Origin of the sequence: Actinacidiphila sp. bgisy160, from assembly GCF_965342435.1 — a bacterium.
Taxonomy (GTDB): Bacteria; Actinomycetota; Actinomycetes; order Streptomycetales; family Streptomycetaceae; genus Actinacidiphila.
The window spans coordinates 1-50027 of sequence record NZ_CBDRCM010000056.1; the positions used below are offsets into that span (position 1 = coordinate 1).

The following is a 50027-nucleotide window of genomic DNA, read 5'->3' on the forward strand; positions in this document are numbered from 1 at the left end:
CGTACTCCATGGGCCCGCGGGCATCGCGGATCCGGGCGCCCCGGCCACAGCCCTGCCGCAACACCAGGAGGAGGCGGCCAGTCCGCGGCGCGGGGCACCGCCGCGCGTGCGGCCCGGGGCACGGGATCGCGCGGCAGCCCCACGACGAGGCGCTCTGGCCGAGGCCCCGGGTAGTTCACGCGGCCTCGTCAGCGTCAGCCCGGTCCGCGGCCCCGGGCACCGCTGCGCCAGTATCCCTGGACGGCGATGGCGCCGCGTACGGCACGGGGCACAGGGCACTCCCGCTCTTTCGGCGAGACCGCGGCCTTGAAGGCGGCGTCGTCCGCGGACCGGCCCGCGCAGCCATTCCAGCGGGCCCGCCAGCATCGACACCGCGCGCGGCGACGGACGCCGAGGCGGCAAGCACGCCCGGCAAGACCACGCGCTCGCGGCACGGCGGGGCGCCTCCCGCCGCGGCGGGAGGCGGCGTCGTAGGCTCGCCGAGCGGGCCAGGGCGAACCCCGGCCAGGAGGAGCGCACGGGACGTGACGACGACGTCGATCTGCCTGTTCACCGCCGATCTGCGGCTGCACGACAACCCCGTCCTGCGGGCCGCCCTCGGTGCCGCGGAACAGGTCGTCCCGCTGTTCGTGCTCGACGACGCCATCGCGGCCGCGGGTTTCGCCGCCCCGAACCGCGCCGCGTTCCTCGCGGGCTGCCTCGCCGACCTGGACGAACTGCTGCGCGCCCGCGGCGGGCGGCTGGTGCTGCGCCGCGGGGACGTGGCGCGCGAGACGTGCCAGGTCGCGGAGGAGACCGGTGCCGGTCAGGTGCACGTCGCCGCGGGGGTGAGCCGGTACGCCGCGCGGCGCGAGGATCGACTGCGGGCGGCGCTGGCCGGACAGCGCCGCGAACTCCGCGTGCACGACGCCGTGCTGACCGCGGTGCCGCCCGGCGCGGTGGCCCCGGCCGGCAAGGACAGCTTCGGGGTGTTCACACCGTACTTCCGCCGCTGGGCGACCGCGGAACTGCGCGATCCGCTGGGCGCGCCCGGCGCGGTCCGGGTCCCGGACGGCGTGGCGTCCCGGCCGCTCCCGCGAGCGCCGGAGGGCACGTCGCCCGGGCTGCCCGCGGGCGGGGAGACCGCGGGCCGCGAACGCTGGGGGACCTGGTGGACGGCGGGGCTCGCCGCCTACGAGGACCGCCACGACGACCTGGCCGGCGACGCCACTTCGCGGCTGTCGCCGTACCTGCACTTCGGCTGTCTGTCGGCCACCGAGCTGGTCCGGCGCGCCCGCGACGCAGGCGGGCCCGGCGCGGACGCGTTCGTACGGCAGCTGGCCTGGCGGGAGTTCCACCACCAGGTGCTCGCCGCCCGCCCCGACGCCGCCTCCCGGGACCTGCGGCCGCGCGGCGACCGCTGGCGCGGTGACGGCCCGGAGGCGGCCGCGTGGCGCGAGGGCCGTACCGGCTACCCGGTGATCGACGCGGCGATGCGGCAGTTGCGGCATGAGGGCTGGATGCACAACCGGGCGCGGCTGCTGGCCGCGAGCTTCCTGACGAAGACGCTGTACGTGGACTGGCGGATCGGCGCCGCGCACTTCCTGGAGCTGCTGGTGGACGGCGACATCGCCAACAACCAGCTGAACTGGCAGTGGGTGGCCGGCACCGGCACCGACACCCGCCCGAACCGGGTGCTCAACCCCCTGGTGCAGGCCCGTCGTTTCGACCCGGACGGCGCCTACGTGCGGCGCTGGGTACCGGAGCTTGCGGCGGTACGGGGTGGCGCCGTCCACCGCCCCTGGCGGCTCCCCGAGGACGAACGAGCCGCCCTGGACTACCCCGCCCCGCTCGCCGACCTCGACGAAGCACTCACCCGCTTCCGCACCGCCCGCGGCAAGTAGCCCCGCCCCGGCACCCGCGCACCGCCCGCGCGCCGCCCAGCGGGGTATGTCGTGGGTGTGGGCCTCTCCACCCAGCCGGCCGCCCTTCGCCTTCCGCCGGTCACGCCCCGCCCCTTCGTCGCGTTCCTCCCCCTGCGGTGGTCCGGAGCCCGCGGCCGGCGGATGGGTCCGTACGGCGATCCGCCCGGCCGGCGGCGGCGCATCCATGGGTGGACGTATGTGACGGGCGTCCCCGCGGGGGGCGGCCGATAATGACCGAGAGCGTACGAGAGAGGCGATTCGATGGCCTACAGTGACGAAGCGGGCGACGGCACGCCGCGTCCGGGGCTGGTCGCGTACGTGCTGCCCCAGCGGCCGCGCGCCGCCGCAACCGCTCCTGTCGCGCACCGCGGCCGGCCCCCTCTCGCACTCCTCCTGTGCACGGTCGCCCTGACCGCCGCGACGGCCCTGGCGGCGCTGCTGCGCTCCCTGCTGCCGCCCGGGACGGCGACCGGCCCCTTCGCCCGCGACGTGGGGAGCCCGCGATGAGCCTCACCTGCCTGGTGACGGGCGCCACCGGTTACATCGGCGGCCGGCTCGTCCCCGAACTGCTCGCGGCCGGCCACCGGGTGCGCTGCATGGCCCGTACGCCCGGCAAGCTGCGCGACCACCCGTGGGCGGGCGAGGTGGAGGTCGTCAAGGGCGACGTCACCGACCCTGACTCGGTGCGGGCGGCGATGGAGGGCGTGGACGTCGCGTACTACCTCGTCCACGCCCTGGGGACCGGGCGGGACTTCGAGCGCACCGACCGGGAGGCGGCGGAGGTCTTCGGGTCCCGCGCGCGGGCCGCGGGCGTGGGGCGCATCGTGTACCTGGGCGGTCTGACCCCCGCCGGGGTACCCGAACGGGAGCTGTCGCCGCACCTGCGCTCCCGCGCCGAGGTGGGCCGGGTGCTGCTCACCTCCGGCGTGCCGACGGCGGCGCTGCGGGCGGCGGTCATCATCGGTTCCGGCTCCGCCTCCTTCGAGATGCTGCGCTACCTCACCGAACGGCTGCCGGTGATGGTCACCCCGCGCTGGGTGAGCACCCGGATCCAGCCGATCGCCGTACCGGACGTGCTGCGCTACCTCGTCGGCTGTGCCACGCTGCCGCCTCAGGTGAGCCGCGCCTTCGACATCGGCGGCCCGGATGTGCTCACGTACCGGGACATGATGGTGAAGTACGCCGAGGTGGCGGGGCTGCCGCGGCGCCTGATCGTGCCGCTGCCGGTGCTGACGCCGTGGCTGTCGAGCCACTGGGTGGGGCTGGTGACCCCGGTGCCGGCGTCCATCGCGCGGCCGCTGACGGAGTCGCTGCGCCACGAGGTGGTCTGCCACGACCACGCCATCGCCGAGTGGGTTCCGGACCCACCCGAGGGCCTGATCGGCGTCGAGCGGGCGCTGCGGCTGGCGCTGCAGCGCATCCGGGAGGCCAACGTGGCCACGCGCTGGTCGTCGGCCTCGGTGCCCGGCGCGCCCAGCGAGCCGCTGCCGACCGACCCTGACTGGGCGGGCGGCAGCCTCTACACCGACCGCCGGACCCGTGTCGTGGACGCCTCGCCGGAGGCGCTGTGGCGGGTGATCGAGGGCATCGGCGGGGACAACGGCTGGTACTCCTTCCCGCTGGCCTGGGCCGTGCGCGGCCGGCTCGACCGTCTCGTGGGCGGGGTGGGGCTGCGCCGGGGGCGGCGGGACGCGGTGCGTCTGCGGGCGGGCGACTCAGTGGACTTCTGGCGGGTGGAGGAGATCGAGCCGGGCCGGCTGCTGCGACTGCGCGCGGAGATGCGCCTGCCGGGCCTGGCCTGGCTGGAGCTGGCGGCCGGACGGGACGGCAGCGGGCGCACGGTCTACCGGCAGCGGGCGCTGTTCCACCCGCACGGCCTGGCGGGGCACGCGTACTGGTGGAGCGTCTCGCCGTTCCACTCCCTGGTCTTCGGCGGCATGGCGCGGAACATAGCCGCCGCGGCCGAGAAAGGCGCGGCGGGACCGTAGCGGCCCGGCCCCGGGTCCCGGAGGTCCTGCGGGACCTCAGTCCGGGACGGTGGTGCGCAGGGCGGTCAGTTCGTCGTTCATCGCGGTCAGGAAGCGCATCACCACGGCCAGTTCGCCCTCGGTGAAGCGGGAGCGCGCCGCGTCGGTGCTGTGGGCCAGGGGCCGGAAGAACTCCCGGGCCACCCCCATCGCCCGCGGGGCGTAGTGCAGATGGACGACCCTGCGGTCGGCGGCGTCGCGGGTGCGGCGGATGTGGCCGGCGCGCTCCAGCCGGTCCAGGCAGGCGGTGACGGCACCGGAGGTCAGATTGAGGCGCTCGCGCAGCAGACCGGGGGTCATGGCGCCGCCGCGGCCGTCGCCGTCCAGGATCGCCACCAGCGCCTCCACGTCGGTGTGGTGCAGCTTCTGGCTCTGTGCGAAGTCCTGCGCGACGCGGTTGAACTCGCTGTTCATCCGGCGCAGCTGCACGGCGAAGGCCTGCAGCCCGGTCGGGGACTCGTCCTGGAGGTTGTCGGGCACCCTCCCATCCTAAATAATCTCGATCATTAAGATAATCAATCACTGAGATAACTCACCCCGGGGTGTCCCGGGACCGCATCCCACGGGAGAGAGCAATGACATCCGTGCCGCGCGCCGTCCGGTGGCTGCTGCCAGTGGTGATGCTGGTCGCCTGGCTGGGCATCGGGGGGACCCTCGGCCCGTACGCGGGCAGGCTCGGCGAGGTCTCCACCAACGACCAGGCCGCCTTCCTGCCGCGCAGCGCCGAGTCGACGAAGGCCGTGGCGGAGCGGACGGCCTTCAGCCGGAACGGGACCGTACCGGCGATCGTCGTCTGGACCGCCGACCGCGGCCGCGTGACCGACGCCCAGCAGAAGGCCGCCACGGCCGCGCTGGCCTCCCTCTCCGGCACCGAGGGGGTGGCCGGGCGCCCCTCCCCGGCGGTGCGCTCCGACGACGGCCTCGCCCTGGAGGGCGTGGTACAGCTCCGCCCCGACCTCGGCCGGGACGTCGGGGACGCCGTCGCCCGGCTCGCGGACACCGCGGGCCGGGTCGGCGGCACGACCGCCCACGTCGCCGGGCCCGCGGCCTCGCAGGCCGACCTGGGCGAGGCCTTCGCGGGCATCGACGGGCTGCTGCTGTTCACCGCGCTGGGCGTGGTGCTGGTGATCCTCCTGCTGGTCTACCGCGCACTGCTGCTGCCCCTGGTCATCATCGTCGGCTCGGTCTTCTCGCTCGGCCTGGCCTGCGGGGTGGTGTACCTGCTGGCGGACCACGGCATCGTCCGGGTCGACGGCCAGGTCCAGGGCATCCTGTCGATCCTCGTCATCGGCGCGGCCACCGACTACGCCCTGCTGCTCGCGGCCCGCTTCCGGGAGGAGCTCGCGGTCCGCGGGGACCGGTTCGCCGCGATGCGCGCCGCGCTGCGCCGCTCGGCCGGGGCGATCGTGGCGAGCGCGGCCACCGTGGCCCTCGGCCTGCTCGCCCTGCTCGCCAGCGACCTCACCAACAACCGCGCCCTCGGCCCGGTCGGCGCCGTAGGGATCGTCTGCGCCGTGGCGAGCAGCCTGACCTTCCTGCCCGCGGCGCTGCTGCTGCTCGGCGGGGCCGCCTACTGGCCCGCCAAGCCGCGGCAGCGGCGTCCGGAGGGCGAGGGCGTCTGGCGGCGGATCGCGGCTCTCGTGGACCGCTCGCCGCGCCGGGTCTGGGCCGCGAGCCTGGTGCTGCTGGTGGGCTGTGCCGCCTTCTCCCCCGCGCTGACCGCCCGCGGTGTGCCGCTGGACGAGATCTTCGTCCACCAGGCCCCCTCCGTGACCGCCCAGCGCGTCCTCGGCGAGCACTTCCCCGGCGGTTCGGGGAACCCGGCCGTGGTCGTCGCGCAGGCCGGCCGGCTCGATCCGGTCACCCGGGCCGCGTCAGGCACCGACGGCGTCCACTCCGTCGCCCCGCTCACCGCCTCGAGCCGGCCCGGCGGGGGCGAGCCGCTCGTCGCGGGCGGCCGGGTCCTGCTGCAGGTGACGCTGGAGGACGCCGCCGACAGCGACGCCGCCAAGGCGACGGTGCAGCGGCTGCGCGCGGCCGTGCACGCGGTGCCCGGCGCGCAGGCGGTGGTCGGCGGCTACACGGCCCAGCAACTGGACACCCAGCGGACCGCGGAGCGCGACCGCACGCTCGTCGTCCCCGTCGTCCTCGCGATCATCCTGGTGATCCTGGCGGCCCTGCTGCGCAGCCTGCTGCTGCCGCTGCTCATGGTCGCCACGGTGGCGCTCAACTTCGCCGCCACCCTGGGCGTGTCGGCGCTGGTCTTCCGTCACGCCTTCGGTTTCTCGGCGACGGACGCCTCGGTGCCGCTGTACGGCTTCGTCTTCCTGGTCGCCCTCGGCGTGGACTACAACATCTTCCTGATGACACGGGTCCGCGAGGAAACGCTGCGCCACGGCACGCGGCAGGGCGTCCTGCGCGGCCTGACTGCCACCGGAGGGGTGATCACCTCGGCGGGCGTGGTGCTCGCCGCGACCTTCGCGGCGCTCGGCGTGATCCCGCTGGCGTTCCTGGCGCAGATCGCCTTCATCGTGGCCTTCGGGGTGCTGCTGGACACCCTGGTGGTGCGCTCGTTCCTGCTGCCCGCACTGGTCCGGGACATCGGCCCGAAGGTGTGGTGGCCGGGCGCCGCGGCGCACAGGGGCGACGAGCCGCCGGCGCCGGACGGCGCCGCGGCACCGCGCCGGGTGGCGGAGCGTCAGACGACCTGATGCAGCCAGCGCACGGGGGCGCCCTCACCCGCGTAGCGGAAGGGCTCCAGCTCGTCGTCCCACGGCTTGCCGAGCAGCTTGGCGACTTCCGTCTCCAGGTCGGCCTCGCCCTTGCGGGCGCGGGCGAGCGCGGCGCGCAGCCGGTCCTCGGGGATGAGGATGTCCCCGTGGATGCCGGTGACGGCATGGAAAATGCCGAGTTCGGGGGTGCTGCTGTAGCGCTCCCCCTCGGCGCCGGCGCACGGCTCGGCCGTGACCTCGAAGCGCAGCAGATGCCAGCCGCGCAGCGCGGACGCCAGCTTGGAGGCGGTGCCGGATTCCGCCTGCCAGGAGAACTCGGCCCGCCAGGTGCCCGGAGAGGCGGGCTGGCGGATCCAGTCCAGGTTCACGCGCACGCCGAGCACGCCCGCGACGGCCCACTCGACGTGCGGGCAGAGCGCGCGTGGCGCGGAGTGCACGTACAGAACTCCACGTGTCGTCACCGGGACCTCCAGTGTGGGACGAGGTACGCCTTCCCCAGCGGCCTCATGCCCATAACCGAGCCATCCGGGACAGCAGTGGACATTCTGCACTAATCATAACGAATGAGACAAGATCTGACCTCTGATCACCTCTTTCGCACCACCTGTCAGGGAAAAAGCTACCGCGCGGCGTCAGGCGAGGAGTGACGTACTGTCGGGATCAGCGAGAAGTCACCCACTCGTCCGAGGGAGAACGGATGCGCCAGTCGCTCCCGCGTGGGGTCAGCGGCGCCCTGATCGCGCTGATCGCCCTGCTCACGACGGCACTCGCGGCCGGCTGCTCGGCCCCGGCCGGCCCGGACAGCACCGAGGCCGGTGCCGCCGGGCGGGCGGGCACGGTGAAACGCCCCGCGAAGATCTGGGACACCACCCCCTCGTCCCTGGCCGCGCTCGGCGACTCCATCACCCGTGCCTTCGACGCCTGCGGGATCCTGACGGACTGTCCGGACCTGTCCTGGGCGACCGGCAGCCGCCGTTCCGTGGCGAGCGTGGCCTCCCGGGTGCTGGACAAGCCGGACACCGAGAGCTGGAACCTGGCGGCCAGCGGCGCCAGGATGCACGACCTGCCGGCGCAGGCGCGGAAGGCGGCCGAACTGCGGCCGCAGCAGGTGACGATCCTGATGGGGGCCAACGACGCGTGCGCGCGCAGCACCGACCGCATGACCCCGGTGGCCGAATACCGCCGGGATTTCTCCGCCGCCCTGCAGACCCTCGACCGCGATCTGCCGAAGGCCCAGGTCTTCGTCGCGAGCGTGCCCGACCTGATGCGCCTGTGGGAGGTCGGGCGGCAGAACGTGCTGGGGCGGCAGGTCTGGAAGCTGGGGCTGTGCCCGTCCATGCTCGGCGACGCCGAGTCGATGAGCACGGCCGCCCAGAAACGGCGGCAGACCGTACGCGAAAGGGTGATGGCGTACAACGACGTCCTGCGGCAGGAGTGCGCGCGCCACAAGCGCTGCCGCTACGACGACGGCGCGGTCTTCGACTACAGGTTCACCCAGAAGGAGCTGAGCCGCTGGGACTGGTTCCACCCGAGTGAGGCGGGTCAGGCCAAGCTCGCGGGACTGGTCTACGCGGCGGCCTTCGGGCCGGGTTCGGCCGGCCGCTAGCCGGGCCGGGCCCGGTGAGCGTCCGGGGTTTCGGACACCGCGCGGTACGCGGCGCGGGCGGACGGACTCACTTCGGCAACATCGCCGACACCTCACCGGCACACCCATTGACACCGCCGGGAGCCCGTAACTACGTTCCCTTCAACATTTCGAACGTGTGACGAAATCTCGAACGACACCCTGTAAGGGGCGGCTTCCGTGCGCATCACCGGCATCAGCACCCATGTGGTCGGCACACCCTGGCGGAATCTCACCTATGTACTCGTCCACACCGACGAGGGGCTCACGGGCGTCGGCGAGACCCGCATGCTCGGCCACACCGACGCGTTGCTCGGCTACCTCCGCGAGGCGGAGGTCAACCACATAACCGGCTCAGACCCGTTCGCGGTCGAGGACCTGGTCCGCCGGATGAAGTACGGCGACTACGGGCGGGCCGGGGAGATCGTCATGTCCGGCATCGCCGTCGTCGAGATGGCCTGCTGGGACATCAAGGGCAAGGCCCTCGGCGTCCCGGTCTGGCAGTTGCTCGGCGGCAAGGTGAACGAGAAGGTCAAGGCGTACGCCAACGGCTGGTACACCACCGAGCGCACCCCGGAGGCCTACCACAAGGCCGCGAGCGCCGTGGTGGAGCGGGGCTACCGCGCGCTGAAGATCGACCCCTTCGGCACCGGCCACTTCGAACTGGACCACGCGGCGACCACCTACTCCGTCTCCCTCATCGAGGCCGTGCGCGACGCCATCGGCCCCGAGGCCGAGCTGCTGGTGGAGATGCACGGCCGGTTCAGCCCGGCCACCGCGATCCGCGTGGCCAGGGAACTGGCGCCGTTCAAGCCCAGCTGGATCGAGGAGCCGGTGCCGCCGGAGAACCTCAAGGCCCTGGCGAAGGTGGCCGCCCACACCGATCTGCCGATCGCCACGGGCGAGCGCATCCACGACCGTTACGAGTTCCGCGAGCTGTTCGAGCTCCAGGCCGCCGACATCATCCAGCCCGACCTGGGGCACATCGGCGGCATCAACGAGGTCCGCAAGCTGGCCGCAACCGCGGAGACCCACTACGTGCTGGTCGCCCCGCACAACGTCGGCGGCTCCGTGCTCACCGCCGCGAGCCTCCAGCTCGCCGGGTGCACCCCCAACTTCAAGATCCTCGAGCACTTCAACGACTTCGCGGACTCCGAGATCAAGAAGGTCGTCAAGGGCGCCCCCGTGGTCGGCGAGGACGGGTACTTCACCCTGTCGGACGCGCCGGGCCTCGGCGTCGAGCTCGACGTCGACGCCGCCGCCGAGTTCCCCCAGCAGCAGGCCCGCTTCGACCTGTGGGCCGAGGGCTGGGAGCGCCGGAAGCCGAAGGGCGCGAAGTGACCGTCCACAGCCACCGCGCCGTCGTGCTCGACGGACCCGGCCGGCACCGGATCACGCCGATCGAACCGGTGCCGCCCGGCCCGGGTGAGGCGCTGGTCCGCGTGCACGCCGCGGGCATCTGCGGCAGCGACCGGGAGATGTACGCCGGCACCCGCCCGAAGGGGTACGTGCGTTACCCCGTCACCCCCGGCCACGAGTGGTCCGGCACGGTGGAGGCGGTCGGCGCCGGGGTGACCGCCGGCCTGGTGGGCCGGAAGGTCGTCGGCGAGGGCTTCCGCAACTGCCAGGTCTGCGAGCGCTGTCACGCCGGGGAGACCACGCTGTGCGGCGCGCCGTACGAGGAGACCGGCTTCACCCAGCCCGGCGCCATGGCGGACACCCTGACGCTGCCCGCCCGGCTGCTGCACGTCCTGGACGACGCGGCCGACCTGCGCACCGCCGCCCTCCTGGAGCCGGCCGCCTGCGTGGCCGCGGCACTGCTGAAGACGCCGGCCACCCCGGGCGAGCGGGTGGCGGTCGTCGGCACCGGCACCCTCGGCATGCTGGCGGTGCAGTTCCTGGCCGCGGTGTCGCCGACGGAGCTGCTGGTGGTGGGCACCGGCCGGGAGCGGGCGGAGCCGGCCGCCTCGTTCGGCGCCACGCGCTTTCGCACGGCCGATGAACTGGACGCGGACGAGGGGCGCTACGACCTGGTGGTCGAGGCCGCCGGGTCCGCCTCCGCGGCCCGTGCGTCGGCGGGGCTGCTGCGCCGCGGCGGCCGCCTGGCGCTGACCGGCATCCCCGCGCCGGGGGCGCTCGGGCTCGACCCCACCGATCTGGTGGTACGCCAGCTGACCGTCCACACGGTCTTCGGGGCGCCGCCCGCCGCCTGGGCGCACACCGTACGCGCCTTCGACGCCGGGATCCTGGACCCGGCACCGCTGATCACGCACGACCTGCCCCTGGAGGAGTACGCCGACGCCCTCGGACTGCTGGGGAACCGGGATCCCAAAGTGGGGAAGGTGCTGCTGCGTCCGTGACCGCTCTGTGCGCGGCGGACACCCGATGTCCCATCCGTTCCCACCCATACCCAATGAATCGAACGTCGTCCGAGATACCGAACGGCGAGAACGAAGGAGCACCGTGACCGACGCACCCACCCCGAGCCCCGGCACGGCCGGCATCGCCTCCGGTCCCCGCCACCCGGGCCAGTACGCGCTCACCCTCCTCGGTCACGGCGCACCGGCGGACGACCCGGCCGACGCCTCCCCGCACTCCTTCCCCGACGGCGGCACCTGGCGCACCGAGATCCCCTCCGTGGAGGGCCCGGAGGCGCTGACCACCGTGCTGGAGGAGAGCGAGCGGCTGCAGGTGCCGGTGCACCGGATCAGCCAGGGCAGCGGCATCTGGATGCTGACGGACGCCGAGATCACCGAGATGGTCGCCGCCTGCGCCGAACGGGACGTCGAGCTCTGCCTGTTCACCGGTCCCCGCGGCACCTGGGACATCGGCGCCGCGACCCGCACCGACTCCCGCGGCGGGGGCCTGCGCGCCCGCGGCCACGACCAGGTGGCCGGCTGCGTCGAGGACGCGCTGCGTGCCGCCGCCCTGGGCGTGCGCTGCCTGCTCGTCGCCGACGAGGGCGTGCTGTGGCTGCTGCACCAGCTGCGCGAGCAGGGCCTGCTGCCGGCCGACACCACCTTCAAGGTCTCGGCGCTGGTCGGCCCGGTCAACCCGGCGGCCTACGCGGTGTGGGAGCGGCTGGGCGCCGACTCCATCAACATCCCCTCCGACCTGACCCTCCAGCAGATCACCGAGATCCGCCGGGTCAGCCGGGCGCCGATGGACTTCTACATCGAGGCCCCCGACGACCTCGGCGGCTTCGTCCGGCTCTACGACGCGGCGGAGCTGATCCGCCGCGGCGCGCCGATCTACCTCAAGTTCGGGCTGAGCAAGGCTCCCGGCATCTACCCGTACGGACGCCAGCTGCGGGAGGTCGCCCTGTCGACCGCCCGCGAGCGGGTCCGGCGCGGCCGCCTTGTACTCGACCTGCTCTCCCGGCTGGGCGCGGACGGCGGGCAGTCCCCGCTGGGCGCGCGGCTGCCGGGACCGCTCCACCGCTTCCCCCTGGACATCACGACCGACCCGGAACAGGCGACCGACCCCCGCCTGACCGCCGAAAGGATCTGATCAGCCATGCGCATCGCCAGAGCCGCACGTCTGCGCACCGCCGCCGCGCTGGTGGCCACCCTCGCCCTCGGCGCCACCGCGACCGCCTGCGGGCAGAGCGAGAACACCGGAGGCGGCGGCAGCAAGGACGGGGACAAGGGCACCATCGGGATCGCCATGCCCACCAAGTCGTCGGAGCGCTGGATCGCCGACGGCGACAACATGGTCAAGCAGTTCCAGGCCCAGGGCTACAAGACCGACCTGCAGTACGGCGACGACAAGGTCGAGAACCAGGTCGCCCAGATCCAGAACATGATCACCAAGGGCGACAAGCTGCTGGTCATCGCCGCCATCGACGGCTCGGCCCTCAGCGACGTGCTGCAGCAGGCCCACGACGCCGGCATCAAGGTGATCTCCTACGACCGCCTCATCCTGGGCTCGGCGAACGTCGACTACTACGCGACCTTCGACAACTACAAGGTCGGCGAGCTCCAGGCCGGTTACATCGTCGAGAAGCTGGGCCTGAAGGACGGCAGCAAGAAGGGCCCCTTCAACATCGAGCTCTTCGCCGGCTCGCCCGACGACAACAACACCAAGTACTTCTTCAACGGCGCGATGGACACCCTCAAGCCGTACATCGAGAAGAAGCAGCTGGTGGTCAAGAGCGGCCAGACCGAGCTCAACCAGGTCACCACGCTGCGCTGGGACGGCGCCACCGCCCAGGCCCGCATGGACGACCTGCTCAGCAAGTCGTACACCTCGGCCGACGTGGACGCGGTGCTCTCCCCGTACGACGGCATCTCCCGCGGCATCATCTCGGCGCTGAAGAGCGTGAGCTACGGCACCGCCAAGAAGCCGCTCCCGATCGTCACCGGCCAGGACGCCGAGGTCGCCTCGATCAAGTCGATCATCGCGGGTGAGCAGGCCCAGACCGTCTACAAGGACACCCGCGAACTGGCCAAGGTCGCGGTCCAGATGGGCAACGCCGTGCTGACCGGCGGCAAGCCTGAGATCAACGACTCCAAGACCTACGACAACGGCACCAAGGTCGTCCCGACCTACCTGCTGCCGCCGGTGAGCGTCGACAAGTCGAACTACAAGGAGATCGTCGTCGACTCCGGCTACATCAAGGAGTCCGAGCTCCAGTAGTACCGGAGCCCGGAGCACGACCGACGATCTTCCCCTTCCCACCACCCGAGGAGAACGGAAAGCAGGAATGGCCGGACCCGTCCTCGAAATGCGCTCCATCACCAAGACCTTCCCAGGGGTCAAGGCGCTCTCCGACGTCACCCTGACTGTCGCCGAGGGCGAGGTCCACGCCATCTGCGGTGAGAACGGTGCGGGCAAGTCGACCCTGATGAAGGTGCTCAGCGGGGTCTATCCGCACGGCAGTTACGAAGGGGAGATCCTCTTCCAGGGTGAACCCTGCGAGTTCCGCGACATCCGGGCGAGCGAGCAGCGCGGCATCGTGATCATCCATCAGGAACTCGCCCTGGTGCCGTACCTGTCCATCGCCGAGAACATCTTCCTCGGCAACGAGCACTCCACCCGCGGCGTCATCAGCTGGAACGAGACGCTGCGGCACGCGGGCCGGCTGCTCAAGCGGGTCGGGCTGACCGACGCGCCCACCACCCGCGTGGCCGACATCGGCGTGGGCAAGCAGCAGCTCGTCGAGATCGCCAAGGCGCTGTCCAAGGAGGTCAAGCTCCTCATCCTGGACGAGCCGACCGCCGCCCTGAACGATGAGGACAGCCGCAAACTCCTGGATCTCATCCTGGAGTTCAAGGAGCACGGCATCTCCTGCATCATCATCTCGCACAAGCTCAACGAGATCGCCAGGGTCGCCGACTCCATCACGATCCTGCGGGACGGGCGGACGATCGAGACACTCGGCATGAAGGCCACCGACGAGGACGGCCGCAGCACCGTCACCGAGGAGCGGATCATCCGCGGCATGGTGGGCCGCGACCTCGACCACCGCTTCCCCGAGCGGGAGCCGGAGATCGGCGAGGTGGCCTTCGCCGTCGAGGACTGGACCGTGCACCACCCGATCGACCAGCAGCGCAAGGTCGTCGACGGGGTCTCCCTCAACGTCCGGCGCGGCGAGATCGTGGGCATCGCCGGACTGATGGGGGCCGGCCGCACCGAACTGGCCATGAGCGTCTTCGGCCGCTCCTACGGCCGGGGCATCAGCGGCCGGGTCTACCTGCACGGCGAGGAGATCCGCACCCGCACCGTCCCGGAGGCGGTGGGGCACGGTATCGCCTACGTCACCGAGGACCGCAAGCACTACGGGCTGAACCTCATCGACGACATCAGCCGCAACATCTCGCTCAGCGCCCTGTCCAAGGTCGCCCGGCGCGGCGTCGTCAACCAGCACGAGGAGGCCCGGGTCGCCGAGTCCTTCCGCTCGACGATGAACATCAAGACCCCGACGGTCTTCGAGACCACGGGCAAGCTGAGCGGCGGCAACCAGCAGAAGGTCGTCCTCAGCAAGTGGATCTTCGCGGGGCCGGAGGTCCTCATCCTCGACGAACCCACCCGGGGCATCGACGTCGGGGCCAAGTACGAGATCTACACGGTCATCAACGACCTGGCGGCCCAGGGCAAGGCCGTCGTCTTCATCTCCTCCGAACTGCCGGAGCTGCTCGGCATGTGCGACCGCATCTACACGATGTCGGCGGGCCGGCTGACCGGGGAGATCCCGCGCGAGAGCGCGACCCAGGAAGTGCTGATGCGCCACATGACCATGGACCGAGGTAACTGAGATGGGCAGCCCGGTGAGAACCGACAAGACTCCTCCGCCGCCCGCCGGGGGCGCGGCCGCCGGCGGGCACGGCGGCGAGGGGGCCGGAGCCACCGGCCTCCTGCTGCAGGCGGCACGGCGCAACATGCGCCAGTACGGCATGATCATCGCGCTGGTGCTGATCGCGGCGCTGTTCCAGATATGGTCCGGCGGCATCCTGCTCAAACCGCAGAACGTCACCAACCTGATCGGCCAGAACAGCTACATCCTGATCCTGGCGATCGGCATGATGGTCGTGATCATCGCCGGCCACATCGACCTGTCCGTGGGATCGCTGGCGGCCTTCGTCAGCGCGGCCGCCGCCGTGATGATCATCCACCACCACGTCTCGTGGCCGCTCGCCCTGGTCGCCTGCCTGCTCATCGGCGCGGTCGCCGGTGCCTGGCAGGGCTATTTCATCGCGTACGTCGGGATCCCGTCGTTCATCGTGACCCTGGCGGGCATGCTGCTCTTCCGCGGCGGTACGCAGATCTTCCTGGAGGGCCAGTCCATCTCGCCCTTCCCGACCGGCTTCCAGAAGATCGGCAACGGCTTCCTGCCCGAGGTCGGGCCGCACACGAACTACCACAACCTGACGCTGCTCATCGGTCTCGTGGTGATCGCCATCGCCCTCGTCCAGGAGATCCGAGACCGCCGCCAGCAGCTGGCGTACGACCTGGACGTACTGCCGCGCAACTTCTTCCTGCTGAAGCTGCTCGCCATCGTCGCCTGCGTGGTGGCCTTCACCATGACCCTCGCCAGCTACCACGGCGTGCCGATCGTGCTGCTCATCCTCGCCGGGCTGCTCATCGTCTTCGGCTTCGTGATGCGCAACGCGGTGATCGGCCGCCATGTGTACGCGCTCGGCGGCAACCAGGCGGCGGCCAAGCTCTCCGGCGTCAAGGACAAGCGGGTCGTCTTCCTGGTCTTCGTGAACATGGGCGTGCTCGCCGCGCTCGCCGGACTGGTCTACGCGGCGCGGCTGAACGCCGGCGTCCCGCAGGCCGGCATCAACTTCGAGCTCGAGGCCATCGCGGCCGCCTTCATCGGCGGCGCCTCCGCCACCGGCGGCGTCGGCACGGTGCTCGGCGCCATCATCGGCGGCCTGGTGCTCGGGGTGCTCAACAACGGGATGTCGCTGGTCGGTATCGGCACGGACTACCAGCAGGTCATCAAGGGGCTGGTGCTCCTGGCCGCGGTCGGCTTCGACGTCTGGAACAAGCGCAAGGTCGGTTCGTAAAGCAGCTACCTATCGAAGGAGCCGCAAGTGGACAGACGTACATTGATCGCGGGCGCGGCACTCGGGGCGGTCGCGCCCGCGATCAGCGGGACGAACGCCTGGGCGGCCGGCAAGGCCGCCGCGGCGCGGCAGACCGCCGACGCCAGGCACAGGCCCGCGGGCAGGAGCAAGGTGAGCAAGGAACACTTCGGGACCCTCGAGGACGGCACCAAGGTCGACATCTGGACGGTCAGCAACGGCGGGATCACCCTCAAGGTGCTCTCGTACGGCGGCGTCGTCCAGACCCTGGAGCTGCCCGACCGGCGCGGCCGCCGCGTCAACGTGTCCCTCGGATTCGACGACCTGGCCGGCTACGTGGCGAACAGCCCGTACTTCGGCGCGCTGATCGGGCGGTACGGCAACCGCATCGCGGGCGGGCAGTTCACCCTGGACGGCCACACCTACCAGCTGCCCGTCAACGACGGCCCGAACAGCCTGCACGGCGGTGACCGGGGCTTCGACAAGCGGGTCTGGGCGGTCGAGGGCTTCAAGGCGGGCTCGGACGCCGGTCTGGTGCTGCGCTACACCAGCGCGGACGGCGAGATGGGCTACCCGGGCACGCTGAAGGTCAAGGTCGTCTACACCCTGACCGCCGACGCGCGGTGGCGGATCGACTACACCGCCACCACGGACAAGGCGACGGTCGTCAACCTCACCAACCACACGTACTTCAACCTGCGCGGCGAGGGCGACGGCGGCATCTACGACCACGAGGTCCAGATCGCCGCCCGGCGCTACACCCCGGTCGGCTCCACCCTGATCCCCACCGGTGAACTGGCGCCCGTCGCGGGCACCCCGTTCGACTTCCGCACGGCGAAGCCGATCGGCCGCGACATCCGCTCGGCGCACCAGCAGATCCTGTACGGGCAGGGCATCGACCACAACTTCGTGCTCGACAAGGGCCGCACGGCCGCGCCCGAGCACATCGTGACGGTCACCGAGCCGGTCTCCGGCCGGGTCATGCGGATCGCCACCACCGAACCCGGTGTGCAGTTCTACACGGGCAACTTCCTGACCGGGGCGTTCGCCGGTTCCTCGGGCCGGGTCTACCGGCAGGGCGACGGCTTCTGCCTGGAGACCCAGCACTTCCCGGACTCCCCCAACCACCCCTCGTTCCCGTCGACGGTCCTGCGGCCGGGGCAGACCTACCGCTCCACCACCGTGCACGCCTTCGGCACCCACTGAGCGGCGCCACCCTCCCCGCGGGCGGGGGCGGCCGGGATTCTCTCCCGGGCGCCCCCGCCTGTCGACTTCGGGGCCGAGACCGGGTGAACCCGCCTCGGCCGTGGTGGGCCACCGGAATGACAGCGGCGGAAAGTCCGCGCGCGGGGGGGTACGCATCCCGTCGATCAAGCCCTGCGGCTTTCGCATTCGACGAGGAGTCCCCCATGAGTCCTGACGGCAGGTCGACTCGGCCGCGCCGGTACCGGCGATACGGACGCCTGACCGGAGTGGTCGTGCCGCTCGCCGTCGCCGCGGCCGCGGTGTCGGCGCCCGTGCTCGCCACGACCCCCGGCACCGTGACCACCGCCGCCGGCACGAGGGCAGCCGTGAACGACCCCCGGCCACCCGGCACCCGGAGTGTCGCCGGCAACAACGACGACGAGGAGGAGGAGAGCGAGGACGGCGGCCGCGAGGAGGCCCGCGACGACGGCGGCCGCGAGGACGGCGGCGACCGCGGGGACCAGCGGGGCGGCCGGGAGACCGACCGGGGCGACAACGGCCGGGACGAGGGCGACGACGAGCGTGCCGACGACCGCCGGGACGACCAGGGCGAGGAGAGCGGCGAGGGCCGGGACGAGCGCGGTGACCAGCCCCAGCAGCAGCGCCACGACGACCAGGGCGGCAACCGCGACGACGAACGTGGGAACGGCCGCGACGACGAACGGGGCAACGGCCGCGACAACGAGCGCCGGGACGACCGGGGCGACGGACGGGACGACCGCGACGGCTCCTGCGTCAGCATCGACTCCACTCTCCGCAGGGGCGACCAGGAGATCTCCGTCGCGGTGTTCGAGGGCCGGATCTTCATCGGCGGGCGGACCCTTCCCCGCGGCCGCTTCGTCTGGCACTCCCTCAGCGGCAACCGCGGCTATCCTCGCGGCGTCTGCGGCGCCACGGTGACCTCCGTCGGCTCCGGCGTGTGGGTCAAGGCGATCACCCGGGACGGCCGGGTGGTCGAGACGCACTGCGTCATCCGCGAGACGCGCGGCAAGAAGAGCACCTGCGGGGAGTGGAAGACCCTGGACAGCCACTCGTTCCGGTCGGCCAGGTGACCTCGCGCCCGCGCGGGCCGGTGGGCGACCGGCCGGCGCGGGCGCGACGCGTCAGGAGGCGTCCTGCCAGTACAGCGCCGGCCGCGGCGTGCCGGGCGGCACCGAGGCGAAGGCCGCCGGGACCTCGGCGGTCAGCGCGGGGTACGTCTCCGGGGCGGGCGCCTCAGGCTGCTGGGGCCGGGACTGGACCTGCGGCTGGGGCTGCGGCTGGGGCTGCGGCACGGGCCTGACCTCGTAGACCGGCTGCGGCGGGGCCGGGGGCGGTGCGACGGACTGCTCGTACAGCGGCTGGGGCGGCGGGGCCTGCTGGATCTGTGGGAGCGGCTGCGCCGGCGGCATCGCGGGCTGTACCGGCGGCGCGGGCTGGATCTGCGGCAGCTGCTGCGGCGCGGTCTGCGGGGGTTGCTGGGGCTGCTCCTGGACGGGCGCCGCGGGCGATGGGGCGGCGTACCAGGTGCTGCCGTACAGCACCGTGCTCAGCCCGGTGAGCAGCCGCTGGACGTCGGGCTGGGGGCGGACCACCAGCCGCATGAAACGGCTGCTGCTGCCCAGCTTGTTGCCGCACTCGCGGACCAGCACCCCGTGCTCGGCCAGCAGCCGGTCGCGCAGCACCACGCCGTCGACTCCGTCGGGGAGCTTGACGAAGACGAAGTTGCCCTGGGACGGGTAGACGGTCAGCCCGGGCAGCGCCGCGAGCTGCCACAGCATCTCCTGGCGGTCGCGGGAGACCAGGCGCAGGCTCTGCGCGTACTCCTCGCGGTGGTCCTTGAGCATGAAGACCACCGCCTCCGCGAAGGAGTTGAGGTTCCACTTCGGCAGCATGCGGCGGACCTTGCCGGCCAGCGCGGGGTTGGCGACCAGGTAGCCGAAGCGGATGCCGTGCAGGCCGAAGTTCTTGCCGAGGCTGCGCAGGACGATCACGTTGGGCCGCAGGACGGCCTCGCTGGCGACACTCGGCCACACCTCGGCGTCGGTGAAGTCGAGGAATGACTCGTCGATCACGACGAGGTCGAGGTCGGCCAGGGCGTCCATGAGTGCCACGACGGCGTGCTTGGGGAGGTAGCCCCCGTCGGGGTTGTTGGGGTTGCAGATCACGGCCGTACGGGAACCCCGCGCGCGGACGAACGCGACGAAGGCCGCCGGATCGAGGGCGAATCCGGCGGCCTCCGGGAGGAGGAACATGTCGACGCGCTTGCCGGTCTCCATGGGCTGGTCGGTCCAGCGGCCGAAGGTGGGTATGGGGATCGCCAGGCTCTCGCGGACCAGCAGATGGTCGATCCAGGTGATCAGCTCGGTGGAGCCGTTGCCCATGGCCACGGTCTGCGGGTTCAGCCCGAGCAGGGAGCACAGCTCGTTGGTGATGACGTCCGTGCTGCTCGGGTAGTAGGTGAGGATGTCCCGCATCGACTCCTGGAGCTTGTCGTACATGGCCGGGCTCGGGAAGTACGGGTTGCACGGGATGCAGAAGTCGACGATGTCGCGTCCTCCGCCGGAGGACGACAGGCCGCCGGCGGCGCGGCGCAGCGCGAAGTACGAGGGACTGTGCGCGGTGTTGGCGCGGAACAACTCGGTGGCATGACCGGTGACGCCGACAGCGACGGTCACGGCAGAACCTCCCTCGCTCACGGGGCCGCGCCGCGGCGGCCGACTTCCCCTTGCCTGCACGACCTTGTCACACATCCCTCACATGTGGTGCATATGGGTTGTTTGTATGACAAGCGGTGAATGGTTCGGCTATCTTGCGGCCGTCCCGGGTCTCATACGGGCGCGGCCGGGCTTCCGTTCAGTCACCGCATCCCCTGCGCGCGGGCGCCGGCGGCGGTGGCGAGCGCGCAACCGAGGTCCGGGCGGTCACCGGGGACGGCCTCGGCGGACCGTATGGGAACCGCGGCGTATGTCTCTCAGCCGAGCGTGACCGCGGCCGCGACGAGGAGGGCGCGGATCTGGGCGGTGACCGCCCGGCGCTGGGCGAGGAAAGCGGGGTCGCTGACCGTGCCCGTGGCCGGATCCGTGTTGCCGGGGCCGAAGTGCAGCACGGGGGTGTGGACATGGCCGCCCGGGGCGGGCAGCGCGAGCCTGTCCCGGAGCAGGGTGGCGCGGTAGGCGATCTCGTTGGAGAGGTAGTCGCCGCCGCCCCCGGCGCGGGCGGCGGAGCCCGGGCTCGGGCCGCTGTCGCGGGTGACGGGAGCGGTGGCCCCGGCCGGGACCTCGGTGACGGTGGTGCGGTCGTGCACGGGGAAGGGGCCGGTGCCGGCGGCGGCGATCGCCGCGTACGGGAGCGTGGACGCCGTCCACTGCGGCTGCCGCTCCGGGGCGGTGACCGGGACCGTGCCGACGACGGAAAGGCCGGCGTTGTCGGGGAGGCCGCCGCGCCAGGCGCCGTTGAAGCGTTCGAGGTCGAAGCGTCCGTCCCGGCCCTGGCTGACGGTGGCGAAGAGGTCGACACGGCGTGGGCCGGGCAGGAACCGGGGGCGCAGGACGCGTTCTACCGTGCCGTCGGTGAAGTCGCCCCAGCGCACCGGGAAGACGACGCTCTCGACACGGGCCGGACCCGCGGCGGTCTCGAGGGTGACGCCGTCCAGGGCGAGCGCCGCGGCCCCGGAGGGATTGCTGCGCCGGATGTCGGTGTCCAGCCGGAAGGGGTCGAAGCCGGTCAGCAGGATGCGCCGGCCGCCCTCGGCCGCGGGCGGGGGGACGGCGTCCTGCCCGCGCGAGGCGCGCTCCAGGCGCTCCCGCAGCGCCGCACGGACGGCGGCGGGCAGCGTGAACGCCGGTTCCCAGCGCCGCAGTTCCCGGCCGAGAGCGAGCCGGGCCCAGTACAGCGGCCGGTCGTCGTCGTGGCTCAGGTCACCCTCCGCCGGCCCGCGGCCCTGGGCCCGGTCCACCGCGGCCCGCCACAGGGCGCGCCCGTGCCACCGTACGCTCCGGGCGGCCGCGGCCGCGTCACGGGCCTCCGCCAGCGCCCGGGCGAACCGCGGGGCCGCGGTGTGGAAGCCGCTGCGGCGCAGGATCTCCCGCGGCACCGCCATCTCCAGGCGCAGCTCCTCGACCGTGGGCAACGGAACGTCGGCGGGCACACCGAGGTGGAGCGGCAGCCGCATGGCGGGGAACCTCCGGGCGGTCGGATACGGGTCGGCCGCCCGGAGCATGCCGCACGCGGACGCCGCCGCGCCAGAGGTCCCGGACGCCGGACCGGCTGGCGGACCAGGAAGAAGATGCCCGGCCCGAACCCCACACGGGCGAGCGGGGACCGCAGCGCCCCCTCGGCCCGAACCCCCACACGGGCCGGCGGGGACCGCAGCGCCCCCTCGGCCCGTACCAGCGCCGAGTGCGGGACCACCCGCTTCAGCCGCGTGCTGGGCAGGTTGGACACCGGCATCCGCCGCTCGACGCGCAGCCCCGCGGCCTCCGGCTGCGCGGCGACCGTGCGCGGGTGGTGGTTGACGAACGGGATGCCGGCGCGCTCGCGTTCTCCGGGGGACTGGTCACACGGCGGGGCCGAACGGTTCCCTCCGGGTCGCGCGTTGGCCGCTACGGCTTGCGGAAAGCCGGCGGCCCCACCGGCGCGTCCGACTCCGACCGCGGCTCCGGGTCCTCCCGCGGCGGCGCCAACGCCCGCACCAAAAGCGTCGCACCCGCCACCGCACCCGGCATGAGCAGCACGGACACCAACGGCACCAGGAAGCACAGAATCAACGGCACACCGAAACCGAGCGTCAGTGCCATCCGCCCGCGCAACATCCGCATCCGCTCCCGCAACGGCACCTCACGACGCTGGAAGGCCACACCGCTGAGTTCGAGGGCGAGGAAGTAGCCGGAGACGCAGAAGCCGATCGCGGGGACGACCGTCTGGCCGACGAAGGGGATGAAGCCGGCGGCGAAGAGCAGGATGCCCCAGGCCGCGACCCGGACCAGCACCCGAAGGCTGTCCCGGGCGGACCGCAGCAACTCCCGCCACAGCGGGACCTCAGGGGCGTCCGGCGCGCCGCCCTCGCTGACGTCGACCCGCTCGGCGAGGGACTCGTAGAAGGGCTGGCCGACCAGGAGGGTCACCGCGGTGAAGGAGATCACGGCCAGCAGCAGGCCACCGCCGAAGGCGATCGCGGTGAGCAGCCCGCGGAACAGGCCGCGCCAGGGCGAGTCCCAGTCGTCGGCGAAGGGCGTGGCCCAGGCGGTCGCGTCGTCGGCCCAGAAGGCGAGGACGACCAGTGCCGCCGCGTAGCCGACGAGAGTGATCAGCGCGGGCAGCAGCCCGAAGCCGAACCAGCGGCCGTGCCGGAGCACCCAGCGCTGGCCGTCGACGAAGAGCCGTATCCCGGAGGCAAGATCTCGCATGCGCGACAGGGTATGCGAACCACGGGCGGCCGTTACGGCTCAGACCACGACCTCGCAGTCCCGGGCGCCGGAAGGGTCCGGGTCGAAGAGGCAGACGTCGGAGCCGGTGTCACCGCTGACGACGCCGTTGCCGGCGATGTCCACGGCCTTCAGGAAGAGCACGTCGTCACCCGGGCCGCCGCTGACGGTGCCCGAGTTGGCGTCGGCGTCGCCGATCAGGTCCACGAGGTCGTCGCCGTCGCCGCCGGTGACCCGGCCGCTGTTCTCGCCGTTGATCTCGATCAGGTCGGCCCCGCCGCCGCCGTCGACGGCTCCCGCGTTGCCGCCGTCGACGGTGATCACGTCGGTACCGCCGCCGCCGGCGACCACGACGCCGGCGGGGACGCCGCCCGGGCAGTCGATCTCGTCGAAACCCTCGGTGCCGGTGACGACGCCGCCGGTGACCGGCCGGCCGTTCACCGTGCAGCCGGCGACGGCGGGCGCGGGCGGGCCGCTCGCCCGTGCGGAGCCGGTCGGCAGCACGAAAGCGCCGGCCAGGACGAGTGCCGCGCCGGCCAGGACCGGACGGGTGCGCGTACGTGCCGTCATCGCAGCTCCTCGGGTGGACGCCTGGGGTGGGGCGCGGTTGGCACGAGCGTCACGTCGCGGGAGGCGGCGCGCAATCGGGCGGGGGCCGGCCGGGGGACCCTACCCGGTAAGGGTCCTGACGTCCCGTCATCGTGCGGCCGGTGGCGACCCCGCACCCCGGGGAGGGTGTCAGGGACCTCCCCGGGGTGCCTGGATCAGCCGTCCACGGCCACCGGCACCGTGAGACGGCGGTCAGCGAAGCTGCGCGCGACCTCGGCGGTGTACGTACCCGCGAGAGTGCGCCAGTCACCCTCCGAGGGGTCCCGGATCTGCGCGGCGCGCCGCGGCAGCGTGATGCGGGCCTCCGTCACGGCGCCCGCGGGGACTCGGGGCCCGCAACCTGCGTCCCGTCGAAGATCACCGCGCCGTCCACGGCGAGGCGGAAGCCGCCCAGGCCCCCGGGGGGGGCGAAGTGGTGGGCGCCGCTCTCGCATGGGGTGAACGTGCCGGTCACTCGACCGAGCGCAGAGCGGCGTGGGTCACTCCGGCGGGCAGGTCGCTGCCCAGCCACTGGACGTGGCCACCGGGCGGCGTGCAGGTGCCCGGGACCCGGCCCGCGGCGTCCCGGTAGGCCGCGCGCAACGCGAAGCCCGGCCCGGCGGGCACGAGTTCCTCGTTGGGGCCGGCGCCCACGGCGTAGCGCCCTGGAGGCGTGTCAGAGCGGCGCCCTCCGGCAGCGCCGCGCGCGGGCCGCCCAGCGGGGCGACCACACAATCCGGGAAGGCCCGCGCGGACGCGCCCCCGAGCACCCGGGCGTCACACGTGGCCGCCCCGACGAGCACCGACCCGCGCACCGCGGCGGGGTCGACGGGAAGCACGGGGCTCGCCGCGCGGCTCGTTGCGCACCAGGACGAAGAGGCGGCGGGCGGCCCGCGAGGACGGGGAACCCGGCGGCGCGTGAGGGGCGCGCCCGCCCGGGCACGCCCCCCGTCCCCGTTCCCGCCCGGGACGGATCACTCGGGCAGACGCACCAGCATCTTCCCGGTGTTGTCGCCGCGCAGGACGCCGAGGAAGGCCTCCAGGTTGTTCTCGATCCCGTCGACGACGGTCTCGCGGTAGCGCAGCCTGCCCTCTCGGATCCAGCCGCCGACCTCCTGGACGAACTGCGGCTGCAGGTCGTAGTGGTCGCCGACGAGGAAGCCCTCGATGCGCAGTCGGTTCTGGATGAGCCGGGCCAGGTTGCGGGGGCCGGGGGCGGGCTCGGTGGCGTTGTAGATCGAGATCATGCCGCAGACGGCCACCCGGCCGCGCAGGTTGAGGGCGCCGATGGCCGCCTCAAGGTGCTCGCCGCCCACGTTGTCGAAGTAGACGTCGATGCCGTCGGGCGCGGCGGCCGCCAGCTGCTCGGCCACGGGGCCGTTCTTGTAGTTGAAGGCGGCGTCGAAGCCGTACTCCTCGACGAGGAGCTTGACCTTCTCGTCCGAGCCGGCGCTGCCGATCACCCGGGAGGCGCCCTTGAGCTTGGCGATCTGGCCGGCCTGGCTGCCGACCGCGCCCGCCGCGCCGGAGACGAAGACCGCGTCGCCCTCCTTGAGCCCGGCGACGCGCAGCAAGCCCGCGTAGGCGGTGAGGCCGGTCATCCCGAGCACGCCCAGGTAGGTGCTCAGCGGGGCGAGGCCGGGATCGACCTTGACCACGGTCTCGGCGTTGACCAGGGCGTACTCGCGCCAGCCGAGGAAGTGCAGCACGTGGTCACCGGGCGCGAAGCCCTCCGCGCCCGAGGCGACGACCCGGCCCACGGCGCCGCCCTGCATCGGCTTGTCCAGCCGGTACGGCTCCGCGTACGACTTCGCGTCGTTCATGCGGCCGCGCATGTACGGGTCGACCGACACGTAGAGGTTGCGCACGAGGATCTCACCGGGTCCCGGCTCGGGGACCTCGGTCTCGCGCAGCGCGAAGTCCTCCGGCTTCGGCCACCCGTGGGGGCGGGCGACCAGGTGCCATTCACGGCTCTTCGGCATGGGGGAACGCCTCCAAAGCTTTAGGTTCTTAACTAACCATGAGCCTGGATGTTTGATGAAGTCAAATAAATCGGCGCGGGCGTGTCCCGTCGCACACCGCGGCGACGGCCGGCGGAGCCGGTCGTCGCCGCGGGTCGCTGAAGCGGGTGGGTGATCGTGCCGGGAGGGCGGGCCCGGTGCCCGTCAGGTGCACCACCACAGGAAACGGGTGCAACTGGGCGTCGGCGGCGGCGTGTCTGTGGCGGGCGGGGACGCCGGGGCCGAGTTCGACGGGGCCGAGGTGGTGGCACCGCCGCCGGCAGGGGCCGTGGCCCCTGGGCCGGAGGGCGAGTGACCGGCCGGGGTGGAGGCGGAGGCCGAGGGGGACGACGACTTCTTGTCGCTCTCCGAGGCGCTGGGCGACGCGGAGGCGCTCGCGGACGCCGAGATGTCGGAGGCGGGCGCCTTCGGGTCCCCGGAGGGGTCGCCACCGGGCGAGGAGGTCGCGCTCGGGGAGGCGCCGTCGGTTTGTGCGTGGTCCGAGGCGGCCGGGTCCGTGCTCGTCACGTAACCGGCGAGCGGGAGTTCCGCCACGCTCCAGCCGACGAGCACGATCGCGGCGCCCACCAGGGTGCCGACCAGCAGCCGGGAACGGCGGCGGGTGCGGACGCGGCGGGTGCGGGCCCGGCTGCCGGAACGGCGCGGGGCGCTGTCCGCGGAGCCCCGCCCCGCGGCCTTGCGGCGTTCCGCCCGACCGCCCTCGGGGGCCGCGGGGTCCTCGCCCTCGCCGGTCGCGGGCCCCTGCACGGGCGCGTCGGCAGGCCCGTGCGCACCGAGTTGGTGAGCGGGCGTTCCGCACCCCGGGCAAGACAGGGCGCCGTTGATGTGCCGTCGGCATGCTGCGCAGTAGTCCATTGCTCCGGCAGCGTATGTGACATGACGATAGGACGTACATACGAGTCGGCCGTTGATCCCGTGAAACCTCTGTGAAACCCGGGACATGCGGGTTTAGGCGTCGATCAGCCCCGAATCAACCCCGAACCACCACGGAATCAACCACCGAACGGCACATCGGGCATCCCCTGCCCGGCTCCCGGCACCACCAGCAGCGATCCCGAGAGCGGCCGCTCCGCGAGCTCCCGGGCGTCAAGGCCCGTGCTCGCGGAGGTGATGTAGAGATCGGTCAGCGCCGGCCCGCCGAACGCACAGGCGGTGGGCCTCCCCACCGGCACCTCCACGACCCGGTCCAGATCGCCCCGCGGGGTGTAGCGACGGACCGCGGCCCCGTCCCACAGGGCCACCCAGACGCAGCCCTCGGCGTCCACCGTGAGGCCGTCCGGGAGCCCGGCGCCCTCCTCGATCACCGCGAACGGCCGCCGCCCGCCGACGAGTCCGGTGTCCCGGTCGACGTCGAAGACGTCGACGCGCCGGGTCGGGCTGTCCACGTAGTACATGAGGGAGCCGTCGGGGCTCCAGTCGGTGCCGTTGCTGACGGTCACGTCGTCCAGCACGGGCACGACCGTGCCGTCCGGGGCCACCCGGCGCAGGGTCCCGCCGCCCGGCGCCTCGTCGTAGCGCATGGTGCCGGCCCACAGGGTGCCGGTGGCGTCCACGGCCGCGTCGTTGGCCCGGCGGCCGGGAACGGGGTCGCGGTGCAGCCAGCGGAAGGCGCCGTCCGCGTCGTACAGCCCCACGCCGTCGCGCAGGTTGACCACCACGCCGCCGGCCGCGCGCGGCTTGGCCGCGCCGACGTGCTGTCCGGTCGCCATCACCGAGGTGCCGCCGCCGGCCGGGTCGTACCAGTGCACCCGGGAGGCGAGGATGTCCACCCACAGCAACCGCGCGCCGGCCGGGTCCCAGGTGGGGCCCTCGCCGAGCCGCGCCCCGGCCTTCAGGGCGAGTTCGACCCCGCTCACCGCACACCTCCCCGGTGGCCGAGGCGCTCGGACAGCTCCGCGGCCCCCTTGACGGCCAGCTCCTCCAGCTCAGCCCGGCGCTCCTCGCTCCAGCGGATCATCGGCACGGAGATGCTGAGCGCCGCCACCACCTGCCCTGCCGAGTTGCGGACGGGGGCGGCGACGCAGGAGACGTCCGGGTTGGACTCGCGTCGCTCGACGGCGACGCCCCGCTCGCGCACCGCGCCGAGCTGCCGCCGCAGTTCGCCGGCCGAGGTGATGCTGTGCTCCGTCATCGCGGCCAGCGGCCCGTCCGCGGGCAGGCGTTCGTCGAGGTCGTCGGCGGGCAGCGAGGCCAGCAGCATCTTGCCGACGGAGGTGCAGTGCGCGGGCAGCCGGCGCCCCGCGGCCGACACCATCCGCACCGCGTGGGTGCTGTCCACCTTGGCGATGTAGATCACGTCGGTGCCCTCCAGGATCGCCACGTGCACCGTCTCGTCGCAGGTCTCCGCGACGGAGCGGGCCACCTGCTGGCCCTCTGCGGCGAGGTCCAGCTGCTCGGCGTAGCGGCTGCCCAGCTGGTACGTGCGCACGCCCAACCGGTAGCGACCGGACTGACCGGCCTGCGGCACCAGGTAGTTGCGCGCGGCGAGGGTCGTCACCAGCTCGTGCACGGTGGTGCGCGGCAGGCCGAGCCGGCGGGTGATCTCGGGCGCGGACATCGTGCCGTCGCCTTCGAGGAAGAGCTCCAGGATGTCCAGGGCTCTGGTCACGGCGGGTACGAGACGTCCCATCTCTGCTCGCTCTCTCCGGCGCCTGTTCGAGATTCCGTATAGCGATCGGTATCGCGAACGCAGCGTATCCGCGGCAGGTCGTAACGGGCAATGGCCGCGCACTACGCCACGCCGATTGTCGTCTTGTCGGACAACTCTAGGGCTGTTTGCTACTTTCTCAGTGCCCATCAGGCATTTTGTACCACTTCCCACCTTTCGGTGATTCCTTCACCTCTCTCCTCCTACGGGGTCGCCGTGACGATCACGCCCAGCAGCATGCGCAAGACGCCCGCCCGGCCCGGCGGGCTCGTCCCCTCCCCGGCCACCGGAGACGGCGACCGGCCGGCAGCGGACGCCGGCGCTCCCCGCCACGACGACTACGCGCGCCACGGGACGCTCGCCGGCCCCCTCAACGACCCCCCACGGCCAGGGGTGCTGTACCGGGTCAGGTACCGCAGCCTGATGTCCCGCGAGCGACACCGGATCCGCACCTGGCTGCTGCTCACCGCCGCGCCCCTGGCCTCGCTGGCCGTGCTGGTCTGGCTCGTGCAGCCGCGCCACTGGACGGCCCGCGAGGCCGTACCGCAGTGGGCGCACGTCGCGGACGTCGCGGTGCTGGTCTGCCTCGGGCTCGTCGAGCTCTTCCGGCTCGTCACCGTCCTCGCCCACGCCCACGCCACCCTCGTCGGCCGTGACCCGGTCCCGGTCGCCCCGGCGCCGGGCACCCGGGTCGCCCTGCTGACCTCCGCCGCCCCGGGCGAGGAGTCCCTGGAGACGGTGCGGGCCACGCTGGAGGGCGCCGTGCGCGTCCGGCACGACGGCCCCGTCGACGTGTGGCTGCTGGACGAGGACGACGATCCGGAGCTCCGGCGGCTCTGCGAGGCGCTGGGCGTACGACACTTCACCCGCAAGGGCGTCGACCGCTGGAACCAGCCCAAGGGCGCCTTCCGCGCCGGCGCCCGGCACGGCGTCCACAACGCCTGGCTCGACGCCCACGGCGACGGCTACCACTTCACGGCCTGCGTCGGCACCGGCCAGTTCCCGCTCCCCAACTACCTGGAGCGGACGCTCGGTTACTTCCGCGACCCGGACGTCGCCTTCGTCGTCGGGGCGCAGGTCCACGGCGACCACGACACGGCCGTGGCGAGGGCCGCCGAGAGTCATCGGTCCCTCGTCCACACGCCCGCTCAGCGGGCCGGAAACCGCTACGGCTCCGCCCTCTTCACCGGCACCGCCAACGTCGTCCGCGTCTGCGCGCTGCGGCAGGCCGGCGGCCTGTACGACTCCGCCGCCGGCGACCTGGCCACCGGACTGGAGATCCACGCCCGCCGCAACCCCGCCACCGGCCGCAAGTGGCGCTCGGTCCACACCCCGGACGTGGTGGCCGCCGGCGGGGAACCGTCCTCCTGGACCGGCTTCCTCGACGAGCAACTGCGCCGGAGCCGCGGCATCTGCGAGTCCCTCCTGCGGCAGTTCTGGAAGGCCCCGTGGAAGTTGCGCCCCGGCAGCCTGATCACCTACACGCTGACGGCCGTCCACTACCCCCTGACGGGCCTCGGCTGGTTCCTCTCCGCGCTGGCCTGCGTCCTCTTCCTGGGGCTCGGCGCCTCCGGCGCGCCGATCGATCCCACGGTGTGGCTGACGCTGCACGGCACCGCCGTCGCCTTCCGGATCGCCCTGTGCCTGGGGAACCGCGGGCGCAACGTCAGCCCCCGCAAGCCGAAGGGGTCCTATGGCGTCGCCGGGATGGTGATGTCCGCGGTGGCCGCCCCGTACCACGCGCTCTCCCTCGTGACGACGCTGCTGCGGCGCCCGTCGGCCCCGGTCGCCGCGGCCGGGGCCGGCCCGGCCCGCCCGGACCGGCTCGCCACCTTCCGCGTCCACCTGCTGTGGGCGGCCCTGTTCGCCGGTTCGCTGCTCGCCTCGGTCTTCCTCGGCCACGCCCACGCGGCGATGCGCACGTGGGCCGCGATCGCGCTGCTCACCACCCTGGTACCGCTGCTGGTCTGGCGGTGCAGCGTACTGCGGCGCCGGGTCGCGGGCGCCCTGGCCGCACGGCGGGCCCGGCGTACGGCCCGGGGCCGGCACCGCGCGCCCAGGCAGCGCGCCTCCGCCCGGATGGCGACGGTACGGCGCCACTTGGCGCGGCGCTGAGGGACGCGCAAGGACCGCACAGGCGAGGACGGCCGCCCGGTACGGGCGGCCGTCCTCGCTTTCTCCTCGCCATCCCCCGCCGGTCCCCGCGGCTCCGGACGGTACGGCCACCGGCACCGGCACCGGCACCGGCACCGGGGCGGACGCCGAAGCCGGGGCGTTCGTCCGAACCGCGGCGGCCACGGAGGCCGGGGCGTTCATCGAAGCAGGGGCGGACGGCGAGGCCGGGGCGGGCGCCGAAGGGGGCCACGTGGGCACGGCGGGGACGGGTCGCAGCCCCCGGGCCGGTTCGCGCGCGTACGCCGCCCACCAGTGCCCTCACGCGGTGCTCCCCGGCAGGCGCACCCAAAAAACTGACGATTCGCCACAGGGAATCCACATCCGGTACGACTATTCGGGTGATAACGCGCATCTCGGGGCAAAACCGATCGTTGACCAGATCACGACCTTTGGTCCCATCAAGCATGAAAGGCATGAACGTGATCCGTTTCTCGAAGGCCGTCGCCACGACGATCGCCGCCGGTGCCCTCGTCCTCGGTTCGGCAGCCGGCGCTCTCGCCGACGACTACGGCAAGGGCTACGGCAAGGGCTACGGCAAGAGCTACGACAAGGGCTACGACGGCTACGGCTTCAGCGGCGCCTACGCCTCGGCCATCGCGGTCGGCTCCCCCGGCATCCTGAGCGGCAACGTCATCCAGCACCCGATCAACATCCCGATCAACCACTGCGGCAACGGGCACAACCACTGGTCCCTCCTGAACCCGACGACCGGCAACTACTGCGTCAACCGCTGACGCAGGCCCCACCCGTCCGAGGCCGCCGGGGGTACTCTCTCCGGCGGCCTCTGGCCGGGGCGGGCCTCACAGGCCATTGGTGAAGGCGCTCAGCCGGGCGGTGCCGTAACCGCCGTCGATGGGCACATTGCGGATCGCGTGGCCGGTGAGCCACTCGCTCAGCGTCGCGAAGGACGCGTCACCGTGGGTGTCCTTGTACAGGACGGCGATCCCGGTGACGTGCGGGGCGGCCATCGACGTGCCGTCCAGGTCGCGGAAGCTCCCGTTGAGGTAAGCGGACAGGATGCCCATACCCGGCGCGTGGATGTCCACGCAGGTACCCCAGTTGCTGAACCAGGCCCTGCGGTCCTCCTGGTCGATCGCGCCGACCGTGAACGCCGACTGGGAACTCGCCGGGGAGACGAAGCACGCGTTGACGTTCTCGTTGCCCGCCGCGGCCACCGGGAAGACCCCGGCCCTGGCCAGCCCCTCCACCGCACGGTTGGTGGCGAGCGACCAGCGCCCGGCGAAGGACAGGTTCGCCACCGCGGGCCTCTTCGCGTGCCCGGCGACCCAGTCGATGCCGGCGATGACTGCTGAGTTCGCCGTACGACCGACGCAGGGGAAGACCCGCACCGACACCAGCGTCGTCTTGCGGGCCACACCCGTGTAACTGCCGCCGACGGTGCCCGCCACATGGGTACCGTGGCCGTTGCAGTCCCCGCCGTCCAGACCGTCCCCGATGGCGTCGTAGCCGGGCACGGCCCGCCCCCCGAAGTCCGGGTGGGAGAACTCGATGCCGCTGTCGACGATGTACGAGGTCACCTTCGCGCCGGTGGCCCGGACGGAGTAACCGAACCCGCCGAGGGCCCGGTTGTTGATCCGGGTCAGACCCCAGGGTGTGAAGCCGCCCAGCCCGCGGACTCCCTTCGCCCGCGCGGGACCGGAGGCCACGGCCGGGGGCCCCGAAGACGCGGCGGGATGGCCCTGGGGCAGCACCGGCTTGATACCGGGCCCCGGGGAGGGGGGTGACCCCGCCGGCGCCGCATCGGGCGGCAGCGCCACCACTCCTTCCTCCGGCCCAGCCTGCTCGGGGAGCGGCTGTCCCGGCCCTGGCTCGTGCGGCGGAAACTCACCCGGCGGCGCGGGATCGGCTGACGGGGCGTCGGGGGTGCCCATGTCCTGGGGGAAGTCCACCGGCCCCGGGGGCTCGCCAGGCACGCCCACCGGTGGCGGGGGCTCCAGGTCGCTGTCGGCAGGGGCGTCCTCGCCGAGCGGGATGGTCACCATGACGTCCTGCTCCACCTCGTCGACCCCCGGCGCGGCACGCACCCGCTGCACTTGCCCGGCGGTGAGCCTGGCGGCGAAGCCGGACAGCGCGTGCCGGTAGGTGAACAGCGGCTGGACTCCCAGCCCCTCAAGGACGGCGATCGGCGCGGTACCGGGGTCCAAGGTGACGATGTACTGCCCAGGGATCGCCCCCGAGGGGCCACGCCGCGGTTCCGCCGCGCTCGGGAGGGGCGCCGCCAGGGCAAGGGCGGGAAGGGCTGTCATCAGGGCGACGGATGCTGTTCGCCGCACAGAAATGCGCATCGGCGGGCTCCTTGACCGTTGTTTCGCACTCGATCTGACGACCCCCCAGGTCCTGGCTATCATCAGAGTTTTCCGGTCGCCCGCCTGGACGGCTGTCCAGGTGACGCTCAGGCTCCGCACACTCCCCCGTCGGCGGCTCGGTCAGAGGGGACGGTCAGTGGCCGGAGGCCATCTCGATCTTGCGAGTCAGCCTTTTCACGGAATCAGGGGCCCACCAGGCACGGGGGCCGGCCAGCCGGAAGAACACCGGGACCAGCACTCCGCGGATCAGCACGGCGTCCAGGAGGATGGCGATGCCGGTGCCCAGGCCGAAGAACTTGGCCAGGGAGACTCCGGACAGGGCGATGGCGAAGAAGGAGACAGCCAGCAGGCCCGCGGCGGCGCTGATGAGGGGGCCGCTTTCGCCGAGGCCGGCGCGGACCGACAACTCAGCGGGGTCTCCGGCGATGTGCCGTTCCTTGATACGGGACAGAAGGAAGATCTCGTAGTCCATGGACAGCGCGTACGCCACGCACACCAGGAGCACCGGCATCGTGATGGCCAGCGGGGACGGGGTGAAGCCGAGGAGACCGGACAGATGGCCGTCGTTGAAGATCCACACCATCGCGCCTACGACCGCCGCCAGCCCGAGGGCATTGAGCAGAACCGCCTTGACCGGCAGAAGCACGCTGCCCGTGGCCAGCAGAAGCAGCACCAGGGTGATCAGCGCGGTCAGGCCGAGCGCCCAGGGCAGTCCGTCCGCCAACGCGTCCGTGGTGTCCACCAGTTGCGCGGCCAGTCCCGCGATGTACACCTCCCGATGACCGGGCACCGGGACCGCGCGCACCCTTTCGGCCAGTTGGCTTCCCTGGGGGGAGTAGGGCACGACACGGGTGTGCAGGTCGAGCCGTACGCTCCGATCGTTGCGCAGGGCCACCGCTGCGCTGTCCGCCCCTGGGGTCACGGCTTGTGCCCTGCCGTGGACGAAGCGGCCGACAGGGCTGTCCACCCGGTCGACACCGGGCACACGGGAGAGCGTCCGGGCGTACGTGGCCAAGGCGGTTGCCGAGGGGTCCCGGTCCCATGCCGGCGCCACCGCGCTGATCGTGTCACCGCCTGCGCTGCCGGCGAAGCCCGTACGCAGCGCCTCGGCCACCTGCCGGCTCTCGGTGTTCTTCGGCAGGGCGCGTTCGTCCGGGATGCCGAACTGCGCGTGGCCCAGTGGCAGGGCGAGCACCACCAGCCCGATGGTCGCCAGCAAGCCCCACAACGCGGGGCGGCGCATCGAGCCCCCGGCGATGCGGCCCCACAGCCGGCGCTCGGGAACGACCTGCGCGGCGCGCGTCGGCAGCACGCGCCACTTGTCGACCCGCTTCCCCAACAGCAGAAGCATGGCGGGCAGCGGTCCCAGCGCGCCCAAAACCGTGATCGCCACGGTCGCCACGCCCGCGAACGCGAAGGACCGCAGGAAGTACAGAGGGAAGACCAGCAAGGTGAGCAGCACGCTGGCCACGATCGCGGCGCTGAAGACCACTGTGCGGCCCGCTGTACGCAGGGTGCGCAGCAACGCCGCCATGTCGTCGCCGTCGGTGGCGCGTTCCTGTCGGTAGCGAGCCACGATCAGCAGGCTGTAGTCCACCGCGAGACCGAGACCAAGGGCGGTGATCAGATTGGTGGAGAACACCGAGACCGAGGTCAGCTGGGCCAGGCACCACAGCACCGCCATCGCCCCGACGATGGCCGACACCCCGACGGCCAGTGGCAGCAGCGCCGCGACGACACCTCGGAAGACCAGGACCAGCAGCAGCAACGTCAGCGGAATTGCCACCGACTCGGCGAGCTTGAGGTCCTGCTCGGTCCGGTCGTTGAGATCGTTGTTGATCTGGGTGATACCGCCGAAGCGCACCTCGACGTCACTGCGCTCTCCGGCGAGGCTGGTGTAAAGGTCCTTGGTCTTGCGGTCGGCGGCATCCTGGTCGCCGGCGACGGTGACCGCGGTCAGGCCCACCGCACCGTCGGCCGAGCGGAGCGCCGGGTCGGGGGTTCGGTAGTACGAGGCCACGATGTGCACGGCGCGCTCACGCGACAACTTCTCGAGCAGGGACCGTCCGGCACGGGTGGCCGCCGTGCTGTCCGCGTCCCCGCCCTTGTCCCGTACGAGCACGAACAGGTTGGGCTGTGCGGCGGGGAACTTGTCCCGAAGCAACCGCGTGGCTGCGGCGGAATCCGATGACGGATCGTCGAACCCACCGGTTTTCAGTACGTTGAGTGTGCCGCCCGCGACAATCCCGGCCAGGACGACGAGGAACAGCCAGGCCGTGAGGACGGCTCGAGGACGGCGCAGCGGCAGTGGAAGGCGCGCCGGCCGGCCCGGGGGCGACGTGCTGCCGGACGTCTCACCCGACGTGACGGTCGCTGTCCCCGTCATGGCCTCGGGGGACGATACTGGGGGAGGCTTCACCGGAGGCTGCTCCTCGCTTCGCGTGTGGACTTCTCGGTCGGGGCGTCCGCATGCCCGGGGGACGCCGGGAGTTCAGCTGTTCAACGAGTGACAGTGGGAGGCGAGCACGGACACGGAGGACTCGATCTGCTGCGCGGTGTGCTCGCTGGTGACGAAGAACCGGAGCCGCGTCAACTCCTCCGCCACTGCCGGATGAAGGATCGGGTTGACGCTGATCCCCGCGTCGAACAGCGCCGCCGACAGGCGGAGGGCCTTGGACGAGTCCTTGACGATGGCGGGGATGACCGGCGAACCGAAGCTGTCGCCTGTGTCGATGCCGGCCTGCCGGGCCAGTTGCAGGAAGTGTTCCGCGTTCTCACGCAACCGCTGCAGTCGCTCCGGTTCCTCGCGCAGGACCCGGAGTGCGGCGAGCGAGGCTGCGGCGTTCGCCGGGGTCATGCCCACGCTGTAGACGAACCCGGGAACGGAGGCCTTGAGGTAGTCGACGACGCGTGCGGTACCGGCCACGTAGCCGCCGCAGCCCGCCAGTGATTTCGACAATGTGCCCGACCACAGGTCCACGGCCGAGCGGTCCACGGCGAAGTGATCGCCGACTCCGCCGCCGTGCGGCCCCACAACGCCGATGCTGTGCGCCTCGTCGATCATCACCATGGCACCGTGCCGCTGCTTGACCTCGATGAGGGCCGGCAGGTCGACGATGTCGCCATCCATGCTGTAGACGCCCTCGACCACGATCAGGACACGGCGGTAGTGGTGCCTGATCCGCCCGAGCATCACGTCGAGCGCCGCCATGTCGTTGTGCGGGAAGGGGCGGCGCCTTGCCCCGGAGAGGTTGCAACCCTGCAGGATGCTGTCGTGCGCGAGGCCGTCGTGCAGGATCAGGTCATCGGGGCCCATGAGGTGGCCGATCACGCTCACGTTGGTGGCGTGCCCGCTGACGAGCGCGACGGCCGCTTCGCAACCGTTCAGCGCGGCGAGTTCCGACTCCAGTTCGCGGTGCAGTGGCCGGTCGCCGGACAGGAAACGGCTCGCCGAGACCGACGTACCGTATCGATCGACGGCCTCCTTGACAGCCGCTGCGACCTTCGGGTGGCCGGACAGCCCGAGGTAGTTGTATCCGGAGAAGGAGATCAGTTCCCGGCCTTCGATCCGGGTGGTGTCCCGCAGCGTGCCTTCGTGCAGCAGGAAGTACGGGCTGCGGCCGAGGGAGGCCCGGCGTCGCTCCATCTCCAGGAGCTCGGGGAAGTCCTCGATACGGCTCTCGGCCCGCACCGCCGCCGCTGGGACCGGATCGGCCACGGCCACCCCGCCCTCGACGGCGAGCTGCGAATGCCCCTCCGACAACGTGTGCGCAGCGCACTCGACAGCGACGCGGCCGTTCGACAACGTACTCACGGCACCCTCGGCCCGAGCCGGGAAGGCCGCCGCGGACAGGACGGCAGTCGCGGTCGGGGCCCCTCGATCCACCTTGAGCAGTCCGGCCATCGCCTCGACCGCCTGGGCGATGGTGGGCTGCCGGGGAATGAATCCCTCCGTGACGCTCTCGGCGACCTCCGGGAAGGCCCGCCGCAGCCGCACCAGCAGCTCGGTGGTCATCAGGGAGTCGAAGCCCAGCTCTTGGACGATGTTCAGCTCATCCGTCAGTTGGTCCACGGGGAACGCACTGACGGCCGACAACTCGGCGTACACGCGGGCGCGTACCCGCTCGAAATCCACCCCGGCGGCCGGCTCACGGGCGTCACGGTCTTCGACCGCGGGCAGGCTCAGCACGTCCATGCCGGCGGCCCACTGCTGGATGAGCGGCGGGGCCGCCGCGGGCGAGGCCGCCGGGCGATCCACGACGGGAGCGGCCGTGCCGAAGGTCTGCAACAGGTTCAGCTGCTCCCTCAGCAGCGTCACGACGTCATGCATCAGGGAATCCTTGTGATCGGGGGAACTCGGAGGAGGGGCAGCGGCGGGGGGCGCCTGGGCCGCCCCTTCGCGGTCCGGCTCGGGCAGCACGGCGGGAGCCTTGTTCGTCAGGACGTCCGGAGACCGGCCAGGTCGCGTGGCGGGGGGCTGGAGATGCCCCTCTTCGGCTCCCAGACCAAGGACGGTGGGCGGGGCCGGGCTCCGTGAGGCGACGCGGGGGTACCAGTACGACTTCGTCGCCAGGGGGGAAGGCGGCAGCGTCACCAGTGGCGTCCCCTCCGGTACGAGCCCCGCGGCGTCGATGTCGACCCCGAGCACGGCGAGCTCGCCGAGCGTGGCGAGGAAGGTGCGAGCCTGGTCGGAACCGTCCGCGGTCAGGGCCATGCACCGGACCCCGCTCGGCTCCGGAACGCTGTGCCGTACGGCACCGAGCAGCCCGCTGCCCCCGCAGACCTGCACGAACACCTTCGCGCCGGCCTCGTACGCGGCGCGAGCCGCGTCGCCGAAGCGGACCGGGGCACTGGCATGGCGGCCCCACAGCTCGCGCAGCACGGCAGGGTCGTCCTCGGCCGCGCCACTCACCGACGAGACGAATCCGGACCGGGGGCGGGTGATCGTACGGGTCGCGAGGTCCGCCGCGAGGTCGTCGAGGGCGGAATCGAGAAGTGGGGAGTGGAAACCGTTGGAGACCCGCAGTGGCGTGGCCGCCAGGCCCGCCTCCGAACAGCGCCGTGCCAGCTCCTCCAGCTCCGTCGCCGTACCGCTGTACACGACCTGGCGGGGGTGGATGAAGCAGGCGGCCCATGTCTCCTCCAGCCCCTGCGTCACACTGGCCGCCTCGTCCTGCGAGGCCCGGATGGCGAGCATGCCGCCACGTCGTACCGACTCGGCGCTGCGCATGCGGGCGCCGCGCGCCAGGAGCAGCCGCAGGCACTCGGATTCGTCCAGGGCACCGGCATGGACCGCGGCGGGGAACTCGCCCACGCTGTGACCGAAGGTGACGGCCGGTACGGCGCCGAGAGACCCCGCGAAACGTGCGAGCGCCACGCCGAACGCACCGAGCACCGGCTGGCAGACGTCCGTGCCGGTGAGCCGCTCCTGCCCTTCCGGGGTAAGGCTGGCCGGCCCGTACACCGAGTCCAGCAGCGAAAGCCCGTTATCCGAGACGGCGAGCGCGTCCAAGGCGTCGATGGTGGAGCGCAGGGCGGGGAAGCGCTCATACAGGTCCCGCATCATCCCCGGCTGCTGGCTGCCCTGCCCGGGAAAGACGAAGGCGATCGTACGTTCCGAGGCCGGCAGCGGTGCGACGGCCGAGTACACGCCCTCGTCCAGCGTGCCCACCCTGCCTTGGGCGAGTGCGGACCGGGCCTGCTGCACCCGCGTCCGCAATTCCACGTGGCTGCCGGCGACGACGGCGAGCCGGGCCGTGAGCAGCCGCCTGCTCGCCAGGGTCCGCGCGATGGCGCTCAGCGGCATGTCGGGGGCGTCCTGCAGGGTCTCCAGAACATGGACGAGGTGCGACTCCAGCCGGTCCACGCTGCCGGCGGAGAAGAGGAAGAGCTGCGGCTCGTCGTCCCGCGTCCCGGGCGCCTCCTCCGGCTGCTGCCCGCCGGTGGTCCGGCGCCCGGCGGCCGGTGTCTCGACTCCGCGCAACCGCGCGCTGGGCTCCGGCGCCTCCTCCAGTACGACGTGCACATTGGTGCCGCCGAAGCCGAAGTTGCTCACCCCGGCGCGACGCGGTCGACCCCCGGGATGCTCCCAGGGCTCGACAGCTCGCGGGATCCGCAGCCTCGACCCCGCAAGATCCTCCGGACGAGCGGGATCGGTCTCCGGCATGGGCACGATCGTGCGGTGGTGCAGTTCCAGCGCGCTCTTGATCAGAGAAGCGGCACCGGAAGCCCCCAGGGAGTGGCCGATCAGCGACTTCACCGACGACAGGCAGGCGGTACCGTCCCAGTCGCCCTCGGCCTCCCCTCGAAGCTTGATGATCGAGTCCAGCTCGGTGGCATCCCCGACCACCGTGGCGGTGCCGTGTGCCTCGAAGACCCCGATCGATCGGGGGGAGCATCCGGCATCCGCATAGGCGCGGCGCAGCGCCGTCATCTGGCCGTCACAGCTCGGCGTCATCGGACCCTCCGCCGCCGCCCCGTCGTTACTTGCGCCGATGCCCTGGATCACCGCGTAGACCCGGTCGCCGGCGGCCAACGCGTCCTGCAGCGGGCGCAGCACGACCACCCCGACACCTTCGCCCAGAACAAAACCGTCGGCCTCCCGGTCGAAAGGCCTGCACACACCGGCCGCCGAGATCGCGCCCACCTTCGAGAAGGCCAGCAGCGTGCGCGGCTCCAGCGTGAGATAGGCGCCGCCCACCAACGCCACACGGCACTCTCCGGTGGCCAGATGGCTCAGGGCCTGGTGCAGCGCGACCAAGGTCGCAGAGCACGCGGCATCGACCGTGAAACTGGGGCCGCGCAGGTCGAAGAACCGGCTCACATTCGCCGCCGCCATACTGAGCAACGCGCCCGGAACGGAGGACGGCTGCATGGTGACGACGTCGGGCACGAGTTCCATGTATTCGCTGATACCGAGGCCGAAGAACACTCCCGCCGACTGGCGGTCGAACTCCTGTCGCTCCCATCCGGCGTCCTGCAGCGCCTCACGGGACGCGTCCAGGAGCAGGCGGTGCTGCGGGTCCAATCCCTGCACCCGGCGTGGCGACATCCGGTAGTGACGGGCGTCGAACTGATCGACGGCGGCGATCGGAGCGATGACGTCCGTGTATGTTCCGGCGCGGGCGCGCCTGTCCTGCGGGGTGTGGAAGGGTGCGTGATCCCAGCGTTCGGGAGGCACCACTCGGAACTGACGTTCACCCTTGCGGAGCATCCGCCAGTATTCGGGGAGATTGCGGGCTGCCGGAAACCTGCAACCCATGCCGACAATGGCCACGTTACGCAACGCAACTCCCAAGGCCGTGGGCCAGATGAAATGAAGATCACTCGATGCGCTCTCGGTGGATCCACGTGGTGCGGAGCCGATGGCCCGGCAGGGCGGCTGTGTGCCGTGTCCGCGCCCGACCGGGTGGGCAAACCGCCCCAGGCTCCGCGTTTCTCATGGTGTGACAGATTCGGGCCGGACGCCCGCCAGAAGATCCGTAAGAGTTATGGCACCACCTGCCCCGCGGACAGCGGCGACTCCGCCGTTCCGGTCCTGGATCCCCGTTCCAAGACCTTCGGCGTTCGCTCGCCGTGGAATCGGGTGCGCCGCATAGCGCGCAGTCGCCGTAGTCCACGTGGGGGAAACCTTGGTGACGCCGTATCGGTGCCGAGCTGGACATCGTTGCCAAGAATGGGACCAGGGGGGTTTCGGAACCTCTGGCCCGTCCGAGAGGAACGGTGCAGGTGCAGAAGTTCAGGAGGGCCACACTGCTGGCCCTGGCAGTGGGTGGCCTGTCATTCGGGGGATCCGATTTCGCCTCGGCCGACAGCGGCGGCGCCACCACCGCCGGCGGCGGTTTTGGCGCGATCGGAAGCCTGCTGCAGCAGAACACCGCTCAAGAGCGCAGGCAGAACAACAACTGCGCAAACCCGAACGCTGCGTTTGTGCAACCGGGGCTGCTGGGCGGGCCTACGCAGACCCGCTGCGGGACCGGCGACGCCTCCTTCAACAGGCACGCCGTGAACCACGGCGGCGGCAGCCACGCGACCGGCGGTTCGGGCACGGTCGGCCAAATGATCCAGCAGAACACCGCTCAGAAGGGCCGGCAGAACAACAACTGCGCCAACCCCAACGACACCATCTTCTCCCACGGCGAAGGCGTGACGGACAGCTTCTGCGTCGACCAGGACGGCTCCCACAACAAGCACACCCTGACCAAGGGCGGCGGCAGCCACGCGACCGGCGGCTCCGGCAAGGTCGGCCACCTGGTGCAGCAGAACACCGCCCAGGAAGGCCGGCAGAACAACAACTGCGCCAACCCGAACCAGTCCGACATCACCGCGCCCGATGACCTGATGGCCAGTCACTGCAGCAACCTGGATCGCTCTCACAACAAGCACACCCTGACCAAGGGCGGCGGCAGCCACGCGACCGGCGGCTCCGGCAAGGTCGGTCACCTGGTGCAGCAGAACACCGCCCAGGAAGGCCGGCAGAACAACAACTGCGCCAACCCCAACGACACGTTCATCACGTCTCCGGACACCGGCTCGCAGACCCGTTGCGCAAGCATCGACCATTCGACCAACGTGCGAACCGCCGAGTTCAGCGGCGGCAGCCACGCGACCGGCGGCTCCGGCGAGGTCGGCCACCTGGTCCAGCAGAACACCGCCCAGGAAGGCCGGCAGAACAACAACTGCGGCAGTCGCAACGGCATGACCCTGATCGCCTCGGGCCACACCCGTACCCAGTGCGTCGCCGTCGACGAGTCCAAGAACTTCGACACTTTCAGCCGGTAGTGAGAGCACACGAAGCAAGGGCCTTCATGCCTGATCGGCCCCGCCCGGCGTCCCGGACGGGGCCGGCCCCGTTGCCGGCGAAGCGTCAGTCTCCAGTGGGCTGGGCGATCTCGCCCGGTCCGGCGGTCGCCACGGCGCGGCAGAACGCGAGTGCCGGTACAGCGGACTCGACTCAATGGCAGGGGATCACGACGATGGGACACCAGGGACGGCACACGGCGGCCGGCGCAATCGCTCAGAAGGCACGCAGGGCGGCGGCAGTCATGCTCGCCGCCGGCGCGCTGATCTCCGCGGCCGGCGGCAGCGCCTTCGCCGATGTGCTCGGCGACACGCCGCTCAGCGGGGAGCTCAATACCGACCAGGACGGAGAGCAGAACCTGGACTGCGGCAACTCCGCCCGCCTGGTCCGCCTCAACATCGGCAAGACGGTGCATCGGGAGCGGGTCTGTGTCGACACCGACGGTCATACGCGCCGACACAGCGGCCACCCGAGTGGCGCCCGGGCGGTGGGCGGGGCAACCCTCGGCCCCCAGGTCAACACCGCGCAGACCGGCCGGCAGAACCTCAACTGCGGCAACTCCGCGGACACGCTCACCGTCAACGTCCTGGGGACCATGCACCAGGAGACCACCTGCGTGGCGGTGGACGGCCGCCACTCCCCCGGCAGGGAGCGCGGACGCGGCCACGGTGAGCACATCGGTGACGCCAGGGCGGAAGGCGGCCACTCGGTCGGCCAGGTCAACACCGCGCAGACCGGCCGGCAGAACCTCAACTGCGGCAACTCCGCGGACACGGCCACGGTCAACGTACTGGGCACCATCCGGAAGCACACCACATGCGTCGCCGCAGACCACTCCCACCGTGCCGGTCCCGCCACCGTTCATCGGGGCCAGGCCTCCGCCGGCACCACCGAGGTGGTCGGATCCGAGACCAACACCGCGCAGAACGGCCGGCAGAATCAGAGCTGCGGCAACCCCGGCACGCTCATCGACCTTCCCCTCGGCCATAGCGAGCGCGAGACCCGGTGCACCGTGCGGGACAGCTCCAGCAGCCACCGGACACGGTGACCGCGACGATGCCGGGAACACGTCGTGCCCGGTTGTTCAGTCAAGTGCTCCCAGGACGACGGCGCTGTTGAACCCGCCGGTCCCCCGGGCGAGCACCACGGCCGTGGTCAGCCGTTCCGGCCGCGTCCAGCGGGTGACCAGGCGGATGCCGTACCGCTCGCGGGCGGCCCGCGCGTCGCCGCCGCGGGTGGGCGGGAGCACACCGGTGCGCAGCGCGAGGGCGGCGGCCACCACGTCCAGGGCGCCCGCGCCGGAGGTCAGCCGCCCGACGCCCGCCTTGGGCACCGTCACCGGGACCTCCGCCAGCCGATCGCCGAGGGCCCGGCGGAGCGCCGCCGCCTCGGCCGCGTCCCCGGCCGGGTCGCCCGCGCCGTCGGCGAAGACCACGTCCACGTCCCCGGGGGCGCGCCCGGCCTGCTCCAGCGCCGTGGTGAGGGCCCGGGCCAGCTGGACGCCGTCGGGCGCGGGAGCGGTGTGGTGGTGGGCGTCGTGCGTGGCGGCGTGGCCGAGCAGTTCGGCGTAGCCGCGTACCCCGCGTTCCGCGGCGTGCGCCTTCTCCTCCAGGACCATCAGGGCGCCGCCCTCCCCGGGGACGAACCCCGAGGCGTACGGGCTGAAGGGCAGGTACGCCCGTTCGGGGTCGGTACCGCGGTGCACCGTGGGCAGGGTGGACTGGCAGGCCAGCGCGAACGGCGACAGGGGCGCCTCGGTGCCGCCGACGATCACTGCCTTGCCGCCCCGCCGCAGCAGCCGCCAGGCGTGCTTGAGCGCGTCCAGACCGCCCGCGCCGTCCGCGGCGACGACGCCGCAACCGCCGGTCAGCCCGTGCCGGATGGAGATCTGGGCGGCACCGGCCGCGTGGAACCAGGCGATGGACTGGTGGGCGTCGGCCCCGCCGGGACGCCGCGTCCACAGGGCGTGGGTCTCCCGCTGGCCGGACTCGTTGCCGCCGGAGCCGCTGGAGGTGACCACAGACAGGTGGAACGGCGGGTGGTCGGCGGGCCGGAGCGCCGCGTCGGCCAGCGCCATCTCCGCCGCGGCCAGGGCGAACCAGGTCCAGCGATCGGTCTCGGCGCGCAGCTTGTCGTCGATCCAGCGGGCGGCGTCGAAGCCGGTGATCTCGCCGGCCAGCGCGACCGGCGCGCGGCTCGCGTCGGGCCTGCCGATCGGCCGGATGCCGTTGCGCCCGGCGATGGTGGCCCGCCAGTAGGGGCGGGCGCCGACACCGGTGGGGGCGACGACCCCGAGCCCGCTGAGGACCGCGCGTGTGGTCATGCCTCCGCCTCCCGTTCCGGGCCCGGCTCCAGGGCCGAGAAGACCATCGCCGACTGGAAACCGCCGAGCCCGCAGGCCACCGACAGCGCGTGCCGCACCCGCCGTTCACGGGCGAGGACCGGCGTGTAGTCGAGGTCGCACTGCGGGTCGGGCCGCAGGAGGTTGGCGGTCGGCGGGATCACCCCCCGCCGCACGGCGAGGGCGCAGGCGGCCATCTCCAGGGCGCCCGCCGCGCCGAGGCAGTGGCCGATCACGGACTTGACCGAGCTCACCGGGACCTTGCGCGCGTGCTCGCCGAGGGCGCGCTTGTACGCGGCGGTCTCGTACCGGTCGTTCTGCACCGTCCCGGAGCCGTGGGCGCTGATCCAGTCGAGCTGCTCGGGGGCGATGCCGGCCTCCGACATGGCGGAGATGATCGCCTCGCTCAGGTCGTAGCCGTCGGGGCGCAGACCGGTCATGTGGTAGGCGCCGGTCCTGTTGTCCCAGCCGCGCACCTCGCAGTAGACGGACGCGCCCCGGGCGCGGGCGTGCCCCAGTTCCTCCAGCACCAGCACGGCGCCGCCCTCGCCGAGGACGAAGCCGTCGCGCCGGGCGTCGAAGGGCGCGGGCGTCAGCCCGGGGTCGCCGGTGAAGGCGGTGGTGGCGCCGATCGCGTCGAAGCAGGCCACCGTGACCGGGGAGATGGGCGCCTCGCCCGCACCCGCCAGCATGACGTCGGCCTCGCCGTCGCTCAGCGTCCGGAAGGCGCAGCCGATCGCGTCGACGCCGGAGGTGCAGCCGGTGGAGACGACCGAGGACGGGCCGTGCAGGCCGTGGCGCAGCGAGAGTTCGGCGGCGGCCGAGGAGGGGTGCATCGCCCGGTGGAGGAAGGGCATGCCGTGGTCGGGGCTGACCTCCCAGTGCCGGCCGCCGTCGCTGGCGACGACGTACTCGTCCTCCAGGGTGACGGTGGCGCCGACGGCGGTGCCGAGGCAGACCCCGATGCGGTCGGCGTCCTCGGCTTCGGTGCGCAGTCCGCTGTCGGCGAGCGCCTCGGCGGCGGCGGCGAGGGCGAACTGGGCGAACCGGCTGTTGCGGCGTGTCTCCCGGGGAGTGAGGCCGGCCGCGAGGGGGTCGAAGTCGGCCTCGGCGGCGATCCGCGAGCGGTGCCCCGAGGAGTCGAAGCGGGTGATCCGGCGGATCGCCGGCCTGCCCCCGACGATCCGCTCCCAGAACGCCTCCCGCCCGATGCCGCCGGCGGCGACGGCTCCGACGCCCGTCACCACCACCCTGCGCGCGGTACGGCCTGCGGTCACCGGTCGACCAGTTCGCGGCCCGGTGCCGGGCCCTGCGTCGCCGGTCCCGCCGCGGTGGCGGCGCGGGCGATGGCGGCGGCCTGCTCGCGGGTCTCGGTGTCCACGTGTCCCAGCTCGGGGCGCGGTGCGAGCGGGGCCAGGAAGAACACCGCGCGGGCGACGGCACCGGAGGTGTTCACCAGCCGGTGGCGGACCCCCCGCGGGATCAGCAGGGCCTCGTTGGCGGCGACGCTGCGCGGGCAGCCGTCGAGGTCGACCCGCACCTCGCCCTCGACGACCACCAGTTGCTCCTGCGAGTACGGGTGGTGGTGCTCGGCGACGGCCTCTCCGGGGCCGACGGTGACCATGCCGCAGAACCCGTCCGTCGTGCCGACCGAGGTGGTGGTCAGCAGGGTGCGGATGTCGCCGCCGCGGCGGGTGTCCGCAGGGGTGTCCAGGGTGCCGACGGGGCGGATCCTGCGGGATTCCAGCCGGTCCTTGATGAGCTGCATCTGGACCCGGGAGTTGTTGTTGATCCGCTGCCGCATGCCCTCGTCGTCGATGGGCGCGTCCACCTTCATCCGGAAGTCCTGCAGCCAGCGCATGCGGGTGCGCTCCGGGCCGAGTTCCTCGTACTGCCAGTAGATGTTCATGAACTCGAACGGCCCGGTCTCCAGCCGCCGGGCCCGCACGGTGCGGGTTTCGGGGTCGGCGGTGCGCTCCGACACCCAGGACCAGACGCGGCCCTTCTCGTCGGGGTGCATGGTGAGGCGGAAGCGGGTGGTGTCGCCGTCCTGGGAGATGATCTCGGCCTCGGCGTACTCGCTGAACAGGGTGGGCCAGCCGGCGACGTCGTTGGTGCGCAGCCACACGTACCGCAGGGGTGCGTCGATGACGATCTCGTTCTCGGTGTGCATCGTCATCGGGTCAGCACCTCCGCGGCGCGGCGTCCGGGCTGACGTTCCGTCACTGGGGTCATGGGGGTCCTACCTCCAACCGAGCGGGCCGAATAATCACACAATCGGTCCCCGCCCTGACGGAACATGTCACGCCCTCCCGGCCCGCTCCACCCGGACGGGGGCACACTTCGTGAGGGCCCGTCAGCAACCCTGCCGGAGCCCGGCCGCGGGCCCGGGGTCCGCCGTGATCATCCGTTCCGGCCGGCCGAAGCGGGCGTGCGGGACCGGCGACCCGTCATGCCGCCGTCCGGTACGGAGGCGGTACGTGGGCTCCCGCGCCGGTCGGGCGCCCGGGCGGGCTGGCAGACGGGGCACCAGACGGTCGTACGACCGGCGATCCGCTCCCGGCGCAGCCGGCCGCCACAGCGTGGGCAGTCCGGGTCGGGGGTGTCGCGGTGGCCGGTGAGCCAGGAACGCCGGGCCGGCACGCACCCGGCTTCCACGGCGGAGCGCAGGACGCGCCGCATCGCGGTGCGCAGCCGCTCGCACTCCTCCTCGTCGAACGAGGCGGCGGGGCGGGTGGGCGGTGTGCGCGTCCGCCACAGGATCTCGTCGGCGAGCAGGTTGCCGAGCCCCGCGACGACGGACTGGTCGATCAGCACGGCCTTGATACGGCCCCGCCGCCGCGTGAGCAGGTCGGCGAACCGGCGGCGATCCACCTCCAGGGCGTCGGGCCCCTGGCCCGCCAGCACGTCGGCGACGGCCTCCTCGCCGGCGACGAGCCGCAGGCCCTGGAGCTTGCGCTGGTCGCGGTAACGCAGTCCGCGCCCACCGGAGAGGGTGAACAGCACGCGGTCGTGCGGGTGCCGCGGCCGGCCGGGGGCACAACGGAGCAACAGCCCGGTCATGCCGAAGTGGATCAGCAGTACGGGGCCGTCGCGGGTGGGGGCGATCAGCCACTTGCCGTGCCGTCGGGGTGCGCCGAACCGGCGGCCCTCCAGCGCCCGGCGCAGGCGGGGAGCGCTCACCCCGTGCAGCACGGAGGGGTCGGCGACCTCGACGTGCTCGATGCGCCGCCCGCGTCCGTACGAGGACAGGACGCGACGGAAGCCCTCGACGTCCGGCAGTTCGGGCACCGGGCCGCCCTCATCCGCGGTGGTGGGGCGCCTCCGTCCCGTCCACGTGGGTGCCGGGCACCACGGGGGCGTGGGCGGGCGGGAGGTCCTCCGGGACGCGCTCGCGACCGCGTCCCTCCTCGCCCTGCGGGGCCGCGTGGCGGGCGGGCCCGCCGGTCCTGAGCTGGGAACGGTGCGGCCAGAGCGATGTCTTCCTGTGTTTTCCGGTCATAACGGGCGAATACCCGCACCGGGCGCCCGTCACCCGCGCACGTCAACGTCGCGCGTCAACATCGCCCCGCACGCGGCCGTGAGCGCGACCGCCGACTCCGCCGTGTGCACCAGGAAGGTGAGGATCTCCTGGAAGTACGGCCGCACGCAGCCGCCGGTCCGCGTCCCGGGCGCCGCGCTCCACGATGTCGACCTCGCCGCGGTCGACCGTGAAGGGCACGCGCGGCTCGACGGCCGGCTGCGTGCGGCGCCTCGACGGGTCGAGGTGGCCGGTGTCGACCCCGGCGAACCCGGCGCCGGCGGCCTCGGGGGCGCTTGAAGGCGCGCCGGCCTCCTCCTCCAGGTCGTCCCGGGCGGCTTCGGAGACCGGGGCGGGATCCCTGTGCAGGTTGTTCATGATGCGACGGTCTTCCTCGGGTCCCCGCTCCCCAGCGACTTCGCGGCCGGGACGGCAGCGGAGGCGGGTGGATCGGGAAGGTCGTCCAGGAAGTCGGCCGAGGGCACGAAGAACAGCGTGCCGGTCACGGCCCGGGAGAAGTCCAGGATCCGGTCGTGGCCGGCCTGCCCCTCACCGAGGAACATGTTGCGCAGCATCCGCTCGGTGACCTCGGGGGTCCGGGCGTAGCCGATGAAGTACGTCCCGAACTCGGCGGTGCCCACCCGGCCGAAGGGCATGTTGTCGCGGAGGATCTGCCGTTCGGTGCCGTCGGGTTCGACGATCGTGGTCAGGGCGACGTGGGAGTCGGCCGGCTTGACGTCGTCCGCCATCTCGACGTTGCCCAGCTTGCTGCGGCCGATCACCCGCTCCTGCGCCTCCACGGGCAGGGCGTTCCAGGCGTCGAGGTCGTGCAGGTATTTCTGCACGATCACGTAGCTGCCGCCCGCGAAGTCCGGGTCCTCGTCGCCGATCAGGACCGCCTCGGTCGCCTCGGGACCCACCGGGTTCTCCGTGCCGTCGACGAACCCCAGCAGGTCGCGGACGTCGAGGTACTTGAAGCCGTGCACCTCGTCACGGACGGTGACATGGCCGCGCAGCCGGTCCATCACCAGGGAGGCCAGTGCGAAGCACAGGTCCAGCCGGCCGGCCCGGATGTGGAAGAGCAGGTCGCCCGGGGTGGCGGGCGCCTGGTGGCGAGCTCCGGTCAGCTCGGCGAAGGGGTGCAGCTCCGCGGGGCGCGGCCCCGCGAAGAGGCGGCCCCACACGTTCGATCCCACCCCGGCGACACAGCTCAGCCGCCCGTCCGGGGTGCCGAAGCCGACCGAGCGCTGCAGCCCGGACAGATCCTCCAGCAGATCGCGCACAGCGCTCTCGCCGCCGGGGTCGACCGTGACGACCAGGAAGATCGCGGACATGGTGAGAGGGCTGAGCACCGGCTGCGGCAGCGGTTCCGCCATCACCACGCTCCTTCACGTCGGGGCGCGCCCGGGTCCGGGCGGACACGCACAAGTCTGCTCCGGGGCCCGGCCCGGTGCATCCTGACCAGGTGCGGCACCGAACCCCCGGCGGAAGGCGGCTGGACATGAGCGGTGGCCCGGAAGGGGACCGGCGGGACCTGCTGACCGCGCTGCTGCTGGTCCTCACGGTGCTCAGCGGGCTGGTCGACGCCATGAGCATCCTCAGCCTGGACCATGTCTTCGTGGCCAACATGACGGGCAACCTGGTCTTCGTCAGTCTGGCCCTGGCCGGGGCGCCCGGGTTCTCCGTCGTCACCTCGCTGGTGGCCCTCGGCGGCTTCGCCGTGGGCATCCTCTTCTGCCGGGCGGCCCTGGCCCGGCTGAGCCCCGCGATCACACTGGTGAGCGCGGCCGCCGTGTGCGAGACCGTGCTGCTCGGCTCGGCCACGGCACTGCACGCGCTGGACGGGTCGCGGCGCGTGCTGGTGATGGTCTGCGCGGTGGCGATGGGCATCCAGAACGCCATGGCGGGACGTGTCGCCATCGCGGGCCTGACCACGACCGTGATGACCCGCACCCTGGTCGGGCTGCTGGGCGGCGCCGCGGCGCACGACCGGCGGGTGGCCGTGCGGCAAGCGCTCAGCGTGGCCGCGCTGGTGACCGGCGCCCTGACCGGGGGCCTCCTCGTGCTCCTGGTGGCACCGGCCGCCGCCCTCGCCGCGGCCGCCGGGTGCGCGCTGGTGGTGGCCGCGACGGCCACCGTCGCCGCCCGCCGGTGACCGCTCCCGTACCGCCGTTCAGAAGCGGACCGGGAGGGCGACCAGGCCGCGGGCGCGCATCGAGGGGCGCCACCGCAGCTCCGCGGGGTCCGCGTCCAGGGCCAGCCCCGGGAAGCGGGCGAGCAGCTCGGTGAGGGCGATCCCGGTCTCCAGCCGGGCCAGGGGCGCACCGAGGCAGTAGTGGATGCCGTGCCCGAGGCCGAGGTGCGCGGTGTCGGCGCGGCCGAGGTCGAGGCGGTCGGGCTCAGGGAAGCGGGCGGGGTCGCGGTTGGCCGCGGCCAGAGCCAGCAGCACCGTCTCACCGGCGGGGACGGTCACACCGCCGATGGTGACGTCCTCCAGCGGGAAGCGCCGGATGGCCAGCGGCGCCGGCCCGTCCCAGCGGGTCAGCTCCTCGACCGCAGCCGCGGTCCTGCCCGGCTCGGCCCGCAGCGCCGCCAGTTGCCCGGGGTGCGTCAGCAGCGCCAGGACGGCGTTGCCGATGAGCTGCACGGTGTTCTCGTACCCGGCGAACAGGACGAGGAAGGTCAGCGACATCAGCTCGTCCTCGCTGAGCCGGTCGCCGTCGTCACGGGCGGCGATCAGCGCGGAGAGCAGGTCGTCCTCGGGGTGGGCGCGCTTGCGCGCGATGAGCTGACCGAATTACCCGAGCATGGCGGCGACGGCCTCCCTCGCCGCCATGGGACGCGACGGGTCCGGGGCGACCAGGGCGTCCGTCCAGCCCCGGAAGTCGCGGCGGTCGCCGGGGGCGACCCCGAGCAGGTCGCAGATCACCCGGATCGGCAGCGGCGCGGCGTAGGCGCCGATCAGGTCGGCGCGGCCGTCGGTACCGGTGACGCGGTGCACGGGACCGGCCTCTCGGAGCCTGCCGTACGCCCCGTAGGGGTCGACGATCAGTTCGGCGGGGTCAACGGAGGCCTGCGCGCGCGGGGTTGCGTCCGCGGCGGCGTTCGGCGGGGTCGAGGAGGCCATGCCCCCACTCTA

General features: G+C 72.6%; 40 protein-coding genes and 1 pseudogene. 18 read left to right on the plus strand and 23 right to left on the minus strand.

The window, feature by feature from the left end:
• Nucleotides 1-524 precede the first annotated feature (524 nt).
• The 3 genes from ACRWNP_RS30650 (at nucleotide 525) to ACRWNP_RS30660 (ending at nucleotide 3892) form a co-directional block, all read left to right on the plus strand.
• The gene (locus ACRWNP_RS30650) at nucleotides 525-1883 is read left to right on the plus strand and encodes a cryptochrome/photolyase family protein (protein ID WP_431967105.1); all 1359 of its coding nucleotides are present in this window, start codon (nucleotides 525-527) and stop codon (nucleotides 1881-1883) included.
• Between the two features lie 282 nt (nucleotides 1884-2165).
• Nucleotides 2166-2411, plus strand: a complete 246-nt coding sequence (locus tag ACRWNP_RS30655) for a hypothetical protein (protein WP_431967107.1) — start codon at nucleotides 2166-2168, stop codon at nucleotides 2409-2411.
• Complete coding sequence (locus ACRWNP_RS30660; RefSeq protein ID WP_431967109.1) at nucleotides 2408-3892, plus strand: SDR family oxidoreductase; 1485 nt, start codon at nucleotides 2408-2410, stop codon at nucleotides 3890-3892. The genes ACRWNP_RS30655 and ACRWNP_RS30660 overlap by 4 nt, the downstream gene beginning before the upstream one ends.
• A 36-nt stretch (nucleotides 3893-3928) precedes the next feature.
• On the opposite strand, the gene ACRWNP_RS30665 is transcribed toward ACRWNP_RS30660, so the two are convergent.
• On the minus strand, nucleotides 3929-4375 hold the full coding sequence (locus ACRWNP_RS30665) for a MarR family winged helix-turn-helix transcriptional regulator (RefSeq protein ID WP_431967181.1): 447 nt from the start codon (nucleotides 4373-4375) through the stop codon (nucleotides 3929-3931).
• 131 nt (nucleotides 4376-4506) lie between these two features.
• Between ACRWNP_RS30665 and ACRWNP_RS30670 the strand changes: the two genes are divergently transcribed.
• Nucleotides 4507-6642 (plus strand): MMPL family transporter, encoded by a 2136-nt coding sequence (locus ACRWNP_RS30670; RefSeq protein ID WP_431967111.1) that lies wholly within the window; start codon nucleotides 4507-4509, stop codon nucleotides 6640-6642.
• On the opposite strand, the gene ACRWNP_RS30675 is transcribed toward ACRWNP_RS30670, so the two are convergent.
• Nucleotides 6630-7124: a DUF3145 domain-containing protein gene (locus ACRWNP_RS30675; RefSeq protein ID WP_431967113.1), complete on the minus strand. Its 495-nt coding sequence runs from the start codon at nucleotides 7122-7124 to the stop codon at nucleotides 6630-6632. The genes ACRWNP_RS30670 and ACRWNP_RS30675 overlap by 13 nt on opposite strands.
• Before the next feature lie 236 nt (nucleotides 7125-7360).
• On the opposite strand from ACRWNP_RS30675, the gene ACRWNP_RS30680 reads away from it, so the two are divergent.
• The 9 genes from ACRWNP_RS30680 to ACRWNP_RS30720 all read left to right on the plus strand — a co-directional run bounded on the left by ACRWNP_RS30680 (nucleotide 7361) and on the right by ACRWNP_RS30720 (nucleotide 18116).
• The gene (locus ACRWNP_RS30680) at nucleotides 7361-8269 is read left to right on the plus strand and encodes an SGNH/GDSL hydrolase family protein (protein WP_431967115.1); all 909 of its coding nucleotides are present in this window, start codon (nucleotides 7361-7363) and stop codon (nucleotides 8267-8269) included.
• 198 nt (nucleotides 8270-8467) lie between these two features.
• Entirely contained in the window at nucleotides 8468-9628 is a 1161-nt protein-coding gene (locus tag ACRWNP_RS30685; protein WP_431967117.1) for a mandelate racemase/muconate lactonizing enzyme family protein, read from the plus strand.
• Nucleotides 9625-10647 carry a zinc-dependent alcohol dehydrogenase gene (locus ACRWNP_RS30690; RefSeq protein ID WP_431967119.1) on the plus strand — a complete coding sequence of 341 codons (1023 nt, stop codon included), beginning with the start codon at nucleotides 9625-9627 and terminating at the stop codon, nucleotides 10645-10647. Before ACRWNP_RS30685 ends, ACRWNP_RS30690 begins: the two co-directional genes overlap by 4 nt.
• A gap of 103 nt (nucleotides 10648-10750) precedes the next feature.
• Nucleotides 10751-11797, plus strand: a complete 1047-nt coding sequence (locus ACRWNP_RS30695) for a hypothetical protein (RefSeq protein WP_431967121.1) — start codon at nucleotides 10751-10753, stop codon at nucleotides 11795-11797.
• A gap of 6 nt (nucleotides 11798-11803) precedes the next feature.
• A complete protein-coding gene (gene chvE / locus ACRWNP_RS30700; protein WP_431967123.1) occupies nucleotides 11804-12925 on the plus strand; it encodes a multiple monosaccharide ABC transporter substrate-binding protein in 1122 nt (373 codons plus the stop codon).
• Nucleotides 12926-12992: 67 nt separating this feature from the next.
• Nucleotides 12993-14543 (plus strand): multiple monosaccharide ABC transporter ATP-binding protein, encoded by a 1551-nt coding sequence (gene mmsA / locus ACRWNP_RS30705; protein WP_431967125.1) that lies wholly within the window; start codon nucleotides 12993-12995, stop codon nucleotides 14541-14543.
• 1 nt (nucleotide 14544) lies between these two features.
• The gene (gene mmsB / locus ACRWNP_RS30710; RefSeq protein WP_431967127.1) at nucleotides 14545-15801 is read left to right on the plus strand and encodes a multiple monosaccharide ABC transporter permease; all 1257 of its coding nucleotides are present in this window, start codon (nucleotides 14545-14547) and stop codon (nucleotides 15799-15801) included.
• Nucleotides 15802-15843: 42 nt separating this feature from the next.
• A complete protein-coding gene (locus ACRWNP_RS30715) occupies nucleotides 15844-17025 on the plus strand; it encodes an aldose epimerase family protein (protein WP_431967183.1) in 1182 nt (393 codons plus the stop codon).
• A gap of 203 nt (nucleotides 17026-17228) precedes the next feature.
• Nucleotides 17229-18116: a hypothetical protein gene (locus tag ACRWNP_RS30720; RefSeq protein WP_431967129.1), complete on the plus strand. Its 888-nt coding sequence runs from the start codon at nucleotides 17229-17231 to the stop codon at nucleotides 18114-18116.
• A gap of 51 nt (nucleotides 18117-18167) precedes the next feature.
• Here ACRWNP_RS30720 and ACRWNP_RS30725 read toward each other — a convergent pair whose 3' ends face one another.
• The 11 genes from ACRWNP_RS30725 to ACRWNP_RS30775 form a co-directional block, all read right to left on the minus strand.
• A complete protein-coding gene (locus tag ACRWNP_RS30725; RefSeq protein WP_431967131.1) occupies nucleotides 18168-19721 on the minus strand; it encodes a pyridoxal phosphate-dependent aminotransferase in 1554 nt (517 codons plus the stop codon).
• A gap of 296 nt (nucleotides 19722-20017) precedes the next feature.
• Entirely contained in the window at nucleotides 20018-21217 is a 1200-nt protein-coding gene (locus ACRWNP_RS30730) for a pyroglutamyl peptidase (RefSeq protein WP_431967133.1), read from the minus strand.
• 430 nt (nucleotides 21218-21647) lie between these two features.
• A complete protein-coding gene (locus ACRWNP_RS30735; protein ID WP_431967135.1) occupies nucleotides 21648-22451 on the minus strand; it encodes an EI24 domain-containing protein in 804 nt (267 codons plus the stop codon).
• 39 nt (nucleotides 22452-22490) lie between these two features.
• Nucleotides 22491-23039, minus strand: a complete 549-nt coding sequence (locus ACRWNP_RS30740) for a hypothetical protein (protein WP_431967137.1) — start codon at nucleotides 23037-23039, stop codon at nucleotides 22491-22493.
• Nucleotides 23040-23233: 194 nt separating this feature from the next.
• Complete coding sequence (locus ACRWNP_RS30745; RefSeq protein ID WP_431967139.1) at nucleotides 23234-23389, minus strand: hypothetical protein; 156 nt, start codon at nucleotides 23387-23389, stop codon at nucleotides 23234-23236.
• Nucleotides 23386-23532 (minus strand): hypothetical protein, encoded by a 147-nt coding sequence (locus ACRWNP_RS30750; protein ID WP_431967141.1) that lies wholly within the window; start codon nucleotides 23530-23532, stop codon nucleotides 23386-23388. The genes ACRWNP_RS30745 and ACRWNP_RS30750 overlap by 4 nt, the downstream gene beginning before the upstream one ends.
• A complete protein-coding gene (locus tag ACRWNP_RS30755) occupies nucleotides 23529-23711 on the minus strand; it encodes a hypothetical protein (RefSeq protein ID WP_431967143.1) in 183 nt (60 codons plus the stop codon). Before ACRWNP_RS30755 ends, ACRWNP_RS30750 begins: the two co-directional genes overlap by 4 nt.
• 320 nt (nucleotides 23712-24031) lie before the next feature.
• Nucleotides 24032-25039 carry an NADP-dependent oxidoreductase gene (locus tag ACRWNP_RS30760; protein ID WP_431967145.1) on the minus strand — a complete coding sequence of 336 codons (1008 nt, stop codon included), beginning with the start codon at nucleotides 25037-25039 and terminating at the stop codon, nucleotides 24032-24034.
• Nucleotides 25040-25222: 183 nt separating this feature from the next.
• Entirely contained in the window at nucleotides 25223-25933 is a 711-nt protein-coding gene (locus ACRWNP_RS30765; protein WP_431967147.1) for an SCO2400 family protein, read from the minus strand.
• Nucleotides 25934-26070: 137 nt separating this feature from the next.
• The gene (locus ACRWNP_RS30770; RefSeq protein ID WP_431967149.1) at nucleotides 26071-26934 is read right to left on the minus strand and encodes an SMP-30/gluconolactonase/LRE family protein; all 864 of its coding nucleotides are present in this window, start codon (nucleotides 26932-26934) and stop codon (nucleotides 26071-26073) included.
• Nucleotides 26931-27707: an IclR family transcriptional regulator gene (locus tag ACRWNP_RS30775; RefSeq protein ID WP_431967151.1), complete on the minus strand. Its 777-nt coding sequence runs from the start codon at nucleotides 27705-27707 to the stop codon at nucleotides 26931-26933. The genes ACRWNP_RS30770 and ACRWNP_RS30775 overlap by 4 nt, the downstream gene beginning before the upstream one ends.
• Before the next feature lie 234 nt (nucleotides 27708-27941).
• Between ACRWNP_RS30775 and ACRWNP_RS30780 the strand changes: the two genes are divergently transcribed.
• On the plus strand, nucleotides 27942-29840 hold the full coding sequence (locus ACRWNP_RS30780; RefSeq protein WP_431967153.1) for a glycosyl transferase: 1899 nt from the start codon (nucleotides 27942-27944) through the stop codon (nucleotides 29838-29840).
• A gap of 473 nt (nucleotides 29841-30313) precedes the next feature.
• Entirely contained in the window at nucleotides 30314-30634 is a 321-nt protein-coding gene (locus ACRWNP_RS30785; protein ID WP_431967155.1) for a chaplin, read from the plus strand.
• A 66-nt stretch (nucleotides 30635-30700) separates the two neighbouring features.
• On the opposite strand, the gene ACRWNP_RS30790 is transcribed toward ACRWNP_RS30785, so the two are convergent.
• The 3 genes from ACRWNP_RS30790 to ACRWNP_RS30800 all read right to left on the minus strand — a co-directional run bounded on the left by ACRWNP_RS30790 (nucleotide 30701) and on the right by ACRWNP_RS30800 (nucleotide 39503).
• Complete coding sequence (locus ACRWNP_RS30790; protein WP_431967157.1) at nucleotides 30701-32206, minus strand: S8 family peptidase; 1506 nt, start codon at nucleotides 32204-32206, stop codon at nucleotides 30701-30703.
• Between the two features lie 154 nt (nucleotides 32207-32360).
• Nucleotides 32361-34613, minus strand: a complete 2253-nt coding sequence (locus ACRWNP_RS30795) for an MMPL family transporter (protein ID WP_431967159.1) — start codon at nucleotides 34611-34613, stop codon at nucleotides 32361-32363.
• Nucleotides 34614-34718: 105 nt separating this feature from the next.
• On the minus strand, nucleotides 34719-39503 hold the full coding sequence (locus ACRWNP_RS30800; RefSeq protein ID WP_431967161.1) for an aminotransferase class I/II-fold pyridoxal phosphate-dependent enzyme: 4785 nt from the start codon (nucleotides 39501-39503) through the stop codon (nucleotides 34719-34721).
• Nucleotides 39504-39949: 446 nt separating this feature from the next.
• Here ACRWNP_RS30800 and ACRWNP_RS30805 point away from each other — a divergent pair, with 446 nt between their 5' ends.
• Together ACRWNP_RS30805 and ACRWNP_RS30810 are read left to right on the plus strand one after the other, a co-directional pair.
• The gene (locus ACRWNP_RS30805; protein ID WP_431967163.1) at nucleotides 39950-41008 is read left to right on the plus strand and encodes a hypothetical protein; all 1059 of its coding nucleotides are present in this window, start codon (nucleotides 39950-39952) and stop codon (nucleotides 41006-41008) included.
• 194 nt (nucleotides 41009-41202) lie between these two features.
• On the plus strand, nucleotides 41203-42075 hold the full coding sequence (locus ACRWNP_RS30810) for a hypothetical protein (RefSeq protein WP_431967165.1): 873 nt from the start codon (nucleotides 41203-41205) through the stop codon (nucleotides 42073-42075).
• A gap of 36 nt (nucleotides 42076-42111) precedes the next feature.
• Here ACRWNP_RS30810 and ACRWNP_RS30815 read toward each other — a convergent pair whose 3' ends face one another.
• The 6 genes from ACRWNP_RS30815 to ACRWNP_RS30840 form a co-directional block, all read right to left on the minus strand.
• Nucleotides 42112-43350 carry a beta-ketoacyl synthase N-terminal-like domain-containing protein gene (locus tag ACRWNP_RS30815; RefSeq protein WP_431967167.1) on the minus strand — a complete coding sequence of 413 codons (1239 nt, stop codon included), beginning with the start codon at nucleotides 43348-43350 and terminating at the stop codon, nucleotides 42112-42114.
• On the minus strand, nucleotides 43347-44645 hold the full coding sequence (locus ACRWNP_RS30820; protein WP_431967169.1) for a beta-ketoacyl-[acyl-carrier-protein] synthase family protein: 1299 nt from the start codon (nucleotides 44643-44645) through the stop codon (nucleotides 43347-43349). Before ACRWNP_RS30820 ends, ACRWNP_RS30815 begins: the two co-directional genes overlap by 4 nt.
• Nucleotides 44642-45547, minus strand: coding sequence for a cupin domain-containing protein (locus ACRWNP_RS30825; protein WP_431967171.1), 906 nt, complete (start codon nucleotides 45545-45547; stop codon nucleotides 44642-44644). The genes ACRWNP_RS30820 and ACRWNP_RS30825 overlap by 4 nt, the downstream gene beginning before the upstream one ends.
• Before the next feature lie 224 nt (nucleotides 45548-45771).
• Nucleotides 45772-46659 (minus strand): Fpg/Nei family DNA glycosylase, encoded by an 888-nt coding sequence (locus ACRWNP_RS30830; protein ID WP_431967173.1) that lies wholly within the window; start codon nucleotides 46657-46659, stop codon nucleotides 45772-45774.
• Nucleotides 46660-46912: 253 nt separating this feature from the next.
• Nucleotides 46913-47266 carry a hypothetical protein gene (locus ACRWNP_RS30835; protein WP_431967175.1) on the minus strand — a complete coding sequence of 118 codons (354 nt, stop codon included), beginning with the start codon at nucleotides 47264-47266 and terminating at the stop codon, nucleotides 46913-46915.
• Nucleotides 47263-48264: a Dyp-type peroxidase gene (locus ACRWNP_RS30840; protein WP_431967177.1), complete on the minus strand. Its 1002-nt coding sequence runs from the start codon at nucleotides 48262-48264 to the stop codon at nucleotides 47263-47265. Before ACRWNP_RS30840 ends, ACRWNP_RS30835 begins: the two co-directional genes overlap by 4 nt.
• A gap of 125 nt (nucleotides 48265-48389) precedes the next feature.
• Between ACRWNP_RS30840 and ACRWNP_RS30845 the strand changes: the two genes are divergently transcribed.
• The gene (locus tag ACRWNP_RS30845) at nucleotides 48390-49043 is read left to right on the plus strand and encodes a YoaK family protein (RefSeq protein ID WP_431967179.1); all 654 of its coding nucleotides are present in this window, start codon (nucleotides 48390-48392) and stop codon (nucleotides 49041-49043) included.
• Nucleotides 49044-49061: 18 nt separating this feature from the next.
• Here ACRWNP_RS30845 and ACRWNP_RS30850 read toward each other — a convergent pair.
• Nucleotides 49062-50015 (minus strand): annotated as a pseudogene (locus ACRWNP_RS30850) (cytochrome P450 family protein).
• Nucleotides 50016-50027: the final 12 nt, after the last annotated feature.

Bases quoted from the DNA above. Each gene is read 5' to 3' on its own strand.
- ACRWNP_RS30655 (WP_431967107.1), top strand. From the start codon at position 2,166: ATGGCCTACAGTGACGAAGCGGGCGACGGCACGCCGCGTCCGGGGCTG.
- ACRWNP_RS30660 (WP_431967109.1), top strand. From the start codon at position 2,408: ATGAGCCTCACCTGCCTGGTGACGGGCGCCACCGGTTACATCGGCGGC.
- ACRWNP_RS30670 (WP_431967111.1), top strand. From the start codon at position 4,507: ATGACATCCGTGCCGCGCGCCGTCCGGTGGCTGCTGCCAGTGGTGATG.
- ACRWNP_RS30680 (WP_431967115.1), top strand. From the start codon at position 7,361: ATGCGCCAGTCGCTCCCGCGTGGGGTCAGCGGCGCCCTGATCGCGCTG.
- chvE (WP_431967123.1), top strand. From the start codon at position 11,804: ATGCGCATCGCCAGAGCCGCACGTCTGCGCACCGCCGCCGCGCTGGTG.
- mmsA (WP_431967125.1), top strand. From the start codon at position 12,993: ATGGCCGGACCCGTCCTCGAAATGCGCTCCATCACCAAGACCTTCCCA.
- mmsB (WP_431967127.1), top strand. From the start codon at position 14,545: ATGGGCAGCCCGGTGAGAACCGACAAGACTCCTCCGCCGCCCGCCGGG.
- ACRWNP_RS30720 (WP_431967129.1), top strand. From the start codon at position 17,229: ATGAGTCCTGACGGCAGGTCGACTCGGCCGCGCCGGTACCGGCGATAC.
- ACRWNP_RS30730 (WP_431967133.1), bottom strand. From the start codon at position 21,217: ATGCGGCTGCCGCTCCACCTCGGTGTGCCCGCCGACGTTCCGTTGCCC.
- ACRWNP_RS30735 (WP_431967135.1), bottom strand. From the start codon at position 22,451: ATGCGAGATCTTGCCTCCGGGATACGGCTCTTCGTCGACGGCCAGCGC.
- ACRWNP_RS30740 (WP_431967137.1), bottom strand. From the start codon at position 23,039: ATGACGGCACGTACGCGCACCCGTCCGGTCCTGGCCGGCGCGGCACTC.
- ACRWNP_RS30760 (WP_431967145.1), bottom strand. From the start codon at position 25,039: ATGCCGAAGAGCCGTGAATGGCACCTGGTCGCCCGCCCCCACGGGTGG.
- ACRWNP_RS30765 (WP_431967147.1), bottom strand. From the start codon at position 25,933: ATGGACTACTGCGCAGCATGCCGACGGCACATCAACGGCGCCCTGTCT.
- ACRWNP_RS30775 (WP_431967151.1), bottom strand. From the start codon at position 27,707: ATGGGACGTCTCGTACCCGCCGTGACCAGAGCCCTGGACATCCTGGAG.
- ACRWNP_RS30785 (WP_431967155.1), top strand. From the start codon at position 30,314: ATGAACGTGATCCGTTTCTCGAAGGCCGTCGCCACGACGATCGCCGCC.
- ACRWNP_RS30790 (WP_431967157.1), bottom strand. From the start codon at position 32,206: ATGCGCATTTCTGTGCGGCGAACAGCATCCGTCGCCCTGATGACAGCC.
- ACRWNP_RS30795 (WP_431967159.1), bottom strand. From the start codon at position 34,613: ATGACGGGGACAGCGACCGTCACGTCGGGTGAGACGTCCGGCAGCACG.
- ACRWNP_RS30810 (WP_431967165.1), top strand. From the start codon at position 41,203: ATGGGACACCAGGGACGGCACACGGCGGCCGGCGCAATCGCTCAGAAG.
- ACRWNP_RS30815 (WP_431967167.1), bottom strand. From the start codon at position 43,350: ATGACCACACGCGCGGTCCTCAGCGGGCTCGGGGTCGTCGCCCCCACC.
- ACRWNP_RS30825 (WP_431967171.1), bottom strand. From the start codon at position 45,547: ATGACGATGCACACCGAGAACGAGATCGTCATCGACGCACCCCTGCGG.
- ACRWNP_RS30835 (WP_431967175.1), bottom strand. From the start codon at position 47,266: ATGAACAACCTGCACAGGGATCCCGCCCCGGTCTCCGAAGCCGCCCGG.
- ACRWNP_RS30840 (WP_431967177.1), bottom strand. From the start codon at position 48,264: ATGGCGGAACCGCTGCCGCAGCCGGTGCTCAGCCCTCTCACCATGTCC.
- ACRWNP_RS30845 (WP_431967179.1), top strand. From the start codon at position 48,390: ATGAGCGGTGGCCCGGAAGGGGACCGGCGGGACCTGCTGACCGCGCTG.